This is a genomic window from Roseomonas aeriglobus (genome assembly GCA_016937575.1).
Taxonomy (GTDB): domain Bacteria; phylum Pseudomonadota; class Alphaproteobacteria; order Sphingomonadales; family Sphingomonadaceae; genus Sphingomonas; species Sphingomonas aerigloba.
Map to the genome: position 1 here is coordinate 1,358,664 of JAFHKN010000002.1, position 57,671 is coordinate 1,416,334.

Genomic DNA, 57,671 nt, shown 5'->3' on the forward strand with positions numbered 1-57,671 from the left:
CACAGGACGAACGGGATGCAGAATAGTCCGGCGTAGAAATGCCAGCGCCAGACGGCGGTATAGCCGGGCCAGGCACGTGCGGCGGATGCGTTCGCAGCCATCAGAACCTCGACTTCATGCCGGCGACGACTGTCCGCGGCTGACCTGCGTAGATTGTGCCGGTGGTATTGGCCAGCACCGTTGCCGGGCTCTGCGTCGCCGTGCCGGCGATCAGCGTGTTCGAAATGACCGAGGCCGATCCGACATAGGTCGTGTCGAACAGGTTCTGGACGCTGGCGAACAGGCTGATCCGCGACGCCCAGCCACTGCCCCGCGGCGGGTCGTAATGGAGGTTCAGGTTGGTCAGCCGATAGCCCGGGATCGTCAGCAGATTGGCGTTGTCGATGGCATAGCGGGCGCGGTACGTCACCTCGATGAAGCCGCCGAGCCCGGCCAGCGGCCCGGCCGGCCGATCATAGCCCATGCGCGCGTTGACGAATGTCGGAATCACGCCGGGGATCGCATTGCCGCCGCGATCGAACAGTTGCGACACGGTGCCCGACGTCAGCCGCTCCGCGAAATCGGTATAGACGTGATCGTTCCGGCTGTAGCTCGCGTCGAGCTTGACGCCCGGCAGCAGTGACGGCGCCGGCCGCCAGCTGAGCCCCAGTTCGACACCTCGGTGAACCGATCGCGGGACATTGGCGGTATAGGCGAGAAGGTTCACGCCGGCGGACTGGCTGACGAGCTCGTTGCGGAACCATTCGTAATAGCCGGTGACCTCGGCTGTCAGATTGCGCCCGATCGCGATCTCCGCGCCGACATCGACACCTGTATTTCGCTGGCTCTTCAGTGCGGTGTTGTTCCCGAACACGCCCGCCGGCGTCACGAACAGGCTGTTCGCCTGCGGAATGCCGTACCCCGTTCCGACGCGAGCGTGCAGGCGGACCGCGTCGACAGCCTGCCAGAGCAGTGCGGCTTCGGGCGCGACATTGTCGAATTCGCGTTGTGCCGGAATCACCGATAGCGTCGCGCTGCCCCCGAGCGGATACGCATAGCCGGTCTGGCGTACGTCGATCTGCGAACGCTCGTAACCGATCCCCGCAATGACCTGGAGCGTCGGCGTCAGGCTGAGCTCCGCACGGCCGCGCGCGCCGTAGTTGCGGATGTCGCCGAACACCGTCTGAGTCAGCGCTCCGAACCCGTTGCGCCCGGCCGGCGTCTTGTTGAAACTGAAGCTCTGATTGTCCAGATAGTTGTAGAAGACCCCGCCGAACAGCGTCATGTCCATCCCGGCGATCGTCCCACGGTGCGTTACGTCGGTCGTGATATTGTAGCTGTCGAGTGTCCCCTTGAACGGCGTCGCGCTCGTCGGCTGGTTGACCACCCGGCTGTCGAAGGTCGCCTGCGTCCGCCACGTCGTCGCCGGACCGAAGTCATGCTCGTAGCGCGCGCCGGCGATCGTCCGGCGATCGTTGCGGGCGAGATCGGCCTCGGTTGCCGTCTGGGCGATCCGCGCGCCGTTCACGCCGTTCGCCAGGACGGAGATCGTGCCGCACCCTGCCGCAGCCGTCACCGCAGCGTCGCACCCGCGCTGGTACGGGTTTGCCAGATACTGATTGTAGGACAGGCGCGTCGACAGACGGAACTCGCCTTCGTTGTAGATCAGCTTGGCTGCGACGCGGTCACGCGCGCCGAGGGAATAGGTGCCGTAGGCGTTGATGGTGCCGGTCTGGTAACCGGTGTGCCCGGTCGCGCCGTCTGCGCCGACCAGGCTGCCGAACACGGCATAGTCGTAGGATCGGCCTGCCGCGCCGATCGTCGCGTAGACATTGGCATAGCCATCGCTGCCGAAATCGGTGCCGACCTCGGCCCCCTGAATGTCGCGGCCGCGCCGTGTGCGGAAGTTGACGGCGCCCCCCAGCGCGTAATTGCCGTACCGCGCCGATGACGGGCCGCGCACGACGTCCACCGCGCCATAGGCGTGCGGATCGGTCAGGTCGAAGCGGGCCAGGCCATCGGGCTGGGTGACGGGAAAGTCATCCTCGAACACCTGGATGTTGCGTGCACCGAACCCGTTACGGGCGTTCGACCCGCGCACCGAAACGCTGACGTCGCGCGGCCCGTTGCCCTGCGCCACGACGACGCCGGGCGACAGCTTTACGATATCGGCGATCGTCGTCGCCGGGGTCATGCGAAAGGCGTCGTCGTCGATCGCCGTCACCGTCTGGCCGGTGACGCTTGTGGTGAGCGACAGCGCGCGGGCGGTGACGACGACGTCGCTGGTGTCGCGGGTAATCGGCGCCGCGGCAGGGTTCGCAGGCGCCTGCGCGTCGAGGGCCCTGAGTTCGGCGTCGATCCGTTCGCGCTGGCGCAGCAGGTCCACGCGGCGCGCGGCATCATCCTGCGCCCAGGCAGGGGCGGGGAGCGCGATCGCCGAGACGGCGACCACGACAGGGGAAATCTTCATGGTAACAAATCCTGATCCGGACGCGCGACCGGTCATGCGGCCGCGCGCAGTGAGACGATGTCGGAATCAGGCGGTGGCGGGCGGGCCGCGCAGCGGCGGACGGAGATAGACCGCGGGCCGCGGCGGAGCAGGCAGCACCGCGCGGACGGCAAGCGCCAGGACGAATGCGATCGCAAGGGCCAGCAGCAGCGGGTCGGCGCCGGACAGCATCGGCATGGCGAGCCCGGCGAACGTACAGGGCATCTCCGCCTTCGCGGGCGTCTGCGGATCGCCGTGACCCGCCGGCAGGCCGGGGACGGGCATCTCCATCGTCATCGGCCCTGTCTGCGCGCTCGAGCAGATCAGCACCGTGATGGTACCGTCCGACCCTGCGACAGGCATGAATCCGGCGGGAACCAGCAGTTTCAGCGACAAGGCCGCAAGCAGGAGCAGCGCCGCCAGCGCGCGGTGGGCGTGAATGAGGCGGCGAAAGGCGGTCACGCCCATGCCCCTAGCGGCTCACGAGACGGGCGTCACCACGATAAGGAGACGCCTTACCGTAAAACCCGTCGCATCGACGATCTCGCCCATAGTGCAGCAAAGGTGTGACGAGGGAAGGGACCAGCGGCCCCACGCCGACGCGGCGCGCCGGGATGGTCGGGGAGACAGGATTCCTCCAAATTTTTCCCGACCCGCCAAGTCGTTGATTCCACGTCAACGAACAACTCGTCTGTCTGCGAGTTGCACAGCGATGGGTACAAAAGGGTGCGCAAAATGGCAAGCGGTCGATGATCGGTCGGCGGCATCTTTCAACCGCCGATCGATGGCGAATCCCGGTCGTCGATCTTGCCCGGCACCGACCCAGGATTGTGGGCCGGCTTGGTTCTACTTCCCGTCGCCCATCCGTTCGGCGCACCGCGCCACCCAGTCGCGGATCGCCGGATCGGCGGGCATCATGTCGGTAAACCAGAAGAAGGGCGAACTGCACAGCATGTCGGCGGCGGAGAAGCGCTCGCCGAGCAGCCAGGGCCCCTTGCGGAGTGGCTCGGCCAGTCGCTCGATCATCGTATCGAAGTCGCGCAGACCGGCGGCAATCGCGGGATGGCTGACGTTCGCCCACTTCAGGATCAGCAGCGGTTCGATGACGCCCTGATAGTAGGACAGCCACGACAGATAGGCGCCGCGCCGCGCCTCGCCGGGCAGCGGCCCGAGCCCGGCATCGGGATAGGCGTCGGTCAGGTAGAGCATGATCGCGCCGCGCTCTCGCACCGCATCGTCGCCGTCGGTCAGATAGGGCACCTTGCCCTCCGGGTGCGGATTGGCGGGATCGGGGCTGTCCGACCCGTCCTGTCGCGCGATGGTCACCTCGCGCATCTCGATGTCGGCACCGAGCATGCGCACGAGCGCGACGACCGTGTCGGACCGGGAATTGGGCGAGTAATAGAGGGTGCGCATCGATTGCTCCTTGCGTTGAATGACGCCGTCCATTTACCGAGGAGCTCCTGACAGTTTCGGGCAGTAGGGATGGCACGATCGGATCGGTTGATGCGGTTACTCGACGCGTTGCGGCGGCTACCCAAGCCAGTGACGGCAACCCGCCTCGCGGCGGAGACAGAAGTGTCGACGCGGCAGCTCTATCGCGACATCGCCACTCTGCGGGCCGGCGGTGTGCTGATCGACGGGACGGCGGGCTACGGTTACACGCTGACCGAGGACCCGGCCTTGCCGCCGCAAAGCTTCTCTCGGCTGGAGATCGAGGCGCTGATGCTCGGCGTCGCGAGTCTCGGCGACTTCGGCGACGAGGCGCTGGCGACGGCGGGGCGCAATGCGCTGGCGCGGATCGTCGCCACCTTGCCCGACCGGCAGGCGCGGCAAGCCTTACATGCGACGATGCGATCGTGGCGCCCGGCGGAGCCCCGCGCTGCCATCACGATCGACCTCGATCTGTTGCGCGAAGCCTGCTGGGACGAGTTCAGCGTCCGGATCGCCTATCGCGACGCGAAGGGGCGACGGACCGAGCGCGAGATCCTGCCGCTCGGCATGTCCTACAGCCCGAAGACGCTGATGCTGGTGGGATGGTGCCTGTTGCGCGAGGCATACCGGACGTTCGAGGTGCCGCGGATCGAGGCGCTGGAGCGTGGCGGACACAGTTTCCGCCCGCGCCGGGTGCAGCTTCTGCGCGATTATGTCGTGCTGCGGACGGCGGAATGGAAGCGGCAGGAGGAACAGGCGCGGACTTCGTTGTGACAGCTTCGCCCGCATGACCTAGCTTCGGCCGATGGCATCCGGCGACTGGACCGATCAACAAAATGACGCGATCGTCGCCGACTATTTCGCGATGCTGGCCGATGATGAGGCGGGCCGCCCCTATAGTAAGGCCGAGCATAATCGTCGGTTGCAGGCGGCGATCGGAAGGCCACGCGGGTCAATCGAATACAAGCATCAGAATATTAGTGCCGTCCTGAAGGGGCTCGGTGAGGATTGGATCCCCGGCTACAAGCCCGCCTTCAACTTTCAGGGCTCGCTGGTCGATGCCGTGGCGCGCTGGCTGGCTGCGCATCCCGCGTGGCTCTCGCCCTACACGCGCGTGTCACTGGCCGGAGGGTCGTCGCCGTCGCATGTGCGGGAAGCGCCGACCCTATGGATCGGCCCGCCGCCGACGCTCGGCAATGCCCCGCCGCCGGAGGAACTCGAGCAGATGCAGTATATCGCCCGGCGCTTCGACGTGGCGGAGCGCGATGCCCGCAACCGTGCGCTTGGCCGCGCTGGCGAGGAGCGCATCGTCCTTCACGAACGATCGTCGCTTATTGCCGCCGGGCGCGACGATCTGGCCGATCGCGTCCGCTGGGTTTCGGACCAGGATGGCGATGGCGCCGGCTATGACATCGCTAGCTTCGAGATCGATGGTCGTCCTCGCCTTATCGAGGTGAAGACCACCAATGGATGGGAGCGCACGCCCTTTCGCATCAGCCGCAACGAACTGGCCGTGTCGGAAGAGCATCGCCGCGATTGGTGCCTTGTGCGGCTCTGGAACTTCGCCCGAGATCCACGCGGATTCGAGTTGCGGCCGCCGCTGGACGCGCATGTGTCACTGATGCCGACCAGTTTTCAGGCCAGCCTTAGGGATTAAGGCTGGGCGCCAATCACGGATAGCGCCTGCTCGACGAACCGGTCCTTCTCGCCGACCGGCGCGACATAGTGCAGCGCCTCGCGCGCAAGGTCGGGCGAGCCGCCGCGCGCGATCATCCAGGCGGCGAGGTATGGCGCCGCGAGGCAGCCGCCGGCCGTGGCGACGTTGCCGTGCGCGGCGAAGGGGGCGTCGATGACCGTGACGCCGGCCTCCACGACCCACGGCTTGCTGGTGAGATCGGTGCAGGCCGGCAGGTCTCCGATCAGCCCCAGCTTCGCCAGCAGCAGTGTGCCCGAACATTGCGCCGCGATCAGCTGTCGCGTTGGATCGAGGCGCAGGCGCGCCAGCATCGCAGGATCGGCGGCGATCTCGCGTGTGCGATAGCCGCTGCCGATCAGGACCGCGTCCGCCTCCTCGACGAATTCGAGCGGCCGTTGGCGATGGACGGTCACGCCGTTCAGCGACGTCACCGTCTCGATGGGCGCGGTGATGTGCGCGGTCCAGCCGTGCGGCCGCAGCCGGTTGAGGATCGCGGCGGCGACGAAGGAGTCGAGTTCGTTGAAGCCGTCGAAGGTGAGGATCGCGACCTGCATCAGCCTTGCACCGAACCGCTGAACAGGGTCCGCGTCGCGCCGGCGACCCATACCTGCCCGGCGTCGTCCTGCGAGACGTGGATGCGCCCGGTGCGGCCCAGCCGGGTGCCCTGCGCGGCGACGTAGCTGCCGCTCGCCCGCCCGCTCGCGAACAGCCACTGGCCGACCGAGGCGTTGAGGCTGCCGGTCACCGGGTCTTCCAGCAGGCTGCCGTGGCCCGGCGAAATGATCGCGCGCACCTCGAACGACGCGTCGCCACCGGGGCGATGCGGCCCGACCACGCCGACGTTCAGCCGCTCCGATCCCGCTGGCGGACAAACCGGCTCTACAGCAAGCACCACTTCGGCTGACTTCATCATGACCGCCAGCCAACCCGGTCCGTTGTCCGCCCAACTGGCATCGACGATCGCATCACGATCGATCCGCAGCAGGTCCGCGACCCGCATCAGGTCCGCTTCGTCGGGCGCGCCGTGGCGCAGGAGTGGCGGAGCCGCGAAGGACAGCCGGTCTCCATCGCGACGGATCGTCACCAGTCCGACGCCGCATTGCTGCACCACCACACCGTCCTGCGTCGGCTGCCCGCCCGCTTCCAGCCAGGCATGCGCGCTCCCCAGCGTCGGATGTCCGGCGAAGGGCAGTTCGCGCTCGCGGGTAAAGATGCGGACCCGATAGTCTGCGCCGGTTTCGTCCGGCGGAAGCAGGAACGTCGTTTCCGCGAAGTCCAGCCAATTGGCCATGCGCTGCATGTCCTCGCTCGACAGCCCCTCCGCGTCAGCGATGACGGCCAGTGGGTTGCCGGTCAACGGGTCGGTGCCGAACACGTCAACGAGGCGAAAGGGGCGGGTCACGGGGGCATATCTCCTGTTGGCGATGCCCTGACCTAGCCGCCCGCAGGCTAGCGCGAACAGTGACGGATGGATACGATACGACCGAACTGTATTGGTGAAAGGTGCAGCACGGTGGCAGCCCGGCCCGACGAAACCCGCACCGCGATGGTCGCGCGCACGATACGCGACCGTATCGAGGCGCGCACGCTCACGCCCGGCGCCCGGCTCCCATCGATCCGCGCCATGGCGGAGGCGAGCGGCGTCGCGCGCTCGACCGTGGTCGAGGCCTATGAGCGACTGGCCGGCGATGGCGTGATCCGCTCGCGGCCGGGATCGGGTTTTTATGTCGCCGCGCCGCTCGCCCCGCTGGCGCTCGACCGGCTTGCGCCCGCACCCGAACGTGAGGTCGACCCGCTCTGGATGTTGCGCCAGTCGCTGCGTGACGATCGGCACAACCTGAAGCCGGGGTGCGGCTGGCTGCCGGACGACTGGCTTGCGGGGGACGCGTTGCGCAAGGCGATGCGCGGCACCGCGCGGACGATCGATGACGGCACGCTCGCCGGCTATGCCTCGCCGCGTGGCTCGCTGCCGCTGCGGACGCTGCTGGCGCGGCGGATGGCGGTTCAGGGGATGGAGGCCGGCCCCGACCAGATCCTGCTGACCGACAGCGGCACCCATGCGCTCGATCTGGTGTGCCGCTTCCTTCTCCAGCCGGGCGATACCGTGCTGGTCGACGATCCGTGCTACTTCAATTTCCTGGCATTGTTGCGGGCACATCGGGCCAAGGTGATCGGCGTGCCGATGACCACGAACGGGCCGGACGTCGTCGCCTTCGCAGAGGCGGCCGCGACGCATCGGCCGCGCTTCTATCTGACGAACTCGGGCGTCCATAATCCGACGGGGGCAGCGCTCGCCGCGGCGACGGCGCACCGGCTGCTCAAGGTCGCCGAAGCGCACGATATGGTCATTGTCGAGGACGACATCTTCGCCGATTTCGAACATGCGCCGTCGCCGCGGCTGGCCGCGTTCGACGGGTTCGACCGGACGATCCGCATCGGCAGCTTCTCGAAATCGCTGTCGGCGGCGGTGCGCTGCGGCCACATCGCGGCGCGGCCGGACTGGATCGAGGCGCTCGCCGACCTGCGCATCGCCACCTCGATGGCGGGCAGCCCGCTGGCCGCCAACCTGCTCCATGCGGTGCTGACCGACGGCAGCTATCGCCGCCATGTCGAGGGCGTCCGCACCCGGCTCGCGCGCGCCATGGCGCGGGTGAGCAAACGGCTGCGCGCGGTCGGCATCGAGCCGTGGATCGAGCCGTCGGCGGGCATCTTCCTATGGGCGCGGCTGCCGGACGGTGTCGATGCCGTCGACGTTGCTCGCCGCGCCATCGGCGACGGCATCGTGCTGGCGCCCGGCCCGGTGTTCAGCACCAGCGGCGGGTGGCGCGACCACATGCGGTTCAACGCCGCGATGAGCGACGACGATCGCCTGTCCGCTTTCCTGGAACGCGCGCGGCGATAGCCGCCGAAGCGAACGCGCCGTAGCATTGAGCAGCCTGGTGGTGCGCGGATGTCGGTGAGCGACGAGGAAAGCGGCTGCATAGTGAGGGATGAGGAAATTCAGGCGCAACAGCGCAATTTGGCGGGGCCGCCAAATTGGGGTGCGCCGCCGGTGCCTGATCGGCCGCGGCGGGTCCTCCAACCTGACGGTTTCCGGAAGGCGGTTCGAGGGGGGTATTGTGTGGTCCGCGGGGCGCGTCGACTCGGCTTTGCGCGACCACAGGACTTCGCGCGCCTTGCATCTTCGTTGTCGCCCACGTTCTTCTCGGTGGATGCGATGACGCTGGCGGACCGCCTGCTCTCCGAGGTTCCTGACATCCGTCTCGTCCGACAGGGTGCCGACGGCTGGCGACAGCTGCCTACGGAAGAGACGGAGGCGATCCTGGAGGCTCTGCAGGCACCGTTCGAGACGGTGGTGGATGGAGACGGATACGCCCTGCTGGACGAGGGGGGGCTGAGGGTAGGTCGCCTTAGATTCAGGGCGAAGCGCATCGCGCTTGACGCATTGGATTCAGAGGTCGTTGACGACGTGTTCGTGGAGAACGCCGCCGCCGACGTGGGCGATGATCCCGAACGGCGAACCCTGGCCAGATACGTGGACGGTGAGGATCTCGTCGTGGTGCTGTTCGACGATCCCGCGCTCGCCTACATCGACGGCTCCCTCTTCCGCGACGATGCGCTCAGCGGCGGCGGCGGCGCGTTCCTCCGCTTCCTGGCCGCCGACCCTGCTCTCGCCGCGACCACCAGCGAGAAGGGAACCTTCGCGGCTGGACAGACGGCCTTCACGGGCGGCTCGGTCTTCGCAGCGGTCGTAGCCGGGATCGCGACGGAGGACGTTCTGATCTGCGATGATCTAGGAGATGAGTGGGCCGACTTTATCGGCGTTTCGACGACAGCCGAGCCTCAGCGCATCAGCTTCTACCACGCCAAGCACGGCTCACGCTCGCTGAGCGCCTCGGCATTCCACGACGCGATCGGGCAGGGCATCAAGAATCTTGGCCGCATGTCGATGACCGGTCCTGTGATGGAAGGGAAGTTCGTCGGCTGGGCGGACCGCTACCGGGCTGACGGGGTTCAGACGGCCATCGACCGCCTGATACGGGGCGGCCCCATGCCGGTCGCTAGGCACGGCATCGAGCACGTGGCATCCGGACCCGGTACCATCCGCCGGGTCGTGCTGGTGACTTCGTCTCTGAGCCGTACAGATGTGGAAGACCAATTCGCTACCCTCGCGGCTGGCGGTGCGGTTCGGCCCAACTTTGTGCAACTGTACTGGCTGCTAAAGGGATTCTTCTCCGCCTGCGCCGAGGTAGGCGTATACGGGTCGGTGATCTGCCGACCATAGCGCAGAGCACGGTCGGCCCCCGGGGCTGGCGGCGTCACGCGATATGATCCATCGTGTCCGGCACAGGAGAGACGCATGGATTTCGAGGAGTACCAGAGAAGGGCCGCCGAGACGGTGAAGGTGGACCCGGCAACCGACGAAGGCCGAATGGAACTCGTCTTCGGCCTGATGTCGGAGGTTGGTTCGCTGGCCCGGGCATTCAAGCTCTACCTCCGTGACAGGATCGGGCTGGATGCGCAGCGTTCGCGGCTGATCGAGGATCTCGGCGACGTCCAGTGGTACCTCGTCATGATCGCCGGATCCCTGGGCATCTCGATGGAGGAGGTCGTGGACGACAATCTGGCGCGTACCCACGACCGCTACTCTCACGAATCCACGGCCTACCGGCCGCCATTCGACGATGGGTATCCGGACCGGGAAGTATTCCCCCGCAGAATGCTGTTCCGGATTGTTCCGGCGGAGGGAGCCGCCGGAGATTTATCTGCTCATGTGTCGTTCCATGTCGAGGATGCGCGGCCCTACGCCTTTCCTGAACTCGAGGAGGAGGGAGCCGAGGTGGGGAACCGCGGTTTCGTCCGTGGGCAGCGGATCGGCGATCCCGTGAACGACAACGCAATGCACGAAGACGGGTACCGCTTCCACGACGCGGTGCACGTCGCCTTCATGGCGGTGCTCGGATGGTCGCCCGTTATGCGGCAGCTCCTGCAGGTCAAGCGGAAGTCGGATCCGGACGTCGATCGGACGCAGGACGGTGCACGCGCCAGGGACCTCGAGGAGGCGCTATCCGCGATCCTGAAGGTATTCAGCCGCACGAGGAACGACTTCGCGAGTGAAACGGACATAGACGGCGAAGTGCGGGATCTCATTCGGCGCGTGGTGACGGGCCTGGAGGTCGAGAAGGTGCCGATATGGCTGTGGGCCACCGCCATCGCGCAGGGTTATGAGGCGATGAACGCGCTGCGCATGAACGGGGGTGGCTGGCTCTTGGCGGACCTCGATCGCCAGGAGGTCGCATTCCATGCGGAGCGGCCTGAGTTCTAGAGGAGCTTGAACTGTCCGAGGTGACGCAGGTCGCGTGGGAAGCGGTGGATGCGACCGGAGCCGCCTTCGAAGATGGACCAGTAGAAGTCCGCGAGTACGGAGGAGGCGCCGCGCCCCGCCTCGTCGCGCCTGACCGCGCCGTCGATGATGACGGTCTTGAGCGTAACCCCCCGGCGCTGCAGCGGCTGGTTGAGCGCCTTGTAAAGGGCGTGCAGATTGGCCTTGCCGAGTGAAAGCGCGAGCTTGTCGGGATCCGGTTCGTCCTTGTAGCCGCCGCCGGTCAGGACCACGGATCCCCGTCGCGGTTCGAGCCAGGGGAGCAGGGTCTGGATGGCCACCATCGCGCCCGTCACGTTGACGGCCATCGCGTGGCCCAGGTCGGTGGCATCCGTCGACAGCGCCGCCGCCTTGAAGCTGGCCTTGGGATTATAGATCAGCCCGTCGACGCGACCGAGCCTGCCGGCGAGTTCGGCGAGCGCCTGTTCGAAGGCGCCGGTATCCGTGACGTCGGCGGCCAGGGTCAGCAGATCGTGGCCCACGTCGGTCCGCAGCTCCGCCAGACTGGATTCCCGGCGAGCGACCACCCCGACGCGAAAGCCCGCCGCGACGAACCTGCGCACCAGTTCGGCCCCGAAATGCTTGCCCGGACCAACGATGATCAGTCCTGGTCCTGTTGCGGCGTTCATCGCGGTCACTCTTCTTTCTTTCCTCGATCGTCTGGCTTTCGCTCGACGCCCCGACCACTCCTCCTTCGTCACGTCAGAAGGGATTCACGATGCGGATGCGGCGACAGGCCGTCGTCGACGGCGTGGACGCCGGACATGGCAGCGTGTCCGGATACTCTTCGGGCGCGGACTTGGCAAAGCGGATTCGGCCAATTGTCGGGATCCGACACCGGACCGGAACGCCGCCGTCTCGGTGACTGATCCCGTGCTTCGCCGGTCCGCTTCGCCGGAGCGGCTGTAGTTTCCGGACGTCGTGGTATCGCGCTGCCTTCCGGTCCCTCCCCGGACTACGGTCCGAAGCGGGATGCCGTCGGCATCCCGATCCGCTATGGGCGCCGTTTTCCACGCCCATTCGAATGCGGAGCACCAATCTAATTGCCTGATACGACCATCGTCTTCGACACCTACTGGCGCTTCGCAGCGGAGCGGCTCGCCGTCTATCTTCGCCGCGTGAGGGGGGAGCCCGGTCCCTGGACCGAGGATGCCGTCATCGCATCGTACAGGTTCACCAACACCTACCGCATCGCCGACCGCGTCAGCCAGTACCTCGTCCGGGAGGTCCAGTATCGCGCCGACCGGTCCCAGGCTCCCGCCGAGATCTTCTTCCGCACCCTCCTGTTCAAGCTCTTCAACCGCATCGAGACCTGGGAGCTTCTGGAGGCGCAGCACGGACCCATCGCTTGGCAGTCGGCGGACATGGAGGGCATTGGCCGGACGCTGGATGCGGCGATGTCCGCCGGGATGAGGCTGTACTCGGCCGCCTACATCATGCCCGTGCCGCCCTTCGGCCACGCCCGCAAGCACCGCAACCACTTGGCTCTTCTGGACAGGATGATGAAGGACGGTCTTGCCGGAAGGATTGTGGGAGCCGGTGATCTGTCCGAGGTATATTCGCTCTTGCTCGGCCAACCGGGCATAGGCCCCTTCCTCGCATTCCAGTACGCCATCGACCTGAACTATTCTGCGATGCTCGACTTCCACGAGGGCTCCTTCGTCGTGGCCGGACCCGGCGCGCTCGACGGGATCGCCAAGTGCTTCTCCGACGGCCCGTCCCTCGATCCAGCAACCGTGATCCACCGGATGGCCGACGAGCAGGAGCGCCATTTCGAGCGGCTCGGCCTCGAGTTCCCCGGATTGTTCGGGCGACCTCTCCAGCCCATCGACTGTCAAAACCTCTTCTGCGAGATCTCGAAATACGCCAGGGTGGCGCATCCAGACGTATCCGGGTCCAGCGGCCGCACCAGGATAAAGCAGAACTACTCGGCGGGCGGTGGGCTCGATCCGCCGTTCCTGCCGCCGCGATGGGGAATCGATCCCGGCGCGCACCACGCCCCGGTGGTAAGCGGGCAGCCGAAGCTGCTGTAAAGGGAGGCTTGTAGACGATGAGGGAGGACGAAGGATGCGCCTCTTCGGCGGACATGCCGCCGATCGAGCCGCGCGAGCCGTCGATGCGCGGATTCTGGAGCAGGCAGACGCTGCATGAGCGCATGAGCGTCGGTGACATGGTGACCGACCCTGTCGGACGGAATCTCTACGATTGGCGCCGGCTCGATCCGGCCGGTTATCGACTGACGATGGGCGCGGAGGTGTACGTATCGCCGGCCAAGGCCGAAGCGCGATCCAGCGTCAGGTCTCTTGACGACCGCGAGGCGTTCCTCATCCCGCCGGGTCAGTTCGCTTTCCTCCTGACCGAAGAGGTGATCCGCGTACCGTCGGACGCGTACGCCTTCATCGCTCTGCGCTCCAAGCGCACCAAGTTCAGGGGACTGGTCAACGTTTCGGGCTTCCATGCGGATCCGGGCTACCAGGGTCGCCTAGTCTTCGCCGTATTCAATGCGGGGCCGGGAGACGTCCATCTGCGAAGGGGCGACGAGCTCTTCATGATAGCGTTCGCCGACCTCGATCGACCCACCGATCGACCGCGACCGCCTGGCGAGACCTTCCTCAACATTCCGGTGGATCTCGTGGCGCCGATTGCCGGTGAAATACAATCCCTCGCAGGCCTGAAGGCGAACATGGACGAGGTCGAGGAGGACCTGGACGACCGCCTGAACGCCATGGAGCGGGACGTCGCGATCCTCCGTTGGGCAGTGGCGCTGATCCTCGGTGCATTCGTGACGCTTCTGGTGCGCGCGCTGCTTGGACGCTAGGCTGAGGCGATGACGGACGTTCTCATGCAGGATGGAAAGGTGGCGCCGACGGAGACCTGGCGTCGCATCATCGCGGCGGTCGTCGCGTCGGCGGCCGCCTTCGGCGCCTGGCTCATGCTGGACGCGGATGCGGAAGGCGCGGGTGTCACGGCGCCAGGTGTGGCCGGAACGGTCGGCGCTCTGCTCCTCTCGCTGGCGCTCGTTGCGGGCTTCCGCTCGCTGGACGGGCCGCTCGGCGTCGCGGCAGGGCGGACAGGGCGACGCCCTTCACACGCCGGTGCGGCAATATCCCTGTGGCTGGGCTGTTTCGCGGCCATTTGGATCAGCCTGTTCGCGTCCGCGCTGTTGACGGGTTATTTGGAGATGCGTGGTATGCATGCCTTCAGGGAAACGCGAGACGAGGCGCGTATCGACTGCGTCGATGGTAAACAACACTCGAACAGGCGTGGGAAGTGCGTGCGATGACCGACGGAGGATCGGATATTGGACCGGCTGTCGGCCTTACGCCGGCGCGCGCAGTCGAGCGCCTGGCTGATCTGAGTTTCGAGAACGTGTTCAATCCCTATCGGGACGTCTGTCCGCATCACGATCTCCCGGATGCGCCGGCGATCCGACGCGACAATCTCCTGGTGACGTTCGAGGCGGCGTGCTCCGGGGTGGACGAGCTCTGGATAGCTCTCGAGCCCGGGCATCGGGGCGCGCGACGGACCGGTCTGGCTATGACGGACGATCGTCGCCTGGCGACGCACGGATCCCTGTGGAAAGTGGCGGTGAGGAGAGCGACGCGGGACGGCCCGGAAAGCGAGCAGACGGCCGGCATCGTCTGGGAAGCGTTGCTTAGTCGACCTGGTCGGGTGCTGCTCTGGAACGTCTTTCCTCTTCACTGCCATAAGCCCGGGCGAGCGCTTTCCAATCGACGTCACACTAGGAGCGAGCGGCTCGCCTGTGCGGAACTCACCAAGGACATCGTGACCATGGTGTCTCCCAGGCGCATCGTTGCGATCGGTCGCGACGCACAGGCTGCGATGGCTCAGTCCCACCCGACGCGGATTCCGGTCCGCCATCCCTCGTACGGCGGCAAAGCGGAGTTCCTGGCGGGCGTGAACGGTTGAACCCGTCGCGTGGTCGTGCGCCGCTACGGCAGCAGAACATCCAGTTCACGAAGGACGACGGGTGGCAGCGATCCGGCACTGAGGTCCTGGCGGCGGAGCCAGTCGAGGGCCTGCTCCGGATTCATGTCGTAGTTGGTCGCCTTCGACTGCAGCAGACGGGCTGAGATGCGGGACAAGCCCAGATCGATGAAGGTGAGCATCGTTCCGGACGAGGCACCAACCTCGAGAAAGAGCGGAATGGCCGGAATGTGCGTGGCTGCATGCGTCTCGCCGAGTTCGATCAGGACCTGCCTGAGCACCGAATTGTAGCAGGCCATTTGTCGGACGAACTTGTATCTGACGCCGCTCTCGATGTTCTGCAGCATGGTTCGGATTATCGTGGCGCTTGCGCGACCGCGTGGCCGTCCGCCCGCGGCCCGTTCGGCAATCACTCGCTCCCCGTCGCGATTGATCTGGTATTCGATGAGGTCGGGCAGACCTTCACCGCGCATCCAGAGGAGGGAAAGGGTCGCCCACCACACGAAACCTCGACCTTTCACCCCATCGAGTTCCACCTGCAGGCGCTTGTAGACGTCGATGAGCCTCTGCCTGGTTGGCTCCCATTCCCCTGCGGGATGTGGTGGCATGTAGTAGTCGACGCCCTTCTTCGGCACGTCCCGCCTCAGCTTGTCGTAGAGGCGCTGCTGCCTGTGGGGTGAGAGATATGGGTTGGCGGCGAGGGTCTCGTCGTTCACCTTGACCGTCGCCGCTGCCTTCTCGATTGCGGTCCGGATGTCCTCGCGGTGGCCGGCCGGTACGTCGAGCTTGTCGAGTGTGCGCTCCAGCCGACCCTGCCGGAAGTCGCGGAACAGACGCGCGAATGAGTTCTCGAGCGTCGAGTTCCCATCGGTCGGGCGTGTGGGATCCGCTATGTAGGCGAGCAGATCGGCCGTCCCGCCGACGATCTGATCCTTCATGGACGATCGGATGTCGCCGTCCTGTCGTTCCTCCAGAGGCTTGGCGTCCCATTCGTCGTAATCGACGAGGAACACGTTGCCTTCGAACTCCTTCCCCAGTCGACCGGCGCGACCCGCGAGATTCCAGAAGTCCACCGCGCCGAGCGGTTGGTCCTCGCCCTTCTCCGGGCGGCGCATGAAGATGTTGCGCGCAGGGAGGTTGACGCCTTGCAGGAGGGTGCTGGTGCACACGATGAAGTCGAGGAGGCGCTCATCGAAGGCCTGCTCGATCGCCTGGCGTACCAGTGCCGGCATGTTGCCGTAATGGAAGCCCACGCCTTTCATGACCGCCTGCGCCAGAACATAGTCCTGATGCACGTGGTCAGCGACGAACTTCGCCAAGTCCCTTCGGGCCTCGAAGCGGAGATCCTCCTCCGGCTGCTCCTGTTCGTCCACGACGTCACAGAGGAGCAGGGCGAGCTTCTCGCATCGGGCGGGGGTGTCGCCGTAGACGATGCTCTGCGAACCCCGCCCGTAGAACCACGACAGGTAGACCAGCTTCTGGTCGGGTGCCACGAGAGCGACGGGCAACTGGTGACTGACGTGACGCGGGTGCGCCGTTCCCGACCATCGCCTTGCGTTGACCAGGTCCGGAGCGGCCTGCTGGACGTCGAGAAGAATGATGTTCTGACCTACAGGACTGTCGTCTGTACGTCGCACCCGCGCGTCGGCGACGTCGAACATCGAAGCCAGATCATCGGCATTCCGCACCCGCGGCAGGGTGAACAGAAGCTGGAGCTTGGGATCGCGCTGGACCAGTTCGTCGATGACGGATTGAAGCACGATTCCGCGGGGGCCGTCGCCGACGAGATGCGCCTCGTCGATCATCGCGACTTCCAGGGTGAAGGCGGGATCGGCGAGTAGGACCTGCAGCCTCTCCTGGGTCATGACGTAGACGGTGGGGGCACCATCGTCCGGGCGCGCCACGGGTACTGTCACAAGCCTGGGCGGTGGGGTGCCGGCGTCCTTGATCATCGGGGCGAGGGCGGCTGACACCTGTGCGATCAATGCACGTGTCGGAACGATGATGGCCGCATTCCGCAGAGTGCCCGCGTGGAAGCCATCCGCGATATGGCGTTGGAACAGGAAGGACTTGCCGGCGGAGGTCGGCGCGGACGCTATCACCGATCGGCGTTCGGACACGTCCTGCCATACGGATCGCTGGTAGTCGGTGAGGGTGATTTCGCCGGCACGGGTCGTCACCGTATTCGCGATCCGTCGGCCGGTCGTTTCGAGAAGAGCCGGCGTCGGAAGCCCCGAGGGACGATCCCGAAGGTCCGAGAGGAAATCAATGGTGGGAAAGTTCCCGAGGCGGCTCATGACCAGGGCCAATGCGTCGCCCAAGCCGCCTAGTTCCTCACCGTACAACTCGTAGGTGGCAGAGGCGATCGTGAATGCCTCCCGCCTCGCGACAGGATCACCGCTCAGGCTCAGAATGCCCGCGCTCTGAACCAATCTCTCGATGGGGCCTGGTCCGGGATCCTCGGCGCTTCCGGCCCGGGTGAGTGACTGATCCATCCGGTCAAGAACAAGATCGTCGAACTCGCGCCGGTACTGCGCATCGCGGCGGATGTCGGATACGAGCGCCTCAATCAATCTGCACCCCCAGTTTCTGCGAGAACGTCGTGCGGAACGAGTCGACGTCGGGAAAGGGCATGACGAAGAAGTGCAGTCTCGTGGTAGCCGGCAGCTTGGCGCTCTTTTCGAGGATCAGCGGCGCCGCCGTCTGAGCGCGTCGCGCGTACACGCGCTGGAATTCGGCCTCGACCTTCGTGGAGTCGATACCTGCCACCTTGGCGTAGCCGCCGTATTCGAATCCGATGAAGCACGTGTGTGTCCGGTGGACGGGCGAAGGCGGCGAAGCATATGGGTTGAGGACGGCCCGCAGATGCTGTTCCGACTCTGCATCCAACCCCGACAGGTCCATGTTGCCGTTTATTATGTCGACTTCGCGTCGGCGCAACGCGCGGTCGCCAAGATACTGTTCGATCGAGGAGACGGCGTCATCGACGGCGGCGGCCAGTCCCTTGTGCAGCTTGGATTCGCCGAGATGCAGCACGAGGCCGTTCAGACTGGGGCAGTAGCGCAGATGGATGCCATCTCGACCATGCACGTTCATGTTGCTGTTGGTCTTGAGGCTCATCTTCGAAACCAGAAGCGGAGCTTTGATCAACGCCTCGAGGAGAAGGAACAGAATCAATTCGCCTGCCTCCCCGCCGGCGGTGGTCGCACCGCGTGTACGCACGAAGAGCTCGCGAGCACGGTCCGCGAGCGCGATGATGGGGTGGATGTCGCCAGCGGCGAGCGCCGCCTTGGTGACTTTCTTAACCTCGCCCCTTGGCAGGCAGAAGGGGATCAGTGAGCGGTAGATGTGCTCGACAAGGGCATCCATGTCCGCTCCGTCGGCTCCGAAGAGCGGATGAAGGAAGTCGCCGTTCACCAGCGATCCGTCGGCGGGCCACGCGAAGGGAAGACGCCGGAAGTGATCGTCGAAGCCTGAATGGTCGGAGCACAACGCCTCGAGCGCCGTCTGGAGTACGGAAGGTGAAATGGCAGGGACGCTCATCGTCGGCACAGTGTAACAATCGCGAGATGGAAGGCCAGACCAATCGGACGTTCAGTATTTCAGGCCAAGGTGCCGTTTTCGAACCGTTTGTTCATGGGTCGCGGATAGCGAGGTGGTATGACGATACTGCCGCCGACACCGCTCCAGCTGGCGCTGGCCCACCCGCTGGATGAAAGGCCCTACAATCTCCTGCGATATGTCAGGACGGATGCGGCAGGTACGCATCTGTATCGGGTCTACAACGAAAACGGCGATGTCCTGATGTTCGAGGCGGGCCCCTACGTCGCCCTCGGAGAAGCCCAGAAGGCACATCCAGCCGGGTGCTGGTATTGCGAAAGCTCGGATCAGCCCTTTGAATGGCATCGCGACCACGTCATCGCCTCGTTCCATGGCGGTCGCAACGAATTGCACAATTTCGTCATCGCGTGCGCTGACCACAACACGAAAAAGGGCGCGACCTCGATCGTGGAGTTCGACGCCGCAGCAGCGCGGCGATACATGGAGGCGCTACATGCGCACGTCGCCCTGGTCGCCCGAACTTTCGCAGCGCTCCGACCTTGATCGCCCTGCGTCGTCGCCCATCATTGGGTGTTCCTAACACCCGGGCTGAGGGAGTGAGTCGGCCAGGGACGGTCCTACACTTTCGCGATTAAAGCCGCTCCCTTCGCGCTTGCCGACTTCGTGGTCTTCAAACGTGGTCGCCGCCATGATGCGCCGTGACGAAGCCGATCCAATGGCCTGATTCTGATCGGCAGATGGGTCTGGATATGGGCAGTCAGGGGTGCCAGCAGCATCAGAGCGCCGAGCTTTAACTCCAAATCTGCCTCATCGTCGTAGGTGCTGGCGGTTTCGGTTTCGCCTTCGTGACCGAAGATGTCGCAGCGCAGGCTGTCGCTGACGCGGCCTTTCAGCATGGTGGTGGCAAGTCCGCGGTAGCTGTGAACGTCCTTGTCTTTCCATGCGCCGCCGATGCGGCGACGCCATTCGGTGCCCTCGGGGAACGCCCAGCGCCGCAGCTTGATGAAGATCGCCTTGTAGAAGGTGCTCGCGAAACTGGACGAGTCGGCCGAAACCATCTCGGGGAAGAGCATCGTGCAGCCGGCGCGGCGCAGTTCGCCGATATAGTCGATGAAGCCGAGCCGGATCAGTTCGGGATGGATCGGTAGCTTGCGGATCGACTGGACGTTCTTCAGCGGGCGATCCTCGGTGTAGTCGATGACGAAATAGGGGACCGGCTCCTGCTCGTGCACCTCGGCCAAGCCCAGCCCTGCGAGTTCGGAACTGCGGCCGCCATAGAGCGGCAGCATGAGCGGCAACCAGTACCAAGCGTCATGGATGATCTCGGTTCCGGGCGTCAGGCGATGATCGATGCCCTTGGTGCCCGTCCAGATCGGCGCGGACAGCAGACGCGCGACCTCGGCCTTCGTCCAGTTGGCCCGCTTGTCACGCTTGCGCTTGCGGTCCTTGCGCGGGCCCTTGCCCGCACCCTTTCGCGCCGTCTTGAAAAGAAGCGGGATCGCAGGGCGATGCCCCGCTTCATCGCCATCCTCGCCTGCGGCATGGTCGAGGACCGACGTCACCCACGTCAGGTGCTTGTTGATGGTCACCTGGCCGAGGCCGACTTCGGACGCAGGCAGCGTCGCGGCACGGGCAAGGCTGGCCTCGAAGCCACCGGCGCGCTCCTCGCGGGTTCGGCCCCAGCGGTTTGGCAGGGCGGCACACAGCTTGGTGAAGGCCCGGACGTGGGATTGCTCAAGGTCTTCGATCATGATGCCGGTGCCGCAGGCGAAATCGAACAGACGGATCGCGGTTCGCACCTGCTTGACCGTATCGGTGTCCCAGTCGCCGGCCTTCTGGTGCTCGGCGATCGCTTCCTCGCTGGCTTCGACCAGATCCTTCTTCGGACGGATCGTTAGCGGCGACGTCGGTTCGTCTTCCACGGCCGGGGCAGGCGGGACAGGCGTAATGACCTCTGGCACGGCGGTGAACCCGGATCGTTCGAAAGCAAAGGGGGTGTCGTCGCCGAGCGCCTCGTCGATCCACGCCTCGCTTTCGTCCTCGCGCCAGGAAAGCCGCGCCGTCGCCTCGCGGCACGCCGCAGCCTTGGCCTTGCAGATCAGGCGTTGAACGCGGCCGACATTGTCCGCCGTGACGGGGAATCCGAAGGCCGTGGTATAAGCTCCCACCTGTTCACCGGAGATGGCGCCGCCGTTCTGAAGGTCGAAGACGATGTTCGCGACGGTCTTGGCCTGCGCGGGGCTCCAGCCGTTCGCAACGAGGCGCTGATGTTCGTCGAGCGTCCAGTGTGCCGCGACACCGCCGCGGGCGAGGAACTCCCATGCCTCGGCATGAAGCGAGTTGGCGGTGGCATGATCGCCCGCGTCCGCCAGGCTGCCAGTCTGATCCTGTTCGATCCGCTGCAACTGCCATCGCAGGGCGTCGCCGAACACCTGCTTCAGCTGGTCGCGGCTCATGCCGCTGAACTGACCATAGGCCATGCGCAAACCCTCGACTGCGACGCTCAGTCGGTCAGATATAAGGCGCGCGCGGTAAAAATTCCCCGTGCGTAACGAAATCGAGAGCGGTAGCGGCCGGCCCGCCACCATGATCTTGCGCCGCCAATGATAGCTGCCGCCGCGCAGTTTCAGGTTCGGCAATCCCACGTCATGGCCCCCGATGGGTACAGCGAGGGGTACAACCGTGGGTACAACGGTTCCCGATCGCCGGGTTGGCGACGTGAAATCAAAGTCTTAGCGTGAGTTGGTCGGGGAGACAGGATTCGAACCTGCGACATCCTGCTCCCAAAGCAGGCGCGCTACCAGACTGCGCCACTCCCCGACGCGTGGGCGCCCTAGCGAAGCCGGGCGCCCCACGCAACCGGTCGATCAGCTGACCGGAACGACATTGTCGTCGCCATTGCGGTCGATATAGAAATTGTACGGGTCGATGCCCGCGAATGCCGGCCGGCGGAGCGAGACGAGGCGGATCTGCTGCTTGCCCGATCGCACCTGGCGACGCTCGACCGAAACGACGTCCTTCGCTGCGAAGGCGCCCAGGCCGGGGCGGGCGCCGAACAGGCCGACGTTGATCTGGTCGTCCAGCGGCGCGGCGCGGTCCTTGCCGGTGCCATCGGCGTAATATTTCGCCGCATCAACGGTCAGCGTCGTTTCGAACCGCCCGTCGGGCAGCGTGCGAACCTTCGCGTCGGTCGCTTTCAGGTCGTAGATCGTGATGCGCGTCAGCAGGTCGAGCACCAGTTCGCGTTCGGCCGGCGTGCGGGCGATCCCCAGGAAGCCGTCGACCAGGTCGGTCGAGCGGGCATAGGGCGCGCCCTTGAAGCGATAGCGGTCAAGCAACTGGCGCAACATCGCGTTCACGCGGTCCTCGCCCAGCCGGTCCTGAAGCAGGTACATGACCAGCGCGCCCTTGCGGTAGTGGATGTAGGGCTGGTTCTCGACGCGGTTGAGCGGCAGTTCCTCGAGCTTTTCGCCGCCGCGGCTGCGCAGGTAGTTGTCGAGCTCGTACTTCAGGAATCGGCGGATCTTGTCCTCGCCGTGGGTGTGCTTCATCATCATCAGCGCACCATATTGGGCCATCGTCTCGACCAGCAACGTACCGCCCTGCATGTCGGCGGAGATCAGCTGGTGCGCCCAATATTGATGCGCAAGCTCGTGCGCAGTGACATAGCCGACATAATCGATCGCGTCCGGATCGCGGGTGTCCGCAACGAAGCCGATGCGCTCGGAGTAGGGGACGGTGCCGGCGAAGGCCTGCGCGAAGGTCGCATAGCCCGGGAATTCGAGGATGCGGGCATAGTCGAACTGATACGGCCCGAACGCGCGGCGGTAATAGGCCAGTGAATCGCGCATCGCCGACAGCATGCGGTCGACATTGTAGCCATGCTTAGGGTCGTGGAAGACCGTCAGCTTGACGCCGTCGGCATCCAGCGACTTCTCCGCATAATCGGCCGACTGGACCGAGAAGAAGGCAAGGATCGGCGCGCCCGATACGAAATGCGCGGTGCGGCGGCCGTTCGCGACGCTGTCCGACACCTTGCGACCCGGCGCGATCGGCGTCTGCCCGGCGTCGGTGGTGACGGTAATGTCGGAGCGCACCCAGCTGATGTTGCCGACATAGTTGCGGCGGGTGGCGGACAGGTTCTCGAGCTTGGCCGGGCGCAATTCGGGCGTCAGGCCGTATTTGCGGCGCGTGACGCGGTCGGTGAGCAGGTTGCCGCGGTCCATGCCGATCTGCGGCGCGATGGCGAAGTTGTTCAGGAAGGTGCCGTTCGCCACCACCTGCGTGTCGTCCTGATTCGCGCGGAGCCCTTTTTGCTGACGCTCTGTCACGAAGGCGATCGAGCCGGTCGCCCCCGGGGCCAGCGGAGAATCGAACCGGTAGATGCGATACTGATCGTCGGCATCGTTCGACACCAGCCGCGCGCCGGGAATCGACACCTCGGTCAGTCGGGTCAGGTCGTTCATCAGTCGCAAGTGCAGGTCGGCGAGCGGCGCGCCGGTGTCGTTGACGAAGCGGTACGTGCCGCGCGTTTCCGCCCGACGCCGGGTCGGATAGAGCTGCACCGCCAGCGTGATGTCGGTCAGCGACGGCTGACGCAGCGTTTCGTAGCGGAGATATTTCTTCTCATACGCCGCCAGCCGCGCTTCCCGGGCGTCGCTGGTGCGATACGGGTTCAGAACGTTCATGTTCCAGAATAGCCAGCCGCCGGTGACGGCGAACACGGCGAGCGACACGCCCAGGATCGCCCCTGCCGGGCGCGCCAGGCGGCGGGGCAGGCGCTTCAGGCGCGGCATCAGCTTGGTTTCGGTGCCCCGCCGCCACAGCAGGTGCGCGATGGTCGCCAGCGCGACCGCAAACGCCCCCCAGTAGAGCCGCAGCCACCAGCCGAGCGGCCCACCCACTTGCGCGCCGTTCATGTCCGACAGCTGCTGCCGCCCGGTCGCGCCGTAATTGTACAGCGGATGTTCGAACCCGACGTTGGTCAGCGTGATCGTCGCGACGAGGTAGACCGTCATGATCCCCCAGCCGACGTATTTGTTCGGGCTCAAAGCCTGGACGAACACCGCCAGCACCGCGAGGATCGCCATGTCGACGCCGAGCGGCAGCAGATACCAGGCGACATACTGCCCAAGCGCGATCTCGGTCTGGCCGCGCGACAGCTGGATCAGGATGGCGGCGACGACCGACACCGCGATCGTCGCGAAGAGCACCCCCGTCACCGCCAGCGTCTTGGGCAGCATATAGGCCCAGTTCGGCAACGACGTTGCATCGACGATCTCGTGCATCTTGCGTTCGCGATCACGCCAGACGAGCTCGCCCGAATAATAGATCGCGATGATCAGCGGGATCAGGCTGAACGCGCCCTGCAGTGTCTGGATCAGCAGGAAGGTCAGGGGGCGCGCCTGCGTGCCATAGATCTCGTTGGCAAACATCAGGCCGCCGACGGCGTTGAACAGGCCGACGATCAGCAGGACGATGAACGCCGGGCTGCGGAACACCAGCCGCATCTCGAACGCGGTACGCGCTGCGAAGCGCGCCCAGCCGGCGGCGGCGGGACGGGGCGCGGGCAGGGCGGCGACGATGCTCGGAGGCGTCGCGGCGAGCTTGGCCTCCCGCTTCGCCTGTTTGCGCAGCTTGCGCTTGGATACGCCGCGTTCGGAGAAGGTGAACCGGACATAGGCGACCGCGAGCGCGCCAAAACCGATCGCGATCCAGAGCAGCCGGTTGCCGATCAGCATCGAGGTCAGCGTCGGCGACGCGGTATTCGATTCCGCCGCGGTCCAGTAGCGGACGACATTGGCGATGGCCGCCGCGCCGAAGGGCTCGAACCAGCCCGCGGTGTCGCGCAGCTCCGGCTTCGACCGGATGAAGGTGTTGGCGACGACCCACAACACCAGCAGCACGACGACGCCGAGATAGCTGTACATCATCGACCGCGTCATCGTGGCGACCGCGAAGAACAGCGCCGAGGTGACGAACAGGTTGGGCAGGGCGATGACGAAATAGGCGAAGGCATAGGCGCCGAGCCTATTCGGTCCCAGCGTCTCGGCATCGACCCACGGCATGAACGAGCCGAGCCACATCGCCAGCGGCACGACCAGGAACGCGGTGGCGGCGGCCAGGAACGCCCCCAGGAAGCGCGCCATCAGATAGTCGAACTTGCTGACGCGGGTCGATCGCACCATCGGCCCGAACCCGCTGTCGTCGTCGCGCACGATCACATTGGCGACGAACGCGGTCGTCACGAACATGAAGAACAGCGACAGGATCAGGTGCGTCTGCACGATCGCGACGGGCGCGTTCTTGTGGATATTGCCGCCCGCGCCGATCTGGATCTGCTCGACCGTCGCCGCACCGAAGGTCAGCAGGAAGAACAGGATGGACACGACCCAGAACACCGGGTTGCGCAGCTGGTAGCGAAGCTCGAAGGCCGCGATCTTGCCGAACATGGACCGGCCCCTCAGGCAGCGTTGGCGATGGGCGTGCGCCGCGAATGGGCAAGCGTGGAGAAATACACGTCCTCCAGCCCGCCATCGACGAGGGTGAAGCCGTCGCCGGGGTCACCGTCCGACAGGACGTGGACGATCGTGCGCCCGGCGAAGAGGCGGGTCGAGATGACTTCGTAGCGGGTCCGATACGCGTCCAACTCGTCGCGTGCGATCGTCTTCGCCCAGACGGTGCCGCGCGAGCGCTGGATCAGATCGAGCGGCGCGCCTTCCAGCTGGATGCGACCGCCGGCCAGCACCGCCATGCGCGGGCACAGGTCGGCCACGTCCTCGACGATGTGCGTCGACAGGATGACGACCACATTCTCGCCGATCTCCGCCAGCAGGTTGAGGAAACGATTGCGCTCTTCGGGGTCGAGGCCGGCGGTCGGTTCGTCGACGATGATGAGCTCGGGGTTGCCGATCAGCGCTTGGGCGATGCCGAAGCGCTGGCGCATGCCGCCCGAAAAACCCGCGATCGCCTTCTTGCGGACGGTCCAGAGGTTGACCTGGTTCAGCAGCGTCTCGACCGTGTCCTTGCGCTCCGTCGCCGACGCGATGCCCTTCAGCACCGCCATATGATCGAGCATGTCGTAGGCGGAGACCCGCGGGTAGACGCCGAAATCCTGCGGCAGATAGCCGAGCCGCTCGCGCAACCGCTCCGGCTGGGCGATGATGTCGATGTCGCCGAAGGTGATCCGGCCCGACGTCGGCGTCTGGAGCGTCGCAATCGTCCGCATCAGCGTCGACTTGCCCGCGCCATTGGGACCGAGCAGGCCGAACATGCCCTTCGGAATGGTCAGCGTGACATCATCCAGCGCGCGCGTGCCATTGCCATAGACATGGCTTACCGACGTCAGTTCCAGCACGTGCAAATCTCCCCCGAGTCGCGGCAGAGTGTAGCGGGCGTATTGGGTTTGTAAAACACCACGCGGCTGATTTGGGTTGGTGCAACCTCGACGGGCACCCCGTGCTCCCGCGAAGGCGGGAGCCCAGAGCCGAGAGCGAATACGTTTGCCGCCCTGGGCTCCCGCCTTCGCGGGAGCACTCGAGTTATTGGCTACCGACCGACCGGCCCCATCCAGTCCGTATCGCCGATCGGATCGCCCGGGGGCACGTCGGGCGTGCGCGGGCGTTCGGCGATGAGCGTCGCCAGCGTCTGGGGATCGAGCAGCTGGCGCGACAGGCCCGCGGCCCAGGCGCCCTCGTCGCCCGCGGACGCGACCTTCGACAGACGGGTGGCGATACGGGTGACGCGGTCGCCCAGCAGCGCGGCGGCTTCCGGCGGCGTCGCCTCATTTCGGGCGGCCTGCGCCAGGGCGATGACCGTTCGCGTCGCGATGCGGCGGGCGAGCGGATCGCTGAAGCTCTTCAGCGTCGCGTCCTCGACCGCGTCGAGCAGCGCGGTAACGCCGGGCATCGTCGGGTCGATCGCACGCTGGACCTCCAGCCGCTGTAGCCGGCTCGGCGCCATCAGTGTGCCCAGCGTCAGCTGCGTCGCGGTGTCGGCCGCGACCAGCGGATCGAAGACCGGGCCACCGGCGGTGTCGAACAGCTCGATATCGAATTGCCGGTTGGCGGTGCCGTTGCGCGGCGCCGACAGCAGCAGCGGAAGTGCCGGCGGCAGGCGGAGCGCCTCGGGGCTGATCGTCCGCAGCACGGCGGCGATCGCTGCGCGCTGCGTCGCGGCCGGCACGGCTCTTGGCGCGCCGCGCGGGTCGCCCTTCACGGTATAGGCGAAATCGACCCCGCCGATCGACTTGGCCGCGGCGACCAGCTGATAGCGATGCAGCAGATAGATCGGCACGAACCGGCGCCGAAGCGTCGACACCGGTTCGCTGGGCAGCAGATTGCGCTCGCCGAACTGCGCGATCGCCACGCGGCGGACGGTCATCAAGCGATCGAGTTCGGCGACGGGATCGCTGCCGTCGTCCCACAGCCCGCCCCAGGGCTGGGCGGTGTCGGCGCGGCGGGCATTGTCGTCAGGGACGAATCGCCAGCCCTTGGCCGCGATCGCGTCGGCCTTGGCAGCGGCGGTCGCGTCGTCGCCGTACAGCCAGTCGACCGTCGCCATGTCCCAGGCACCCAGTCCGGTACCATAGGCATCCGACAGGTCGGGTTTGCCGTCCACCAGCCCGATGCGCGGCGGCGGATAGTCCATTACCGATGCGCGGCCCTGCGTACTGGCGGCGAAATTATGTGCAAAGCCGATTGAATGGCCGACTTCGTGCGCGGCGAGCTGGCGCAGGCGGGCGATGGCGACCCGGGCGGGATCGTTCGGGCCGCCGGTGCCGGTCAGGCTGGCATCGACCAGCCCCTGGAAGATCTGGATATCCTGCCGCGCGCGTTCGGAACCGAGCACGACCATGCCGCGCAGGATTTCCCCGGTCCGCGGGTCGGTCACCTGCTGGCCATAGGCCCAGCCACGCGTCGCGCGATCGACCCAACCGATGATGCTGTAGCGTGCGTCGAGCGGATCGGCGTCTGGCGGAAGCACGCGGACGTCGAACGCGTCGATATAGCCGGCGGCCTCGAACCCCGCCTTCCACCAGTTGGCGCCTTCGATCAGGGCGGTACGGATCGGCTCCGGCGCGGCGGGGTCGACATACCAGATGATCGGCCGCCTCACTCGCGACCGGGCGGCGCCGGGGTCGGTCTTTTCCAGACGGAAGCGATTGGCGAGGTCGAACACCACGTCCTCGCCCAGTGGTACGCCGTAATCGACGGCCTGAGTCGAGAAGCCGGTCACGCGCGGATCGGCGCGGCGCGGGACATAGCCGGGTTCGGGTAACGCCATGAAGCTGTGATGGACACCTAGCGTCACGCGGCGCGGTTCGGGCGCGATGTTGCTGACCTCCGCGCCCGGCGTGTCGGAGGCGAAGGTCTGAAGCGAGTCGATCTCGACGTTCTTCGGAAACACCTTCACCGATGTCGGGTCGGCCGCGGACAGGCCGGGATCGAGGCGGAACCCGCGACCCGCCCCCTGCGCCGCGCCGCCGCCCAGGCTGCCGCCCTCCTGCCCCAGCGACGCGGCAATGCCGAGCGTGTCGCTGGCGAGGAACGGGGCGATGTCGATCGTGATCGTTCCGTCGGGATTGATGCGGTCGATCTCCCCCATCCAGACGATCGAGCTCGCGAAATCGGGCGACCGGGCGTCCGGCCGGTTGGGCACGCGAAAACGTGGGTTTTCATACTGGGCCGCGACCTTCTTGCCGATCCGGCGGAAAGCGATCAGCTGCGTCTCGCCGATCCGGCCGCGGTCGAGCGACGTCGGCGCAGCGCCCAGGCCGGAGCGCAGGACGGGGGTGTAGAGATACCGGCCGGCGACCCCGTCGGCATCGGGGCGGGGCAGCGTGACCAGGATCTTGCCGGTCGCTTGGACAGCCTCGACGCGCAGAAGCGGCGCATCGGTCGATGTCGTGGCAGCCGCTCGGTCTTGCGCGGGTGCCGGCGTCGCGAGGGCGAGCGCGATGAGCGAAACCGAAAGCCTGACCGTCATGTGCGAACGCCCCCCGTGGAGTGGGGCGGACTATGGCGGCGTGGGGGCGGGCGGACAAGCGCCGCGCACTCAAAGGCCTGCCCTTCAGGGGAGAGGTTGGGGGTGGGGGACGTCTCATAGAGACTGGAGCTCGCGGACAGGCCCCACCCCAACCCCTCCCCTGAAGGGGAGGGGCTCAACTGATCCTACCCCCGCAACCGCTTCAACAGCGGCGTCACCACGGGCGTCGTCAGCATCGTGCTCGCCACCGCCATCAACAGCAGCGCGGTGAAGGTCGCCGACGTGATGATCGCCTTGTCGAGCAGGATGTTCGCGAAGATGATCATGATCAGCGCCTTCGTCTGGAGCAGCCAGCCGATGACATGCGTCTCGCGCCGCGGCCATTTCAGGATGCGCCCGGCCAGGTGCACGCCGGCCAGCTTGCCGCCGACGCTGGCCACCAGCAGCAGCCCGGCGGCGGCGAAGACGATCGCGCCCCCGGCCTCCCAGCTCGTCTTCAGTCCGGTCGACAGGAAGAATACCGGCATGGCGACGAGCAGGATCGTACCGCGAAAACTGTCCATCGCCTCCAGCTCGAACCACTCCGCGTCGAGGACGGCGCCCGACAGGAACGCGCCGACCATATAGTGCAGTCCCGACCAGTCGGCGCCCAAGCCGCAGGCGGCGAGCCAGATGATCCCGACATACCAGCGGTCGGCCCTGGCGAGCCGGCGCATCAGCATCCGGATCAGGACGGCGGCAATGGCGAAGACGATCAGGAAGCCCAGCTGGCGGCCGATCCGGTCCCAATCGAGCAGAATGAGCGCGAGCACGCCCCAGATCGCGATGTCGTCGGCGCTCGCATAGCGCAGGATACGTTGGCCAAGCGGTTCGCGCAGCAGGCGGAGCTTTTCCATCAGCAGGATCAGGATCGGCAATGCGGTGACCGCGCAGGCCATGCCGATGCCGAGGATCGCCTGCCAGCCCTGCGCGGTCGGTCCGACCCAGCCGGGCCAGCGTAACATGATTGCTGCCGCCGCGGCTCCGGCAAGCAACGGCGCGCCAAGGGCAAGGCCCGCGGTAATACCGGTCTCGCGGCGGTTCGCCCAGGCCTGATGCAGGTCGAGTTCGATGCCGGCGACCCAGACGAACAGCATGACCGCCCACCAGGCGATCCCGTTCAGCGCCGCGATGATCGGTGGTGAGAAGACGTGGGCGTATGCGGCGGGGAAGGCCGCGCCGAGCACGCCCGGGCCGAGCAGGATGCCGCACAGGATCTGCACGACGACCAGCGGCGCCCAATAGTCGGTGCGGCCGACGCGCCAGACCAGATAGGGCAGGGTGAAGATCACGAGGATCGCGATCAGGAAAATCTCGGTCGTGGTCACGCTTTGCCCCTCCGCCGATTAGTCTGACGCGGCGGGGGACAGGGGGCAAGCTCAGGCCGTGCCCCAGGGCGGCGGGTCGAGCGTCTCGCGAAGAAAGGCGATGAACGCCGTGACTGCCGCGGGCACCGACGGCGCGCGCGGATGCAGCGCATAGATCGCCAGGTCGTCGGGACCGGACCAGTCTGGCAGCACGCGAACGAGCCGACCGTCGGCCAATGCCTCGCCGACGTCCCATAGCGACCGGAGCGCGATGCCGACGCCGCTCAGCGCGAGTTCGCGGACCAGTTCGCTGGAATTGGTGCCGACGACGCTCCTAACGTCGACCGCGCGCCGCTGACGTCCGCTTGCGAGGCGCCAGGGCGACTGGCCGTCGGCCGCAAGCAGGCGGTGGCGGCTCAGGTCGCCGACGCTGCCCGGCGTGCCATGCGCGGCGAGATACTCCGGGCTCGCGCACAGCAAGCGGCGGTTCGCGCCCAGCCGGTGGGCGACGATGCTGGCCGGGACCTGGGCGGTGATCCGTATCGCCAGGTCGATCCGTCCGGCAAACAGGTCGACCGCGGTGTCGGTCAGGTCGAGGTGAAGGTGCACGGCCGGATGCTGCGCCAGAAAGCGGCCGAGATAGGGCGCGATGTGGAGGCGGCCGAAGGAGGTCGGGGCCGAAACCCGCAAGGGGCCGCTGGGCATGTCGCGAATGCCGGTCAGCCGTGCTTCGGCGTCGCGGACCGCAACGAGGATGGCGGCGACATCGTCGTAGAACCGCTGACCCGCTTCGGTCAGCGCCAGGCGGCGGGTCGTTCGGTGGACCAGTCGGACGCCCAGTCGGGATTCGAGACGGGCCAGCCGCTTCGACACCATCGCCGGCGAAATCCTGAGTGCGCGCGCCGCAGCGGACAGGCTGCCGCTTTCGACGACGACCGCAAACAGCGCATAATCCAGATCCATTCGTTCCCCAAGAGAAAAACTGTTTGAACATCTTCGCCTCTACCGCACCAATGTCGCGCGGTCTATTTAGGTAAGGAAGGAGAAGATTGATGGACGGCTACCGCGACTGCGCAGGTCTGATGATCGCCGACCCGCTGGCGGCATTCCTCGCGGACGAAGCGCTGCCGGGCACGGGCGTCGCCCCGGAGCGCTTCTGGGCGGGGATGGCGGACATCGTCGTCCGCTTCACGCCGGACAATCGCGCCCTGCTCGCGACGCGCGACCGCATGCAGGCGGCCATCGACGACTGGCACCGCGCGTCGGCCGGTGCGCCGATCGACCCGGCAGCCTATCACGCCTTCCTGCGCGAGATCGGCTATCTGGTCGATGCGCCGGCGCCCTTCACCGTCTCCCCCGGTGCGGTCGACGCCGACGTCGCAACGCTCGCCGGGCCGCAACTGGTCGTCCCCATCCTCAACGCCCGCTTCCTGCTCAATGCCGCCAATGCGCGGTGGGGCAGCCTGTACGACGCGCTCTACGGCACTGACGCGATCGACCCCACGCCGGCGGGCGGCGGCTATGATCCGGCACGAGGCGCCAAGGTCATCGCCTGGGCAAAGGCGTTCCTCGACCGCAGCGTTCCGTTGGCCAGCGGATCGTGGGCCGACTGGACCGGCGGCACACCCGACCTCATAGACCCGACGCAATTGGTCGGCCGCGCGGGCGACACCCTCCTTCTGCGGCACCACGGCCTGCACATCGAGCTCGTCATCGATCACACGCATCCGATCGGTCGCGACGATCCCGCAGGGCTGGCCGACGTCATCTTGGAATCAGCGCTCAGCACGATCGCCGACCTGGAGGACTCGGTCGCGGCGGTCGATGCCGAGGACAAGGTCGCCGCCTACCGCAACTGGCTGGGCCTCATGCGCGGCGACCTGACCGCGACGTTCGACAAGGGCGGTCGCCAGGAGACGCGGCGCTTGGCCGGGGACCGGCATTACACCGCCCCCGACGGCAGCGAGATCGTCTTGTCCGGCCGCAGCCTTATGTTCGTGCGCAACGTCGGCCATTTGATGACCACGCCGGCGGTTCGCCTGGCCGACGGCAGCGAGGCGCCGGAGGGTATCCTCGATGCGATCGTCACCAGCCTGATCGCGCTCCACGACCTGCGCGCGGCCCAAGCGAACAGTCGCGTCGGGGCGATCTACATCGTGAAGCCCAAGATGCATGGTCCCGACGAGGCCGCCTTCACCAACCGCCTGTTCGACGAGGTCGAGGACCTGCTCGACCTTCCGCGCCATACGATCAAGGTCGGCGTGATGGACGAGGAACGCCGCACCTCGGCCAATCTCGCCGCCTGCATCCACGCCGTGCGCGACCGCATCGTCTTCATCAACACCGGCTTCCTCGACCGCACGGGCGACGAGCTGCACACGTCGATGCTGGCCGGCGCGATGCTGCGCAAGGGCGACATGAAGGGCGCGGACTGGATCGCGGCGTATGAGGATCGCAACGTCCAGATCGGCCTTGCGTGCGGGCTCGCCGGCAAGGGCCAGATCGGGAAGGGCATGTGGGCGGCCCCCGACCGGATGGCGGACATGCTGGCGCAGAAGATCGCACACCCGATGAGTGGAGCGACGACCGCCTGGGTCCCCAGCCCGACCGCAGCGACGCTTCACGCGACGCATTACCACCAGGTCGACGTCACCGAACGTCAGCGTGCGCGGGTGAGTGAGCCGATTGCGTCGCTCGACCGCCTGCTGTCGATCCCCCTCGCCGCCGGCCAGAACTGGAGCGTGGAGGAGGTCGCGGCGGAGCTCGACAATAATGTTCAGGGTCTGCTCGGCTATGTCGTCCGCTGGATCGATCAGGGCGTCGGCTGTTCGAAGGTGCCCGACATCCACGACGTCGGCCTGATGGAGGACCGCGCGACGCTTCGGATCTCGTCACAGCATATCGCCAACTGGCTACTTCACGGCGTCGTCACCCGCGACGCGGTGCTGGACGCGTTCGAACGGATGGCAGCAAAGGTCGACGCCCAGAATGCGGGCGATCCCGCCTACCGCCCGCTGACTGGTGGCGATGGCATCGCTATGCGCGCGGCAAAGGCTTTGGTGTTCGACGGGCTCGATCAGCCGAACGGCTATACCGAGCCGCTGTTGCACCGGTATCGAGCGGCGGCAAAAGCGGCGGCTTGACGCTCGGGTTCGACGCGGTAGCACGGAGCACAATGTCCTCCCGCACCGCCCATGGCTCGACCATTCGCGACGTCGCGGCCTCGGCCGGCGTGTCGATCCGCACCGTCTCGCGTGTGCTCAATCGCTCGCCCAAGGTGAATGGCGAGACGCGCGAGCGGGTTGAGGCGACGATCGCCGCCCTCGGCTTTCGGCGCAGCGCGCGGGCACGCGGGCTGGCCACCGGACGATCCTATCTGATCGCGTTGCTGCATAACGATCGCAACGCGCTGGTGCTCGACACACTGCAGCGCGGAGTGGTGGAGGCCGCGTCGGCACGCGGCTATGAACTGGTCGTGCATCCGGCGCCGGCCGATGGTGCCGATGTGGTCGCCGATATTCTCGATTTCACCGCGCGATCGCGCGTCGATGGGCTGGTGGTGATGGCGCCCGTGTCGGGCGTGCCGGGCCTGGCGGAGGAGCTGGCCGCGGTCGGCATCCCTGCGGTCGCGCTTGCGGCGGTCGGCATGACGGGGTTTGCGGACATGCTGGTTTCGGACGAGCGCAGCGCCGCGGCGGAGGTCGCGCGCTATCTACGCGGTCTCGGGCACGCCCGAGTGGGGCTGGTGAACGGCCCGCTCGATGCGCAGTCGGCGCAAGAGCGGCGGGCAGGGTTCCTTGCCGCCGCTGATGGTATGAGCGTCGTGGAGGCGGCCGGCGACTATGGCTTCGACGCCGGATATGTCGCGGCCGAAGTCCTGCTTGGCGCCAACCCCCGCCCCACCGCGATCTTCGCCGCCAACGACGTGATGGCCGCAGCGGTGCTGAAGGCGGCGGCAGCCCGGGGCATTGCGGTGCCCGGCGACCTGTCGGTCGTCGGTTTCGACGGTAGCATGCTGGCGCGGATGCTGACGCCGGCCCTGACCTCCGTCCACCGGCCGCTGGCGGAAATGGCGGGATCGGCGACGACGCGGCTGCTCGATATCATCGAGGGCGAGCCGGGTCGGACGTGCCTTGCGGCCACCTTGACCCTGATCGAAGGTGAATCGAGCGGGCCGGCGCCTCAATAGTCATCGGGGTCGGCCAGCGCCGCATGGGCGCGTTCGACCGGGACGAGGAAACGTGGGTCGCTCGACAAGCTGCCGAAAATCTCCCGCATCACCAGGATCGCGCGCCAGTCGCCGCCCGCCGCCAGCAGGCGATCGGCCAACGGGTCGGTAATGCGCTCGCCCGTCGCCGCGGCGCGCGCGATGAAGCGTAGCCACGCCGCAATCGGCACCGCCAGCCGATCGATCGGACGCCCCGCCGTCAGCGCGTCACGGATCGTGTCGAGGATGCGATACGGCAGCTTCTGCGATCCGTCCCAGGCGATCTGCGACAGCTTGTGCTCGATAGCCGGGTTGGCGAAGCGCTTGAGGATCGCGGTGATATAGGCATCGATATCGAACCCCGCCGGCGGGGTGAGCGACGGTGCGATGTCCTCGCGCATCAGCCTTTCGATGAACGCCGCGAGCTTCGGATCGGCCATCGCCGCCGCGACGCTGGCATGGCCCAGGCCGAGGCCGAGGCCGAGGTAGGCAAGGGTCGAATGCGGGCCGTTGAGCAGCCGCAGCTTGGCCGCTTCATAGCCATGGACGTCGTTGGTAAAGGTCACGCCGGCCCGGTCGAGTTCGGGGCGCTCGCCCGCGAAATCATCCTCGATCACCCATTGGGTGAAGCCTTCGCGCTGGATCGGCCAGCTGTCCTCCACTTCGATAGCGCTTGCCACCCGCGCGCGCAGCGCATCGTCGGTCGCGGGCGTGATCGAATCGACCATCGCATTGGGGAAGCGCACGTTGTCCTCGATCCAGCGCGCCAGGTCGGCATCGCGCGCTTCGGCGAACAAGCGGACGGCGGCGCCGAGCTTGCGGCCATTGCTCGCCAGATTGTCGCAGGACAGCACCGTCACGCCGGGCAGCCTCAGGTGTTTGCGTTTCGCAAGACCCGCGACGATCCAGCCGATCGCGGTCGTCGGCATGTCACCCGACAGATCACGAACGATGCCGGCGTGATCCATATCCAGCGTACCGTCGCCGGAGAGGCAATATCCCTTTTCTGTTACCGTCAGGCTGATGATCCGCGTGTCCGCGTCCGCCAACGTCGCGAGCACGGCGGTGCCGTCGTGGGCGGTCAGCACGCGCTTGATCGACCCGATGACCCGGTAGGAGATTGCTTCGTCAAGCAGGGCCAGCGTATACAGCCCGTGCTGCGGGTTGAGCGCATCGGCGACCGATGTCGAATGGAGGCTGACGCCGGTGATGCCCCACCGCGGATCATGCGCGAGCAGCGTGTCGAACGCCGCAGCCTGATGTGCGCGGTGAAAGGCGCCGGGGCCCAGGTGGACGACACCTGCTTTAGTCGCGGCACGATCATAGGACGGTACGCCGACGCCCGCCGCAACTGCCGCGAGCGTCGCGTTCGAGAGCCGCTTCATGCAGGCGTCTCCAGACCGTAAGCCTTTCTGACGAGGCCGTTGGTCAGCTCATAGGCGAGGTCGGCCGCTTCCCAATCTTCCAATCGGTGCTCGGCGACCAGCCGGGCGAGGAAGCCGCAATCGATCCGCCGCGCGACATCGTGTCGGGCCGGGATCGACAGGAAGGCACGCGTGTCGTCGTTGAAGCCGACGGTGTTGTAGAAGCCGGCCGTCTCCGTCGTCATCTCGCGGAAGCGTCGCATTCCTTCCGGGCTATCGTGGAACCACCACGCCGGACCGAGCTTCAGGCAGGGATAATGCCCTGCCAGCGGTGCGAGTTCGCGGGCGTAGGTGCTTTCGTCCAGCGTGAACAGGATGATCGTCAGGTCGCGTTCGGTCCCGACGACGTCGAGCATGGGCTTGAGCGCGCGGACATAGTCGGTGCGCGACGGAATGTCGGCGCCCTTGTCGCGGCCATGGGTCGCGAACAGGCCGGCGTTATGATTGCGATAGGCTCCGGGGTGGATCTGCATCGTCATGCCGTCCTCCACGCTCATCTTCGCCATTTCGGTCAGCATCTGCGCGCGGAAGAGTTCGGCGTCGGCCGTATCGGCGGTGCCGGCCATGATCCGCGCGAACAGCGCCTCGCACTCTCCGGCGGACAGGTTCGCGGTCTGTGCGGTCGCGAAGCCATGATCGGTGGCAGTGGCGCCCGCGGCCCGGAAATCGGCGCGGCGTTTGCGGTGCGCGGCGAGATAGCCCGACCAGCTTTCGACGTCTTCACCGGTCAGTTCGGCGAAGCGGGCAAGCGCCGGGCGAAAGGCTTCATGCTCGGCATCGATCACGGAGTCTGGGCGATAGGTGGTGACGACGCGCCCCCGCCAGCCGGATCGGCGAATGGCGGCGTGATGCTCGAGCGGGTCGTCAGCACCCTCGGTGGTCGCCAGCAACTCGATCCCGAACCGGTCGAACAGTGCGCGCGGGCGGAAGGCCGGCGTCGCCAGCGCTTGGCTAATCCTATCGAAATAGAGGTCCGCGCTCGCCGGCTCCAGCGCGACGTCGATGTCGAACACCGTCGCGAAAGCATGGTCGAGCCACATCCGCGACGGGGTCCCGCGGAACAGGTGGTAGTGCGCGGCAAAGGTCGCCCAAGCCGCACGCGGATCGGTCGCGGGCACGCCCCCTTTGTGCGGTACGCATAGTGCGTCGAGCGATACACCCTGCGAATAGAGCATCCGGTAGAGGTAGTGATCGGGCGCCAGCAACAGTTCGGTCGCGTTGCTCCACGGAGCGTTGCTGGCGAACCAGGCGGGGTCTGTGTGGCCGTGCGGGCTGATGATCGGCAGGCCCGCGACGCTGGCATAGAGGTCGCGTGCGATCCCGCGGGTGGTCGGGTCGGCGGGCAGCAGGCGATCGGGATTCAGGGTCAGCGGGCGCACGTCAACTCTCCTTCGCCGGGCGGGGTATCGACTTGTGCCAACGGTGGCAATGACGTATTTCGCGCGAATGGACGATGTGACGGATCGGCCACGCACTATGCGCGTGGCGGTGGAGGACGATGTTGCGGTCGCGCTCGAGGCGTTGCGCGCGGGGGAGGTCGTGCGGGTCGAAGACGTCGAGATCAGACTGTGCGATGACATTCCTATCGGGCACAAGTTCGCGCTCCACGCGATCGCTGCGGGGGCGCCGGTCCACCGCTACCGCGCGCCGATCGGTCTTGCGACACGCGCGATCGTAGCCGGCGAACACGTCCATAGTCAGAACGTGCGCACGGGATTGTCGGGCGAACTCGACTATCGCTTTATCGGGCCAGCTGCGCGGCGCTTGTCCGATGCTTATGCCGGCAGAACGTTCCGCGGATATCGCCGGGCAGACCGAAGCGTCGGCACCCGCAACGAGCTGTGGATTCTGCCGACCGTCGGCTGCGTCGGTCGCTTGGGCGAGCGGCTGGCGGCGGCCGCGGCTTCAAAGGCGGCGGGACGGATCGATGGCGTACACGCCTTCAATCATCCGTTCGGCTGTTCGCAGCTCGGTGCCGATTTGGAGGGGACGGCGGCGATTCTTGCAGCGCTGGCGCAGAATCCGAACGCCGGCGGCGTGCTCGTACTGGGGCTGGGCTGCGAGTCGAACCAGCTCGACGCCATGCTTGCGCGCATTCCGGACGAACGGCGCGATCGGTTGGTGGCGGTCCGGGCACAAGCGGAGGCCGATGAATTCGCAGCCGGAATGGCGGCCATCGAACGGCTGATTGAGGCCATGGCGACCGATGTGCGCACCGAGGTGCCCCTGTCCGCGCTTCGGCTGGGCGTGAAATGCGGCGGGTCGGACGCGATGAGCGGTCTGACCGCCAATCCACTGATCGGGCGGATGGCGGACGCTGTCACCCAGGCTGGCGGCACGGCCATTCTCACCGAAATCCCGGAGATGTTTGGCGCGGAAGGGCTGTTGTTGCAGCGGGCCGAGACGGAGGCGGTGTTTGATCGGCTGACTACGGTCGTGAACCGCTTCAAACGCTATTTCCTCGACCATGGCGAGCCGGTGTCCGAGAATCCAAGTCCCGGTAACGTCGCTGGCGGCATCACGACGCTGGAGGAAAAGTCGCTCGGTGCGGTGCAGAAGGGCGGGCTGGCGACGGTCAGCGACGTCATCGACTATGGCGCGCGGGTGACTCAGGACGGGCTTACGATCCTGGAGGCGCCGGGCAACGATGCGGTGTCGACCACCGCGCTCGCCGCGGCAGGAGCGACCATCACATTGTTTTCGACCGGGCGGGGGACGCCACTCGGCAGCCCGGTGCCGACGGTCAAGATCGCGTCGAATGCCGCGCTCGCGCGGCAAAAGGCCAATTGGATCGATTTCGATGCGAGCATCGTGCTCGATCAGGGGATCGAAGCGGGTGCTGCAGCGCTGCTCGATGCCATTCTCGCGATCTCCAGCGGAACGCCGACTCGCAACGAATTGAACGACGAGCGCGCCATCGGGATCTGGAAGCGCGGCGTGACGCTGTAGTTCAATAACTCAGACCTATTACTGGACAGCCGATCACAGCGCCCGCTAAAGCGCGCTCACCAGGATTTTGGAGGTTTGGGCGTGATCGACGGAAGCATGCTGATCGGGGCCGAGGAACGTCAGGCACCTGCGCGATTTCAGGCAATCGACCCGAGCACTGGCCAGACCATTGCCGGTGATTTTTCGTCGGCTACGGCCGAGGACGCTGCCGAAGCGTGCGCGCTCGCCGAAGCTGCCTTTCCTGCCTATGCCGCGTTGGCGCTGGAGGATCGCGCGGCGTTCCTCGAAGCGATCGCCGAGGAAATCCTTGCGGTTGGTGACGTACTAATTGAACGCGCGATGCAGGAAAGCGGCCTGCCGCGTGCGCGCCTGGAGGGCGAGCGCGGGCGGACGGTCGGCCAGTTGCGCCTGTTCGCTGATGTGGTCCGTCGAGGGGACTATCTCGATGCGACGATCGACCCGGCGATGCCGGAGCGCGCGCCCTTGCCGCGTCCAGACCTGCGCCGCGTGAACCTGCCGATTGGCCCGGTCGCGGTGTTCGGGGCGTCGAACTTCCCGCTCGCATTCTCGGTCGCGGGCGGCGACACCGCATCCGCGCTGGCGGCCGGTTGCCCGGTCGTCGTCAAGGGCCACCCGGCGCATCCGGGCACCGGCGAACTCGTTGCGCGCGCGATCCGCGCCGCGATCGTCAGATGCAGTCTGCCGGCAGGTGTCTTTTCCTATCTCCCGGGCGAAACCAATGCCCTGGGCAGCGCGCTTGTCGCCGATCCGTACATCCGCGCGGTCGGTTTTACCGGATCACGTGGCGGCGGCCTTGCCCTTGTCGCCATTGCCAATGCCCGCCGCGAGCCGATTCCGGTCTATGCCGAGATGTCGAGCATCAATCCGGTCGTGATCTTTCCTGCTGCGCTCGCGGCGCGGGGGGCCGCGCTGGCGGAAGGTTTCATCCAGTCGCTGACGATGGGGGCGGGGCAGTTCTGCACCAACCCGGGCCTGGTCCTCGCCGTCGAATCGCCGGACCTGGACGCATTCGTGTCGGCGGCAGGAGAAGCGCTGCAGACGAGTCAGCCGGCAACGATGCTGACGCCGGGTATTCATGCCAGCTTCGAGTCCGGGGTGAATGCGCTGGCATCGCACACGGCGGTGCGGACCGTGGCGCGCGGCTGTGTCGGCGATGGCGTCAACCAGGCGGTTGGCGCGCTGTTCGAGACGAGCGGCGAAGCGTTCCTCGCCGACGCCGCGCTGGGACATGAAGTGTTCGGCTCGTCGTCGGTCGTCGTGCGGTGCCGTGACATGGCGGAACTGGTCCGCGTGCTCGGCGCGGTCGAAGGTCAGCTGACCATAACCTTGCAAATGGACGACGCCGATACGGCCGCTGCCGCGCAGGTCATTCCGGTCGCGGCGCGTCGCGCGGGTCGCGTGCTGGCGAACGGCTGGCCGACCGGCGTCGAAGTCGCCCCGGCGATGGTGCACGGCGGACCGTTCCCCGCGACCAGCGACGGACGCTCGACCAGCGTCGGCACCGCGGCGATCGAGCGGTATCTGCGCCCGGTCTGTTTCCAGAACCTGCGCGACGAGCTGTTGCCGCCAGCTGTCACCGATGCCAACCCGTGGGGCGTCGCGCGTCGGGTCGACGGCAAGCGAGAAGCGTCTCCGCGCTGACCTTCACACCCACGCCTGTCGGCGTACCGATGAAACCTGGGATTGATGGCCGTTAATTGACACGGAAGCGGCGGCCTGCCTAGCAGTCGGACGTTAGATCTGGGGGGAGAGCGCGATCGTGCCAGCGGTGATCGTCAATGGCACGCACGACAGCGTTCTCGTAACGCTGTCGATCGCTGTTGCGATCCTGGCTGCCTTCACGGCGCTCAGCTTGGCGAGCCGCGTTCGCGCCTCGCGCGGGCGGGCGCGGACGATCTGGGTGTCCGCCGCAGCGATTGCACTGGGCGGCGGCATCTGGTCGATGCATTTCGTGGCGATGCTGGCGTTCGTCATGCCGGGCATGCCGATGACCTACGACGTCGGCCTGACGCTGGCGTCGCTGGCGGTCGCCATCGCTTTCACCGCTGCGGGCTTTGCGGCGGTGAACTGGCAGGACGTCACTTGGCGGAGGATCATCGGCGCCGGCGTGCTGATCGGCAGCGGTGCGATCGCCATGCACTATATGGGCATGGCGGCGATGCGAATGCCCGCGACTTTGCGCTACGATCCGCTGTGGGTGTGGATTTCGGTCGTTATCGCCCTGTTGGCGGCGATCGCTGCGACCTGGCTGGCTTCCCGCGAACAACGTATCGCTCGGCGCGTTCTCGCCGCGATCGTAATGGGGTTTGCGATCGCCGGGATGCACTACGCCGGCATGCACGCCGCGATCTTCACCATGGCGGCCGAAATCGACAGCGCGGCGGGCAGGACGAGCATCGGCCAGGCCTATCTGGCAGTTGGCATCAGCTGTCTGACGATCGTCATCCTGCTGGTATCGCTCGGCGCCGTGCAGGTGGAGCGCATTTACCGCCGTGCCGCCCGCCGGGAGGCGCGGGCGACGCTGCGCGTCACCATCGCCGACATATTGCGCGGTCAGAATGCGGACGCGGCGCTCCACGACATTGCCGCACTGCTCGGCGCCCATTTCGACGTCGTCCGCGCCGGGTTCGGCGATCTCGACCCCGATGCGGATGCGTTCGACTACAGTGTCTGCTGGACCGACGGCACCGTCGAGCCGCTGATCGGACAATTCCCGGCCGCCGCCTTCGGCCCGAAGATCGTCGCGGCGCTCAACGTCGGTCGGACGATCGCGATCGACGACTTGTTCGACAATGCGCTGAGCAAGGAGTCGCTTACCCGGGAAACCGCTCGCGAGGTCGAGACGCGTGCGATCCTGGTCGTCCCGTTCGTACGTCATGGCCGGCTGCGAACGATCGTCTATCTGAACGACCGGCGCCCACGGCGTTGGCGGTTGGACGAAATCTCTTTCATGGAGGAGGTCGCCGAACGCATTCGCCTGGTCATCGAACGCATCGCCGCCGAACAGGACCTGCGCCAGCTGAACGCCAGCCTGGAACAGCGGGTCGAGGCGCGAACGCGCGAATTGCAGGCGGTGCAGGAAGCGTTGCACCACATCCAGAAGATGGAGGCGATCGGCCAGCTGACGGGCGGCGTGGCGCATGACTTCAACAATCTGCTGACTCCGATCATGGGCGCCCTCGATCGGCTGCATCACAAGCCGCTCGACGACGCGCGCGATGCGCGGCTCGTCGCGGGCGCCTTGCAGTCCGCGGAGCGTGCCAGGACCCTGGTCCAACGCCTTTTGACTTTTGCCCGCCGTCAACCGCTTCAGTTACAGGTCGTCGATGTGGGGGCGCTGGCACAGGGAATGGCCGCGCTGATCTCGGGCACGATCGGGCCGTCGATCCGCGTGGTGGTGGAGTCGGCGCCGGATATCGGCTGCGCGCTGGCCGATCCCAATCAGCTCGAGATGGCATTGTTGAACCTGAGCGTGAACGCGCGAGATGCCATGCCCGATGGGGGGCTGCTCCATATTTCGGCCGATGGCGTCGTGCTCGACGACGACGGGAGCGCGCCGCTGCCGGCCGGGCGATATGTCCGCTTGCGGGTCGCCGATACCGGGGCGGGTATGGACGCAGAGACGCAGCGGCGCGCGATCGAGCCTTTCTTCTCGACGAAGGGCGTCGGCCGAGGCACTGGGCTCGGCCTGTCGATGGCGCACGGCCTAGCCGCGCAGCTGGGCGGGGCATTGACGATCGACAGCGCTCCGGGAAAAGGCACGCGGATCGGCCTGTGGCTGCCGGAGCATTCCGCGGACCGCCCGGCGACACCTCCGAGCCAGTCCGCGACCACCCCCGTCTCCGGTGGTACGGTTCTGCTGGTCGATGACGAGGCGGTGGTGCGTGAGGCGACGGCGCAAATGCTCGCCGATCTGGGCTTTTGCGTCCACACCTGTGCCTCTGCGGAAGAAGCCCTGGCGGCAATCGAAGGGGGCGCGACCCCCGATGTGATCGTATCGGACCAGATCATGCCGGGCATCACCGGCACCGAGTTCATTCGCCGCGTCAAGGCGCGCCACCCGCAGGCGAAGACGCTGCTGATCTCGGGCTATTCGGACGAGGGCAACATCGATCCGGCCTTGCCCCGCCTGACCAAACCGTTCGTCAAGAACGATCTGGCCGCGGCGCTGGCCGCGATCGTCTGATCCTGATCGGGCGCCCCGCAGCGGCGTTTCCCGGTCACGGGGGCCAATCAGATCAGACCGTTCGCACGGTGCCGCCGTCGATGATGAATTCCGCCCCGTGAATGGCCGCCGCGCGGTCTGAGGCGAGATAGGCGATCAGGTCGGCGACTTCTGAAGGCTCGGCCGCGCGACCGATCGGAATGCCGCCCAGGCCATCCATGACCGACTGCCGCGCCTGCTCGATCGTCCCGCCCTGCGCTTGCAGCAAGCGTGCAAGGAAGTCCGCCGTAGCTTCGGTATTGATCCAGCCGGGCGAAACCGCGTTCACGCGAACACCCTTTGGGCCAAGCTCCTTGGAAAGCGCCTTGCTGTAGGTGCGCAGTGCGGCCTTGGCGGCGGCATAGGCGGTGGTCGATTCCGGCAGCGGCAGGATCGCCTGGATCGACGTGACGTGCACGATGGTTCCGCGACCGCGCGCGATCATCTGCGGCGCGAGCAGCCGATCGAGTCGCACCGTCGCCAACAGGTTGAGGTTCAGTTCGGCCAGCCAATGCTCATCCGTCAGGGCAGCGAAGCCTCCGCCGGGCGACGACGAACCACCGACGACATGCGCCAGCACGTCGACCCCGCCCATGCGATCGAGCGCTGCACGCGCAAATGCTTCGCTCCCCGCCGGCGTCGTCAGATCGGCCTGGACCAACGTCACGTCGTCGAGCGGCGCGGCATCCCCGCGCGCGGCGGTGATGACCTGAGCGCCAGCGTCGCGGAACCGCTCGACGGTCGCGCGCCCCAATCCTTTGGTGCCGCCGCTGACCAGGACGCGCTTGCCAGCGAATTCGCGGGGATCGACGGTAACGCTCACAGCGTGATCTCCAGCGTCGTGATGGCATCGTTTTCGATCACGAAGTCGTAGGTGAAGCGCAGCGGGCTGCCGGGAAAGTCGCCATGTGATGGGCCGGCGAGGACGATATGATCGGCCTGCCGCCGCACGCTGTCGGGCGTGAAAATTGCCTTCACGGGGAGCACCTCGTCCTCGAACAGCGCTCGAATTCTGGGCGCGCCTGCGAAGCGCTTTCCGTTGTCCTTCACGACCGCATTCTCGGCGAAGGGCCGCATCATCGCGTCCACATCCAGACGAGCGTTCGCCGCGACGAAATCGGCGATGGGTTTGGGAAGTTCGATCGACATTGCTCAACTCCTTGACGGGATGCTGCAAAGCTAGCGATACCGATCGTCCCTGATAATCGGGGAAAACCATGATGAGGCGTTGCGAAAAGTGGGACAATGGCGACCCCTGGCTTGATCGAGTTCGACGCGGTGCTGTCCATTGCGCGGCTCGGATCATTTCGCGCCGCTGCGCTGGAGCTGGGACTATCGACCACGGCACTCAGCAATCTGATCGGAAAGCTCGAACGGCGTTTGGGCGTTCGGCTGTTCAACCGGACGACTCGGAGTGTCTCGCTGACCGACGCGGGGCGGACTTTCGTAGATCAGGCGGGGCCGGCGGTACGGATGTTGCACGACGCGGTGGAGGCCGCCAGCGCGCAGCAGGAAGCACCATCGGGGACGCTTCGGATCAACGCCTTCGCAACGGGCGCTCGCGAAATCCTGCGCCCCCTGCTTCTCGCCTTCTTGCGCCGATATCCGCAGGTTCATGTCGACCTGGTGACCGAGGGGCGCGTCGTCGACATCGTGGCGGCCGGTTTCGACCTCGGTCTGCGGAGCGCCGACCTTGTGCCGAGCGACATGATCGCCGTCCCGATCGGCCCGCCGCGGCGGTTCGCGGTGGTGGCGACACCCGATTATGTCACCGCACACGGAACGCCCCGCGTGCCGCCGGATCTGCTGCAGCACCCGTGCTTGCGCATCCGCCTGCCGAACGGCGCGCTGCACCGCTGGGCGTTCGAAAAGGATGGCCAGCCAGTGCAGATCGACGTCAGCGGGCCGATGACGCTCGACGAAGCAAGCCTGGCACGCATCACGGTGCTCGATCACATCGGCGTCGGCTACTTCATGGAATCGGACGTTCGCGAGGATATCGACGCTGGCCGTCTCGTACGGTTGCTAGCGGACTGGACGCCGCCTTTATCGCCGCTGTGCCTCTACTATCCCAACCGCCGAAACCCCTCCGCCGCATTCCGGGCGCTGATCGAGATGGCGAGGGCGGCGAAACGATAGGAAGCGGTTATCGATACTGCGAGACGCCTGCATAGGCATCCGACACAGAGCGCGCGCAACAAACGAGCCAAATTCTTTCTCGATCTGGCCCGCCACTTGGGGCGTCGATGTGCGACTGAAACAAGTCAAAGCGCTGCGTGACGCAACATGTGATGGCGGCGTGACCAACTGGGCCGGCGCAGTTCGAGCCTGGCAAGCCTTGGATGCGAAGCATCAGAGTGCCGCGTCACTCACGCCCGAGCGACCGGTAATGATCGACGGGGTCGCCGGGATCACTTCGGAGGTGTCGGCATCACTGTGCTGGCGAGAAGATGAGTGTTGGAACGGTGGTCGCGATCAGCTGCCCGGCGCTGATAATCCTGCCGATTGTCGGATTCGTGTTGGCGGGCTGATCGCGGTGCCGGTCGGCGGAGGCTGAGGTTTAGCGATCGGCTTCGCCATCTTCGTGACGATCCTTGGGTTCAGCGGATATGCTCTAATTCAATTGCATCGCCGCAGTTGAAGATCGCCATAGCGGACGCTTTGTCGACCGAGCTTACAAGGCTTGGTGACCGCCCTCTTCGATGGCTACCGCATGTTCGTGGACGCGAAGCCGACATAGGCTTGCTAATCTTTTGTCTCAGCACAGCCGCTCACCCGTCCCATTGCTGATGCAACTTCGCGTTCTGCTTGCTGGAAGCCATAATCTGGGATGATCGCGTTCGTACTAGCCGTTACGTCCGACCAGCGGGCGGCGACCTCCTCCCCAGCACTGGGAGCCCCCCCGATGTGAATGCCACTGGTCAGGGTAACAGTCGCAGCGGCGAAATGACCGGCACCGGCGCAAAGGATCGCGCGGGTCGGAGCGTCATCGCCGACCAACGCGAGCAGGCCGGGGCTGACGAGCGCTGGGTCGAGAAACCGCAGGCTATCGTCCGTCAGCACGCCGTGGGTCATTTGCGTGGCTGCAGTCGGGGCAAGACTGTTCACGCGAATACCGTACTTCTCCCCTTCGATCGCCAGTGTCTGCATCAGGCCGACAAGCGCCATCTTTGCAGCACCATAGTTCGCCTGACCGAAGTTGCCGTACAGGCCCGAGGACGACGTCGTCATAACAATGCGGCCGTAGCGGCGTTCGCGCATTGGTTCCCACACCGCCTTCGAACAGATCGCGGCGCCCATCAGGTGGACGTCCACGACCTGGCGGAAGTCGTCCATCGTCATCTTGGCGAAGCTCTTGTCGCGGAGGATCCCGGCATTGTTGATGAGGATGTCGACTTGGCCGAACCGGGTCAGTACCTGATCGATCATCGCGTCGACGGCGGCTTCGTCAGTTACCGATCCGCCGACGGCAAGCGCGGTGCCGCCGGCCGCGGTGATTTCGTCCGCGACCGTCGCTGCATTCGCTTCCGACACGTCGTTGACGATCACTGTCGCGCCCTGCCCGGCGAGATAGAGCGAATGGCAGCGGCCGAGGCCCCCACCGGCGCCAGTGACGATAGCGACGCGGTTTGCGAGCTTCATGGACGATCCTCTTCTGTAAGCTTCCGCCGTAACTTACATGCCGCGAAGTTCACTATCAAGAGAGTGAAGAAACCGTCAGCCGTTGTTTTTGCAGATCTGCCGAAAGCCGGCGGCCATGAAAGAGGCCATGCGCTCTTTCACCGCCACGAAGTCATCTGACTTGCACAGGCCATGGGACAATTTGTCGATGCGACCGGTGCGCGCGAGCGTCAGCATCAGAGCTCCGGTGACAAAGTGATAGCCCCAGAAGATGTCTGCCTCCGCGCAGTCGGGCAGCGCCTTCTTCAGCAGGTCAATCAGGCGAAGCACGACCGGGTCGAAATGCTCGTCCATCAGTTCGGCTCCCCATTCAGGGGTGTTGGCGACTTGCGCGCCGAGCGCGGCATAGTTCTTCCAGCCCTCACCACCCTCGATATAGAGGTCGAGATCGGTGTCGAGGAACGCGCGCAACGCGCCTTCGACCGTGGGTTTGCCGGCGCACGCTGCTTCATACGCGTCGAGTGCCTGCATCCGGCGCTCGCTTGTCACGACTGCGCGGCGCGAGAAGACCGCGTCGAACAGCGTCGTTTTGTCGGAGAAATAATAGTTCAGTAGCGTGTGGTGAACGCCGACGCGTTTGGCGACGTCCTTTAAAGTGACGCCGTGCAGCCCGTGTTTCGAAAACAGATATTCCGCCGCGTCGAGGATCTGCTCCATCGTTTCGGCACGTTGTTCGGCCTTTTTCGAGCGGCGGGGGGCTTTGACATTCTCTTGCACGCTAACATCTGTCGGGTGCGACAGCACGGTCGTCAAGCCGCACCGAATTCGGCACGCAGCCGAAGCTTGTCGATCTTGCCGGTCGGCGCGAGCGGCATGGCGGGCAAGCGGACGACGGCGTCCGGGATCCACCAGGAGGCCACGCGGCCCTTCAGCGCGCCGAGCAGGTCGCTGTCGGTGACCCGATCCTCGCGCAATTCGACAAGCAAGATCGGGCGCTCGCCCCATTTGAGGTCGCTGCGGCCGATGACCGCGGCGAGCGAGACTTGCGGCAAAGCGCCGACGACGGCTTCGATCTCGGCGGGGTTTATCCATTCGCCGCCCGACTTGATCAGATCCTTGGCCCGGCCCGTGATCGTCAGATTGCCCGCCGCGTCGATCCGCGCGAGATCGCCAGTCGTGAACCAGCCATCGGCATCGCAGGCGCTGTCGGCTTGCCCGAAATAGCGATCGACCACCGCCGCGCCGCGCACGCGCAGATGGCCGTCGCCGTCGCGTTGGTTGGGCAGGGGGGTCCCGTCGGCGTCGGTCAGTAACAGGTCGACGCCGATCGCGGGCTTGCCAGAATGGGCGGCCGAGCGATCGGCGTCGCCGGGGCGCGCAACGGTGCCGGAGGGGGAAAGTTCGGTCATTCCCCAGCTAGTCTGCACCTCGACGCCCAGCCGGGCTTCCAACCGCTCCATCAACGCTGGCGGCAAGGGCGCACCGCCGACGATTACGCGCTTGAGCGACGGCAGCTCGCCTCCCGTCGCTTCGAGATGTTCGACCAGACCGAGCCACACGGTCGGTACGCCGACAGCGACGGTCACCCGTTCCTGCGCGATCAATCGTGCCAGGCTCGCGCCGTCGGTCTTGCGGCCGGGCAGCACCAGCGTCGCGCCTGCGGCAGGTGCCGCGAACGGCAGGCCCCAGGCGTTGGCATGGAACATCGGCACGACCGCCAGCACCGTGTCAGCGGCCGAGATCGCCATCGTATCGACCTGCAACAGCCGCAGCGTGTGCAGGAAGCTCGATCGGTGGGTGTAGGTGACGCCCTTCGGCGCGCCGGTAGTTCCGGAGGTGAAGCACAGGCCTGAGGGCGCCGTCTCCGCGAACCGACCCCAGGCGACGCCGCAACCGGCCGATGCCATCAGCGAGTCGAGCGTCACGATCCGCGCCCGTGCGGCGATGGCGGGATCGGGCGTGCCGTCGATCACGAGAATATGACTGATAACCGGCGTCTGTTCGGAAATCGCGGCGGCCAGCGGCAGCAGGTCGGCGCTGACGATCAACACCGATGCTTCCGACTGCCGGACCATCGCCCCCAGTTGATCGGCGGTCAGGCGCGGATTGAGCGTGTGGCACACCGCGCCCATACCCATCGTGCCATACCACGCTTCGACATGCGCCGCGCTGTTCCAAGCGAGGGTCGCGACCCGAGCGCCGGTGGTGACGCCCAGGCTGGCCAGCACGGCGGAGACGGTGCGGGCACGATCCTCCAGCGCGGCATAGCCGATGCGCGTCGTGTCGCCGCTGTCGGTCGCGGTCACGACCTCTACCTCAGGGTGCCATTTCGCGGCGTGGCACAGAAACCGGTCGAGCGTCAGCTCATAGTCCTGCATGCTTCCGTCGATCATTTGCAGCCTGCCGTCTTGGCGAGCACCGGCGAAGCGAGGCCGGCGTTGAAGCCCCAAGGCTGGTTGCCCGCCGCGCGTCGGCGGCACATGGCGGCTTCGTGCAGCGCGAACATGCCGGGCATCAGTTTGCGCCGCGGCTCGGGCTTTGCGACGAACGCCATATAGTTGCCGTCCTTGCCATAGGCCTGCCAATCTGCCTGTCCCGACGCGATCGGCGTGCCGGTCTTGGCGAACGACGTCCAATAGCCGAGCATTGCGTCCGACAGCCGCCGCTCGGCCAGCGTGTCGGGGACCTTTGGCCACATCGGCGGGGTCTTGTCGGCGGTGCCGAACACGAACGGGATTTCGGAGGCGTGAAAGGCGTGCAGGCCGTTATCGTCCGCCGCCGGATAGCCATGGTCGAACAGATAGAGATAACCGCGCTGGCCGATCGCAGTCTGGCCGATCGCCAAGCGCTGCGAGGTCCAGCCGTACAGCGCATCACGCGCGGTCGCGAGCATCGATTCGCCGATATGGCTTGCCGGGTAGAGGGTAAGGAACGGGTCGGCGAGGTCGCCATAGCGCGCGCGGATCGTCGCCTCATACGCCGCGGCGTCGGCGGGCGCGGGGGGCAGAAGAACGCGCATCGACCGCACTTCGCCCGCGTTGAACCCGGCGATCAGCGGCACCGGCGCCTGCTCGCCGCGGTCCCAGGTATCGACCAACTGGCGGGTCAGCAGCTTGCCGTCGATCGTGCCCCAGGGAACATAGCCCTTGGCGAGCGCCGTCGAGGCGAGCTTCGTCGCGTCCATCGCGCGCAGGTCGGCCAGAGTGGTCGCGCCCAGCATCGTGGCGATAGTCGTGCCGGTCGTCTCGGCCGACGGCGTGCCGTGCGCGGCGGTCTTCAGCTCGGGCGTCGAGACCATATAGGCGCTTTGAGCGATGCCCTTGGCAAACAGCCCACGCGCCGCGGGGCTGGCCATCAGGTGCATGACGCTCAGGCCGCCCGCGGACTCGCCAGCGATGGTAACGTTGGCCGGATCGCCGCCGAACGCCGCGATGTTGCGCTTGACCCATTCGAGCGCCGCGATCTGGTCGCGCAGGCCGTAATTGCCCGATGTCCCTTCTGCACTCTCGGCGCTAAGTTCGGGATGGGCAAGATAGCCGAGGATGCCCAGGCGATAGTTGATCGACACGACGATCATGCCGGTGCCGGCCATCCTGGCGGCGTCGTACATCTGTTCGTGGCTGTAGCCCGACACCAAAGCCCCGCCGTGAATCCAAACGAGCACCGGCAGCTTCTGCACATCCTTCGGCGCCCAGACGTTGAGCGTCAGGCAGTCCTCGCCCATCTGCTGCGGCGGGTTGGTGTAGATGCCCAGATTGCGCTCGCGCGGCTGGACACAGGCCTGGCCGAAGCGCTTGGCCTGGCGCACGCCATCCCACGCCGGCAGCGCGACTGGCGGTTTCCATCGTAGCGGGCCGACTGGTGGCTGGGCATAGGGAATGCCGCGGAAGATGGTGAGGCCGTTCTCGGTCGTGCCCTCCAGCGTGCCGGCGGGCGCCGTCACGGTCTGCGCGAGGGCAGGGGCGGCACCAGCGAGCAGCGCCGCGGCGATCAGGATTTTCATGCGCGAACCTCGCGGCCGAGCCGCCGTGCGAGTGTGACGAACAAGGCGATGGCGATCAGGTAGAAAGGCGTCAGCGTGTAGAGTGCGGACTGGAGGTAGAGCGCGCTGCCGTGCGCCTTGAACCAGTCGCTGGCGAAGCCGACCCAGGTCGGCCCCAGGCCAAGGCCGATGAAGTTCATGACGAGCAGCAGTAGCGCGCCCGACAGCACCCGCTGGTCGGGCCGCACCTCCTCCTGCACCAACGCGACCGAGGCGGAGAGGTAGAAATAGTTGAACACCATCACAACCGTCAGCAGCGCCAGCGCGAGCGGCCAGCCGGGTGCCCAGACGAAGGCGATGTAGAAGGGCATGGCGATGGCGAGGCTGGTGGCGGGCGCGATGGCGTAGCCGGCGCGCGACGTGCGCGTCATCCAGTCGATGATTCGTCCCGACAAGATCATGCCGCCGGCCATGCCAACGACCAGCACCAGCGCGTACCAGACGGCGACTTCTCTCAGGACCATGCCCTTGTCGCGCATCAGAAACAGAACCGCGAAATTGCCCAGGCCATAGGTGACAAACTGCGTCGCGCCACTGCCGAGCGCCGCGAGCATCAGCGTCGGATTGGAAAAGAACATTCTGAGCGTCGGCCAGAACTTTGCCCTGTCTGTCGCAGCGCCACGGACGACGTCGAACGTGCCGCGGGCCGGCTCGCGAATGAACAGCCAGACGCACAGGGCGGTGACAATCCCGATCGCCCCCACGACGATGAACGGCATGCGCCAGCCAAACCGCTCTGCGATCGCCGCGCCGAAGGCGACCCCCGCGGCGGCGCCGATCGCCGGTCCCATGTTGAAGATGCCGAACGCGGCACCGCGGCGCCCCGGCGGATAGGTGTCGGTGATGATCGCATAGGACGGTGGCACGCCGCCCGCCTCGCCGACGCCGACCAGCATTCGCGCGACCACCAGTTGGGCGTAGCTGCTGGCGATGCCGCAGGCGACCGTCGCTCCGCTCCAGATCGCGCACGCCAGCGACAGCACGCCGACACGGTTGGTCTTGTCCGCCAGATAGCCGACCGGGATCGCAATGAAGCAATAGAACATCGCGAAGTAGAGCCCGCCGATCAGCCCCAGCTGCCCGTCGGTTATCAACAGCGCGTCCTGGATCGGCTTGGCGAGAATGCCGATCAACTGCCGATCCAGAAAATTGAGGACATAGACGAAAGTGAGCACCGCCAGCACGACGCCGGGGCGTCGGGCCGGGGCGGACGTGGTGGCGATGCTTGTCATCGGATCAGATCCCGTAGCCGAGGCGGATGCCCACGGTGCGCGGACGCAGCGTGCCGAAGCGGCTGATCAAGAACGCCTCCGGGTGGATGTAGGTGATCGAGTGATCATCGAAGACATTTTCGACATAGGCCTGTGCGGAGATCGGCCCGCGCGTGATCCCGAAGCTGATGTTGGTGTTCACATATTCGTCGGTCTTGCCGAACGTCACGAGACGCAGGTTCGGGTTGCCCGGCGTGTTCGGGAACGAACTGTTGTATGAACCGACATATTGCGCGTTGACCGCTAGCGTGCCCTTGGTCGTGTCACCCAAGTCGAAGCCGATCGAAGTGAACAGCGCGCCCTGGAGACGCGGCGCGGACAGCCGGTGACCGAGCACCGCGCCCGATATCGCCGCTTCCGCCGCGGTCAGTTTGGTGATCTTGGAATCGTTGTATGCGGCGTTCAGACCGATGAAGACGTCCTTCGCAGGGATGACGCCGAACTCGACTTCGAAGCCCTTGCTGCGCGCGCCGCCGATGTTGGTGGCAAACTGCACCGAATCGGACACGCGATTGGCCTGTGCCTGGATGTTGTTCCAGTCGATCAGATAGGCTGCGGCGTTGATCGTGACGAGGCCGTTCACGAACCGCCCCTTCGCGCCGATTTCATAGCTCTTCAGATCGTCCGATGATGCGCCGTTCGGGATGACGATATCGTTGGCCCCCGGCACCGTGCTGGCGCGGCCGGCGGCGGCGTTGACGATCGGTGCGCGGAAGCCGGTGGCGAAGGTCGCATAGGTAGTGACCGCCTCGGTAGGCTTGAAAGACGCGCTAGCCTTCCAAGACGGCTTGGTGCCGGTCGCTTTCACGCCCGTCACCGGCTGGTACGGCGTGAAGTTCACGAAATTGCCGGGCAGGCCGAATAGTGCGAGCGTATAGTAGTTGAAGCCGCGGGCATCCGTCGCGACATAGCCGCCGGCTTCGGTAAACGCCTGCGCCGACGTGCCGCCGTAGCGCATCCCGCCGGTCAGCCAGAACTTCGGCGAGAAGCGATAGGTCAGTTCACCGAACCCGGCGAGTTCCTCGCTGATCGAATAGGTGTAGAGCTTCTGGAAATACTGATCGGGCAAGCCGGTAAGGCTGCGCGCGGCCAGAAACTGCGGGTTCGAACGGTACAGGAAATCGACGTCGCGGCGGCGATTTAGGGTCAGGACCCATTGATGTGGGAGGCGCGATCTGATTCAGGCTCCGTGAGGAGAGAGTGGATGAGCGACCTGTACTGGCTGACGGATGAGCAGATGGCGCGTCTGCAACCGTTCTTTCCCAAGAGCCATGGCAAGCCTCGGGTCGATGATCGGCGGGTGCTCAGCGGCATCATTTTCGTCAATCGCAACGGGCTACGCTGGTGTGATGCACCGAAGGACTATGGGCCGCACAAGACGCTCTACAATCGCTGGAAGCGGTGGAGCGAGAGGGGTATTTTCCTGCGAATGATGGAAGGTCTCGCGGCAGCGGAGGCCGTGCCGAAGACCGTCATGATCGACGCGACCTACCTGAAGGCACACCGCACGGCATCGAGTCTGCGGGTAAAAAAGGGGATCTCGGCCGTCTGATCGGCCGCACGAAAGGCGGCATGAACACCAAACTGCACGCCGTCAGCGATGCGGACGGGCGGCCCTTGAGCTTCTTCATGACCGCCGGGCAGGTCAGCGACTACACCGGCGCGGCAGCCTTGCTCGACGATCTGCCGAAAGCACAGTGGCTGCTTGGCGACCGTGGTTATGATGCCGATTGGTTCAGAGACGCCCTGGAAGCCAAAGGCATCCAGCCCTGCATCCCGGGCCGCAGATCGCGCAACGAGCCGGTCAGATACGACAAGCGCCGCTACCGGCGCCGCAGCCGCATCGAGATCATGTTCGGCCGTCTGAAGGATTGGCGCCGCGTCGCAACTCGCTACGACCGCTGCCCAACCGTCTTCTTCTCTGCCGTCGCCCTCGCGGCCACCGTCATCTTCTGGCTATGACCAATGAGTCCTGACCCTAGATAGAAGCCGCCGACCACGAATTCGAAATTGCCACCCAGCGACGAGGCGAGCCGAGCTTCCTGCACGAACACCTTATCGAAACCGTTGGCGTCGAGGCCAAAAGCGATCGGTGCGCCGGGGAAGGCGGCTTGCCGCGGAAATGTACCTGCCAGATCTACCCAGAAACGCTGATCGAACTTCGAGTAGGTCGACGACGACGTCAGCTTGGCGAAATCGAAGTCATAGTCGATCGTCGCGTTCAGCACGGTCTGCTTGCCGGTAAACCGGTCGGGCTGATCCGAAATCCGCTTCTCCCGGCCCAGTGACGGGCTGGTCAGCGACGAGTCCTTCGGGTCGCTGTTTTCGTAGGAGGCGAGCAGGCGGATCGACAGCCGCTCAGTCGGCTTGAACAGCGCTATGATGCGCCCACCATAATCGATCAGCGTGTTTGAATTCTTCACGCCGGTCCCGACATTGTCGAGATAGCCTTCCTCGTTGCGATAGAAGCCGACCGCACGGATCGCGAGCTTGTCGCTGACGATCGGCACGTTGATCATCGAGTTGTACCGCTGGCGGAAGCTGTCCTTCCCCGTCAGCCCCAGGTCGACAAGCGCCGAGCGGTCGAAGTCGTTCAGGTCCGGGCTCTTGGTCAGGATGCGCATCGCGCCCGACAGCGAGCCCGATCCGAACAACGTGCCCTGCGGCCCGCGCAGGAATTCCACACGCTCGACATCGAACAGGTTGGGGTCGACAACGGTGGTGTTGCCGATGGTCGAGACCGGCAGTTCGTCGATATAGACCGCGACCGAGCTCTGCAGATTGGCGTTATAGCCGTTCGTCGCGATGCCGCGGGCGGTGAAGTTGTTGAAATTCTGCGTCGGGCGGTTGAGCACCACGCCCGGCGTTTCGCGGGCGATGCCTTCAAATCCGACGATGCCCTTTTGCGTCAGCTCTTCCTGGTTGAACGCGGTGATGCTGATCGGCACGTCCTGGATGCGCTCGGCGCGGCGGGTGGCGGTGACGATGACGTCGCCCGAGCCCGGCGTTTCGTCCGTCGACTCCTGTCCGACCAGCGGCAGCGTGCCAGAAGTGGTCGGCGTGGCGGGGGCCACGACGGTCTGCGCCGCCGCGCCGCTCGCGCCCAGAATGATCGCAACGACGCACGTCGATGCCAGGTGCAGTGCCCGCATGCTTCCTCTCCCACTCGTGGCCGATGATTAGACTCGGCCTATTGAGCGTGAAGATGACCAACCGCCATCAACCTGTCAACATTCACTATCTCGTGCGTGAATATTCCAGAAGGAAGTATTTGTTGCCTTACGGTCTGCCTTGCTGCCCGAGTAGGTTCCGAGCACCGGGGGCCACTGCCATCTCTCGCGCGGCATTCTTCGTATCCTCGATAGCTTCCGGCTCGCGAACAGACGCTTCGTCGAGTTGATAGCCGCGTCCACGGCGCTGCGAACCAGACCCGCCACGTCGCTCGGTGGCAGGGTCTGGTGTCGGCATTAGGACGAGCCATTCGGACCCTACGTATAGGTCGATCGATCGACCGGATGCTCCGTCATCGCTGGCGTTCGGGCAGCCGGCGATGCTGCTAAACTCATTCACGATTCCACGTGTGCCTCGGCTGCGGGCGTGCTGCACGGCTTTGGCGTACACAGGCTTCCGTTCGTGCGGAGGCAGCACGACAGCATTCGATCAAGGGTCGTGCACCGACGGTATGCTGCCCGCCAAAGGACTTTCTGATTTTGCCATTGTTTTCCTATCTTCCGATCGTTTTTTGGCAAAACTTGCGGGCGGCAGGCAGGGCTCAGGTTCAGCACCTCCGCTGCCGACATTAATGAGTGGCAAAAGGTGGGGAGCCAAAAAGAGGCCGCGAACGACCACAAGTGGGTTTATCCCCCTATGAGGCGCACGTAATTGCCACCTGAGGGGCGCTTACTGTGTCCGCAGCCAATAGCCGACACCCGGCTCATTGATCAGCCATGTTGGCTGTGCCGGGTTTGGTTCCAATTTCTGACGTAAGGCGCGCACGACAATTCGCAGATAGTCGATGTCGTCCTCGTGCGCTGCGCCCCAGACCGACCGGAGGATTGCGCGGTGGCCGACGACGCGGTCGGGCTTGCGGGCCAGTTCGGACAGGACGTCATATTCCTTCGGCGTCAGGTGGACGTCGATGCCGCCGCGGGTCACCCGGCGCAGGTTGGTGTCGATCGTCACGTCGCCGAAGCGGATTGGGCCCGCTATCGTTGCGGGTTGGCGGTGCCGTAGCACCGTTCGGACGCGGGCGAGGAGTTCGTCGGTGTCGAACGGCTTGGTGACGTAGTCGTCGGCGCCCAGATCTAGCGCTGCGACCTTTTCGTCGGTGGCTTCGCGAGCGGACACGACAATGATCGCAGCGCCGGTCTTCAAAGCCTGTATCAGTTCCAGCCCATCACGATCGGGCAGGCCGAGGTCGAGCAGCACGACCTGCGGCTTGCGCGCGGTGGCGACTGACAGGCCTTCGCGCGCGGTCGCCGCCTCGATCACGTCATGCCCGCCGCGAACTAGCGCGCCGCGCAGCAGGCGGCGGATGTGGAGGTCGTCCTCGACGACCAAGATTGTGCACGCCGCAGCGGTCATGGATACGCGTTACCGCCCGGCCGGTCGGCCGTCGAGCGCGCGGTTGAGCAGCAGGACGTTGACGCGGGGCTCGCCAAGTATACCGAGCAGCGGATGCTCGGTGGCGCGCTCGACCGCAGCGCGCACGCTCGCCGCGGTGAGCCCGCGGGCGCGGGCGACCCGGTCCACCTGATACAAAGCCGCCTCGGGGCTGATATGAGGGTCGAGCCCCGAGGCAGAGGCCGTCACGAGGTCGGGCGGAATAATGCGACCTGAGGCGGATGGCGTTTGGCGCGCGATGTCGGCACGCAGGCGGTCGGCGAGCGCCTGGGATGAAGGGCCGAGATTCGAGCCGGCCGAAGCAAGACCGTCATAGCCCTTTCCGGCCGCCGACGGGCGCGGGCGGAAATAGCGGTCGGCGGTGACACGCTGGCCGATCAATTCGGAACCGACCACCTCCCCGCCATCGCGGATCAGGCTGCCGTTCGCCTGATGCGGGAAGATGGTCTGGCCCATAACGGTCATCGCAAGCGGGTAGGCGACACCCAGTAAGCCGGCGAACAGTCCCGTCATGACAAGCGCCGGGCGTAGCGCGGTGGTGATATCCTTGAGCATGATAATTCCCTTAGGCGAGACCGAGGCCGGTGACGGCGACGTCGATGAGCTTGATGCCGGCGAAAGGCGCAACGAGACCGCCTAGGCCGTAGACGGCGAGGTTGCGAGCCAGCAGCGGGCCGGCGGCCATCGGCTTGTAGGTGACGCCCTTCAGCGCCAGCGGCACCAGCGCGGGGATGATGAGCGCGTTAAAGATGATTGCCGACAGGATCGCGCTTTCCGGCGTGCTTAGGCCCATGACGTTGAGCGCGCCGAGGCTTGGGTAGAGCGCTACAAACATCGCCGGGATGATTGCGAAATATTTGGCGACATCGTTGGCGACTGAGAAGGTGGTCATCGCGCCTCGGGTCATCAGCAACTGCTTGCCGAGGCCGACGACCTCTATCAGCTTGGTCGGATCGCTATCCAAGTCGACCATGTTGCCCGCCTCACGCGCGGCCTGGGTGCCGGTGTTCATCGCGACACCGACATCGGCCTGGGCGAGCGCGGGCGCGTCGTTGGTGCCGTCGCCGCACATCGCGACCAGCTTGCCGCCCTGCTGTTCCTTGCGGATGAGCGACAGCTTGTCCTCGGGCGTGGCCTGCGCCAGGAAATCGTCGACCCCGGCTTCGGCTGCGATCGCGGCGGCGGTCAGCGGGTTGTCGCCGGTTATCATGACGGTGCGGATGCCCATCGCGCGCAGTTCGGCGAAGCGTTCGCGGATGCCGGCCTTCACGATGTCCTTTAGGAAGATAGCGCCGAGCAGCTTGCCGTCCTTGGCGACCGCCAGCGGCGTACCGCCGGCACGGGCGATGGCATCGGTGATGCGGCGCAGTTCGTCAGCGGCCGGCGTCGCGCCAAGGCCGGTATTGACCTTCAGCACCGAGTCTACCGCGCCTTTCTGGATGAGCGCGTCGGCCGTGCGGACGCCTGAGATGCGGGTCTGGGCGGTG

General features: G+C 66.0%; 45 protein-coding genes and 1 tRNA gene (2 of these 46 cut by a window edge). 17 read left to right on the forward strand and 29 right to left on the reverse strand.

Annotated elements, in window-relative coordinates:
• From JW805_06980 to JW805_06995, 4 genes are all read right to left on the reverse strand, one after another.
• On the reverse strand, nt 1–101 hold the start of the coding sequence (locus tag JW805_06980) for a PepSY domain-containing protein (GenBank protein ID MBN2971757.1). Its footprint begins 1,252 nt before the window's first position; the window shows 101 of its 1,353 coding nt (coding positions 1–101); it begins with the start codon at nt 99–101; its stop codon lies beyond the left edge, outside the window.
• A complete protein-coding gene (locus JW805_06985; GenBank protein ID MBN2971758.1) occupies nt 101–2,449 on the reverse strand; it encodes a TonB-dependent receptor in 2,349 nt (782 codons plus the stop codon). Before JW805_06985 ends, JW805_06980 begins: the two co-directional genes overlap by 1 nt.
• Nucleotides 2,450–2,515: 66 nt before the next feature.
• A complete protein-coding gene (locus JW805_06990; GenBank protein MBN2971759.1) occupies nt 2,516–2,929 on the reverse strand; it encodes a hypothetical protein in 414 nt (137 codons plus the stop codon).
• Nucleotides 2,930–3,313: 384 nt separating this feature from the next.
• Complete coding sequence (locus JW805_06995) at nt 3,314–3,883, reverse strand: glutathione S-transferase family protein (protein ID MBN2971760.1); 570 nt, start codon at nt 3,881–3,883, stop codon at nt 3,314–3,316.
• A 90-nt stretch (nt 3,884–3,973) separates the two neighbouring features.
• Between JW805_06995 and JW805_07000 the strand changes: the two genes are divergently transcribed.
• Both JW805_07000 and JW805_07005 read left to right on the forward strand, forming a co-directional pair.
• Nucleotides 3,974–4,675: a YafY family transcriptional regulator gene (locus JW805_07000; GenBank protein MBN2971761.1), complete on the forward strand. Its 702-nt coding sequence runs from the start codon at nt 3,974–3,976 to the stop codon at nt 4,673–4,675.
• Nucleotides 4,676–4,706: 31 nt separating this feature from the next.
• Entirely contained in the window at nt 4,707–5,558 is an 852-nt protein-coding gene (locus tag JW805_07005) for a DUF3883 domain-containing protein (protein MBN2971762.1), read from the forward strand.
• On the opposite strand, the gene JW805_07010 is transcribed toward JW805_07005, so the two are convergent.
• Both JW805_07010 and JW805_07015 read right to left on the reverse strand, forming a co-directional pair.
• Nucleotides 5,555–6,151: a DJ-1/PfpI family protein gene (locus JW805_07010; protein ID MBN2971763.1), complete on the reverse strand. Its 597-nt coding sequence runs from the start codon at nt 6,149–6,151 to the stop codon at nt 5,555–5,557. The genes JW805_07005 and JW805_07010 overlap by 4 nt on opposite strands.
• Nucleotides 6,151–6,999: a PhzF family phenazine biosynthesis protein gene (locus tag JW805_07015; protein MBN2971764.1), complete on the reverse strand. Its 849-nt coding sequence runs from the start codon at nt 6,997–6,999 to the stop codon at nt 6,151–6,153. Before JW805_07015 ends, JW805_07010 begins: the two co-directional genes overlap by 1 nt.
• A gap of 144 nt (nt 7,000–7,143) precedes the next feature.
• Between JW805_07015 and JW805_07020 the strand changes: the two genes are divergently transcribed.
• The 3 genes from JW805_07020 (at nt 7,144) to JW805_07030 (ending at nt 10,923) form a co-directional block, all read left to right on the forward strand.
• Nucleotides 7,144–8,499 carry a PLP-dependent aminotransferase family protein gene (locus tag JW805_07020; GenBank protein ID MBN2971765.1) on the forward strand — a complete coding sequence of 452 codons (1,356 nt, stop codon included), beginning with the start codon at nt 7,144–7,146 and terminating at the stop codon, nt 8,497–8,499.
• A 315-nt stretch (nt 8,500–8,814) separates the two neighbouring features.
• Nucleotides 8,815–9,882 (forward strand): hypothetical protein, encoded by a 1,068-nt coding sequence (locus JW805_07025; protein ID MBN2971766.1) that lies wholly within the window; start codon nt 8,815–8,817, stop codon nt 9,880–9,882.
• Between the two features lie 75 nt (nt 9,883–9,957).
• Nucleotides 9,958–10,923, forward strand: a complete 966-nt coding sequence (locus tag JW805_07030; GenBank protein ID MBN2971767.1) for a hypothetical protein — start codon at nt 9,958–9,960, stop codon at nt 10,921–10,923.
• On the opposite strand, the gene JW805_07035 is transcribed toward JW805_07030, so the two are convergent.
• Nucleotides 10,920–11,618 (reverse strand): SDR family NAD(P)-dependent oxidoreductase, encoded by a 699-nt coding sequence (locus JW805_07035; protein MBN2971768.1) that lies wholly within the window; start codon nt 11,616–11,618, stop codon nt 10,920–10,922. The genes JW805_07030 and JW805_07035 overlap by 4 nt on opposite strands.
• A gap of 405 nt (nt 11,619–12,023) precedes the next feature.
• Between JW805_07035 and JW805_07040 the strand changes: the two genes are divergently transcribed.
• Genes JW805_07040 through JW805_07055 form a run of 4 tightly spaced genes read left to right on the forward strand, consistent with a single transcriptional unit; the run spans nt 12,024 to nt 14,910 of the window.
• On the forward strand, nt 12,024–13,013 hold the full coding sequence (locus JW805_07040; GenBank protein ID MBN2971769.1) for a hypothetical protein: 990 nt from the start codon (nt 12,024–12,026) through the stop codon (nt 13,011–13,013).
• A gap of 17 nt (nt 13,014–13,030) precedes the next feature.
• Nucleotides 13,031–13,798: a hypothetical protein gene (locus JW805_07045; protein MBN2971770.1), complete on the forward strand. Its 768-nt coding sequence runs from the start codon at nt 13,031–13,033 to the stop codon at nt 13,796–13,798.
• Between the two features lie 9 nt (nt 13,799–13,807).
• The gene (locus tag JW805_07050; protein ID MBN2971771.1) at nt 13,808–14,263 is read left to right on the forward strand and encodes a hypothetical protein; all 456 of its coding nucleotides are present in this window, start codon (nt 13,808–13,810) and stop codon (nt 14,261–14,263) included.
• Nucleotides 14,260–14,910 carry a uracil-DNA glycosylase gene (locus tag JW805_07055; protein MBN2971772.1) on the forward strand — a complete coding sequence of 217 codons (651 nt, stop codon included), beginning with the start codon at nt 14,260–14,262 and terminating at the stop codon, nt 14,908–14,910. Before JW805_07050 ends, JW805_07055 begins: the two co-directional genes overlap by 4 nt.
• A gap of 23 nt (nt 14,911–14,933) precedes the next feature.
• Here JW805_07055 and JW805_07060 read toward each other — a convergent pair whose 3' ends face one another.
• Complete coding sequence (locus JW805_07060; protein ID MBN2971773.1) at nt 14,934–17,501, reverse strand: DEAD/DEAH box helicase; 2,568 nt, start codon at nt 17,499–17,501, stop codon at nt 14,934–14,936.
• The gene (locus JW805_07065; protein ID MBN2971774.1) at nt 17,494–18,471 is read right to left on the reverse strand and encodes a DUF1837 domain-containing protein; all 978 of its coding nucleotides are present in this window, start codon (nt 18,469–18,471) and stop codon (nt 17,494–17,496) included. Before JW805_07065 ends, JW805_07060 begins: the two co-directional genes overlap by 8 nt.
• Before the next feature lie 117 nt (nt 18,472–18,588).
• Between JW805_07065 and JW805_07070 the strand changes: the two genes are divergently transcribed.
• The gene (locus tag JW805_07070; protein MBN2971775.1) at nt 18,589–19,032 is read left to right on the forward strand and encodes an HNH endonuclease; all 444 of its coding nucleotides are present in this window, start codon (nt 18,589–18,591) and stop codon (nt 19,030–19,032) included.
• Between the two features lie 74 nt (nt 19,033–19,106).
• Here the strand turns inward: JW805_07070 and JW805_07075 are convergent, their stop codons facing one another.
• From JW805_07075 to JW805_07105, 7 genes are all read right to left on the reverse strand, one after another.
• The gene (locus JW805_07075; protein MBN2971776.1) at nt 19,107–21,134 is read right to left on the reverse strand and encodes a hypothetical protein; all 2,028 of its coding nucleotides are present in this window, start codon (nt 21,132–21,134) and stop codon (nt 19,107–19,109) included.
• A gap of 98 nt (nt 21,135–21,232) precedes the next feature.
• Nucleotides 21,233–21,309, reverse strand: a tRNA-Pro gene (locus JW805_07080).
• A 47-nt stretch (nt 21,310–21,356) separates the two neighbouring features.
• Nucleotides 21,357–24,941: a hypothetical protein gene (locus tag JW805_07085; GenBank protein ID MBN2971777.1), complete on the reverse strand. Its 3,585-nt coding sequence runs from the start codon at nt 24,939–24,941 to the stop codon at nt 21,357–21,359.
• Nucleotides 24,942–24,952: 11 nt separating this feature from the next.
• A complete protein-coding gene (locus tag JW805_07090; GenBank protein MBN2971778.1) occupies nt 24,953–25,846 on the reverse strand; it encodes an ABC transporter ATP-binding protein in 894 nt (297 codons plus the stop codon).
• 191 nt (nt 25,847–26,037) lie between these two features.
• A complete protein-coding gene (locus JW805_07095; protein ID MBN2971779.1) occupies nt 26,038–28,476 on the reverse strand; it encodes a zinc-dependent metalloprotease in 2,439 nt (812 codons plus the stop codon).
• A 185-nt stretch (nt 28,477–28,661) separates the two neighbouring features.
• Complete coding sequence (locus JW805_07100) at nt 28,662–29,843, reverse strand: cation:proton antiporter (GenBank protein ID MBN2971780.1); 1,182 nt, start codon at nt 29,841–29,843, stop codon at nt 28,662–28,664.
• Nucleotides 29,844–29,894: 51 nt separating this feature from the next.
• The gene (locus JW805_07105) at nt 29,895–30,785 is read right to left on the reverse strand and encodes a LysR family transcriptional regulator (GenBank protein ID MBN2971781.1); all 891 of its coding nucleotides are present in this window, start codon (nt 30,783–30,785) and stop codon (nt 29,895–29,897) included.
• 89 nt (nt 30,786–30,874) lie between these two features.
• On the opposite strand from JW805_07105, the gene JW805_07110 reads away from it, so the two are divergent.
• Nucleotides 30,875–32,965 (forward strand): malate synthase G, encoded by a 2,091-nt coding sequence (locus JW805_07110; GenBank protein MBN2971782.1) that lies wholly within the window; start codon nt 30,875–30,877, stop codon nt 32,963–32,965.
• A gap of 32 nt (nt 32,966–32,997) precedes the next feature.
• The gene (locus tag JW805_07115; GenBank protein ID MBN2971783.1) at nt 32,998–34,011 is read left to right on the forward strand and encodes a LacI family DNA-binding transcriptional regulator; all 1,014 of its coding nucleotides are present in this window, start codon (nt 32,998–33,000) and stop codon (nt 34,009–34,011) included.
• Here JW805_07115 and JW805_07120 read toward each other — a convergent pair.
• Together JW805_07120 and uxaC are read right to left on the reverse strand one after the other, a co-directional pair.
• Nucleotides 34,005–35,414 (reverse strand): mannitol dehydrogenase family protein, encoded by a 1,410-nt coding sequence (locus tag JW805_07120; GenBank protein ID MBN2971784.1) that lies wholly within the window; start codon nt 35,412–35,414, stop codon nt 34,005–34,007. The two genes, JW805_07115 and JW805_07120, sit on opposite strands and share 7 nt — an antisense overlap.
• A complete protein-coding gene (gene uxaC / locus JW805_07125; protein ID MBN2971785.1) occupies nt 35,411–37,033 on the reverse strand; it encodes a glucuronate isomerase in 1,623 nt (540 codons plus the stop codon). The genes JW805_07120 and uxaC overlap by 4 nt, the downstream gene beginning before the upstream one ends.
• On the opposite strand from uxaC, the gene JW805_07130 reads away from it, so the two are divergent.
• The 3 genes from JW805_07130 to JW805_07140 all read left to right on the forward strand — a co-directional run bounded on the left by JW805_07130 (nt 36,942) and on the right by JW805_07140 (nt 42,609).
• On the forward strand, nt 36,942–38,402 hold the full coding sequence (locus tag JW805_07130; GenBank protein MBN2971786.1) for an altronate dehydratase: 1,461 nt from the start codon (nt 36,942–36,944) through the stop codon (nt 38,400–38,402). The two genes, uxaC and JW805_07130, sit on opposite strands and share 92 nt — an antisense overlap.
• A gap of 96 nt (nt 38,403–38,498) precedes the next feature.
• Nucleotides 38,499–40,064: an aldehyde dehydrogenase (NADP(+)) gene (locus JW805_07135; protein ID MBN2971787.1), complete on the forward strand. Its 1,566-nt coding sequence runs from the start codon at nt 38,499–38,501 to the stop codon at nt 40,062–40,064.
• Between the two features lie 118 nt (nt 40,065–40,182).
• A complete protein-coding gene (locus JW805_07140; GenBank protein MBN2971788.1) occupies nt 40,183–42,609 on the forward strand; it encodes a response regulator in 2,427 nt (808 codons plus the stop codon).
• Nucleotides 42,610–42,661: 52 nt separating this feature from the next.
• Here JW805_07140 and JW805_07145 read toward each other — a convergent pair whose 3' ends face one another.
• Entirely contained in the window at nt 42,662–43,846 is a 1,185-nt protein-coding gene (locus JW805_07145) for an SDR family oxidoreductase (GenBank protein MBN2971789.1), read from the reverse strand.
• A gap of 26 nt (nt 43,847–43,872) precedes the next feature.
• Here JW805_07145 and JW805_07150 point away from each other — a divergent pair, with 26 nt between their 5' ends.
• Nucleotides 43,873–44,766, forward strand: a complete 894-nt coding sequence (locus JW805_07150) for a LysR family transcriptional regulator (protein MBN2971790.1) — start codon at nt 43,873–43,875, stop codon at nt 44,764–44,766.
• A gap of 606 nt (nt 44,767–45,372) precedes the next feature.
• On the opposite strand, the gene JW805_07155 is transcribed toward JW805_07150, so the two are convergent.
• The 6 genes from JW805_07155 to JW805_07180 form a co-directional block, all read right to left on the reverse strand.
• On the reverse strand, nt 45,373–46,269 hold the full coding sequence (locus JW805_07155) for an SDR family NAD(P)-dependent oxidoreductase (GenBank protein ID MBN2971791.1): 897 nt from the start codon (nt 46,267–46,269) through the stop codon (nt 45,373–45,375).
• 75 nt (nt 46,270–46,344) lie between these two features.
• Complete coding sequence (locus JW805_07160; protein ID MBN2971792.1) at nt 46,345–46,965, reverse strand: TetR family transcriptional regulator; 621 nt, start codon at nt 46,963–46,965, stop codon at nt 46,345–46,347.
• A gap of 92 nt (nt 46,966–47,057) precedes the next feature.
• Entirely contained in the window at nt 47,058–48,641 is a 1,584-nt protein-coding gene (locus JW805_07165; GenBank protein MBN2971793.1) for an AMP-binding protein, read from the reverse strand.
• Nucleotides 48,638–50,251 carry a carboxylesterase family protein gene (locus JW805_07170; protein MBN2971794.1) on the reverse strand — a complete coding sequence of 538 codons (1,614 nt, stop codon included), beginning with the start codon at nt 50,249–50,251 and terminating at the stop codon, nt 48,638–48,640. Before JW805_07170 ends, JW805_07165 begins: the two co-directional genes overlap by 4 nt.
• Nucleotides 50,248–51,474 (reverse strand): MFS transporter, encoded by a 1,227-nt coding sequence (locus tag JW805_07175; GenBank protein MBN2971795.1) that lies wholly within the window; start codon nt 51,472–51,474, stop codon nt 50,248–50,250. The genes JW805_07170 and JW805_07175 overlap by 4 nt, the downstream gene beginning before the upstream one ends.
• A 52-nt stretch (nt 51,475–51,526) precedes the next feature.
• Nucleotides 51,527–52,741 (reverse strand): TonB-dependent receptor, encoded by a 1,215-nt coding sequence (locus JW805_07180; GenBank protein MBN2971796.1) that lies wholly within the window; start codon nt 52,739–52,741, stop codon nt 51,527–51,529.
• A 24-nt stretch (nt 52,742–52,765) separates the two neighbouring features.
• Between JW805_07180 and JW805_07185 the strand changes: the two genes are divergently transcribed.
• A protein-coding gene (locus tag JW805_07185) for an IS5 family transposase (GenBank protein ID MBN2971797.1) occupies nt 52,766–53,523 on the forward strand; the annotation gives its coding sequence in 2 pieces (ribosomal slippage) (nt 52,766–53,087 and nt 53,087–53,523; 759 coding nt in all).
• Here JW805_07185 and JW805_07190 read toward each other — a convergent pair.
• The 4 genes from JW805_07190 to kdpB form a co-directional block, all read right to left on the reverse strand.
• Nucleotides 53,454–54,713 carry a TonB-dependent receptor gene (locus tag JW805_07190; protein ID MBN2971798.1) on the reverse strand — a complete coding sequence of 420 codons (1,260 nt, stop codon included), beginning with the start codon at nt 54,711–54,713 and terminating at the stop codon, nt 53,454–53,456. The genes JW805_07185 and JW805_07190 overlap by 70 nt on opposite strands.
• A 748-nt stretch (nt 54,714–55,461) precedes the next feature.
• On the reverse strand, nt 55,462–56,145 hold the full coding sequence (locus tag JW805_07195) for a response regulator transcription factor (protein MBN2971799.1): 684 nt from the start codon (nt 56,143–56,145) through the stop codon (nt 55,462–55,464).
• Nucleotides 56,146–56,154: 9 nt separating this feature from the next.
• Entirely contained in the window at nt 56,155–56,727 is a 573-nt protein-coding gene (kdpC, locus tag JW805_07200) for a potassium-transporting ATPase subunit KdpC (GenBank protein ID MBN2971800.1), read from the reverse strand.
• 22 nt (nt 56,728–56,749) lie between these two features.
• A protein-coding gene (gene kdpB / locus JW805_07205) for a potassium-transporting ATPase subunit KdpB (protein MBN2971801.1) crosses the window boundary here: on the reverse strand, nt 56,750–57,671 show its 3' portion. Its footprint extends 1,109 nt past the window's final position; only the last 922 of its 2,031 coding nucleotides appear in the window; its start codon lies off the right edge, out of view; the stop codon is at nt 56,750–56,752.

Excerpts from the sequence above, each read along its gene's own strand:
- JW805_07055 (MBN2971772.1), top strand. The coding sequence starts at position 14,260 with ATGACCGACGGAGGATCGGATATTGGACCGGCTGTCGGCCTTACGCCG.
- JW805_07065 (MBN2971774.1), bottom strand. The coding sequence starts at position 18,471 with ATGAGCGTCCCTGCCATTTCACCTTCCGTACTCCAGACGGCGCTCGAG.
- JW805_06985 (MBN2971758.1), bottom strand. The coding sequence starts at position 2,449 with ATGAAGATTTCCCCTGTCGTGGTCGCCGTCTCGGCGATCGCGCTCCCC.
- JW805_07020 (MBN2971765.1), top strand. The coding sequence starts at position 7,144 with ATGGTCGCGCGCACGATACGCGACCGTATCGAGGCGCGCACGCTCACG.
- JW805_07195 (MBN2971799.1), bottom strand. The coding sequence starts at position 56,145 with ATGACCGCTGCGGCGTGCACAATCTTGGTCGTCGAGGACGACCTCCAC.
- JW805_07165 (MBN2971793.1), bottom strand. The coding sequence starts at position 48,641 with ATGATCGACGGAAGCATGCAGGACTATGAGCTGACGCTCGACCGGTTT.
- JW805_07095 (MBN2971779.1), bottom strand. The coding sequence starts at position 28,476 with ATGACGGTCAGGCTTTCGGTTTCGCTCATCGCGCTCGCCCTCGCGACG.
- JW805_07025 (MBN2971766.1), top strand. The coding sequence starts at position 8,815 with ATGACGCTGGCGGACCGCCTGCTCTCCGAGGTTCCTGACATCCGTCTC.
- JW805_07135 (MBN2971787.1), top strand. The coding sequence starts at position 38,499 with ATGCTGATCGGGGCCGAGGAACGTCAGGCACCTGCGCGATTTCAGGCA.
- JW805_06995 (MBN2971760.1), bottom strand. The coding sequence starts at position 3,883 with ATGCGCACCCTCTATTACTCGCCCAATTCCCGGTCCGACACGGTCGTC.
- JW805_07115 (MBN2971783.1), top strand. The coding sequence starts at position 32,998 with ATGTCCTCCCGCACCGCCCATGGCTCGACCATTCGCGACGTCGCGGCC.
- JW805_07160 (MBN2971792.1), bottom strand. The coding sequence starts at position 46,965 with ATGGAGCAGATCCTCGACGCGGCGGAATATCTGTTTTCGAAACACGGG.
- JW805_07010 (MBN2971763.1), bottom strand. The coding sequence starts at position 6,151 with ATGCAGGTCGCGATCCTCACCTTCGACGGCTTCAACGAACTCGACTCC.
- JW805_07155 (MBN2971791.1), bottom strand. The coding sequence starts at position 46,269 with ATGAAGCTCGCAAACCGCGTCGCTATCGTCACTGGCGCCGGTGGGGGC.
- JW805_07070 (MBN2971775.1), top strand. The coding sequence starts at position 18,589 with ATGACGATACTGCCGCCGACACCGCTCCAGCTGGCGCTGGCCCACCCG.
- JW805_07110 (MBN2971782.1), top strand. The coding sequence starts at position 30,875 with ATGGACGGCTACCGCGACTGCGCAGGTCTGATGATCGCCGACCCGCTG.
- JW805_07190 (MBN2971798.1), bottom strand. The coding sequence starts at position 54,713 with ATGCGGGCACTGCACCTGGCATCGACGTGCGTCGTTGCGATCATTCTG.
- JW805_07005 (MBN2971762.1), top strand. The coding sequence starts at position 4,707 with ATGGCATCCGGCGACTGGACCGATCAACAAAATGACGCGATCGTCGCC.
- JW805_07000 (MBN2971761.1), top strand. The coding sequence starts at position 3,974 with ATGCGGTTACTCGACGCGTTGCGGCGGCTACCCAAGCCAGTGACGGCA.
- JW805_07030 (MBN2971767.1), top strand. The coding sequence starts at position 9,958 with ATGGATTTCGAGGAGTACCAGAGAAGGGCCGCCGAGACGGTGAAGGTG.
- uxaC (MBN2971785.1), bottom strand. The coding sequence starts at position 37,033 with ATGTCATCGCACAGTCTGATCTCGACGTCTTCGACCCGCACGACCTCC.
- JW805_07085 (MBN2971777.1), bottom strand. The coding sequence starts at position 24,941 with ATGTTCGGCAAGATCGCGGCCTTCGAGCTTCGCTACCAGCTGCGCAAC.
- JW805_07105 (MBN2971781.1), bottom strand. The coding sequence starts at position 30,785 with ATGGATCTGGATTATGCGCTGTTTGCGGTCGTCGTCGAAAGCGGCAGC.
- JW805_07120 (MBN2971784.1), bottom strand. The coding sequence starts at position 35,414 with ATGAAGCGGCTCTCGAACGCGACGCTCGCGGCAGTTGCGGCGGGCGTC.
- JW805_07150 (MBN2971790.1), top strand. The coding sequence starts at position 43,873 with ATGGCGACCCCTGGCTTGATCGAGTTCGACGCGGTGCTGTCCATTGCG.
- JW805_07045 (MBN2971770.1), top strand. The coding sequence starts at position 13,031 with ATGAGGGAGGACGAAGGATGCGCCTCTTCGGCGGACATGCCGCCGATC.
- JW805_07145 (MBN2971789.1), bottom strand. The coding sequence starts at position 43,846 with ATGGTTTTCCCCGATTATCAGGGACGATCGGTATCGCTAGCTTTGCAG.
- JW805_07170 (MBN2971794.1), bottom strand. The coding sequence starts at position 50,251 with ATGAAAATCCTGATCGCCGCGGCGCTGCTCGCTGGTGCCGCCCCTGCC.
- JW805_07050 (MBN2971771.1), top strand. The coding sequence starts at position 13,808 with ATGACGGACGTTCTCATGCAGGATGGAAAGGTGGCGCCGACGGAGACC.